The sequence below is a fragment of the Yersinia sp. 2542 StPb PI genome, from assembly GCF_048593855.1.
Classification (GTDB): domain Bacteria; phylum Pseudomonadota; class Gammaproteobacteria; order Enterobacterales; family Enterobacteriaceae; genus Yersinia; species Yersinia enterocolitica_E.
In genome coordinates, this window is sequence record NZ_JAZGQA010000001.1 from 57672 (window position 1) to 100681 (window position 43010).

A 43010-nucleotide genomic window follows, 5' to 3' on the forward strand; every position below is an offset into this window, starting at 1 on the left:
GGGTTAACGGGTACCAGCGCCGGTATTTTTCTGGCCGCGACTCAAACAGTGCGACGACCGGGATCTGTAATGCTGAACTGATATGGACCGGTGCGCTATCAGCCGAAATAACCACATCCAATTGACTGGCTGCGGCCACGAACTCATCAACTGACGGTGTAAATAGACTTCGGCCGTGGATGCTCGCCAGTTGCTGTTCACTTGGCGGTGCGATGGGATCATACAAAATCACTATCTCGGCCTGATCACTGAGCTTCAGTGCCAACTGTTGCCACTTCTCCCACGACCAGCGCCGTTGCGGTGATTTATTCGAGACAAACAGCCCGATACGTGGCCGCTTGCGTTCACCTAATTCTGCCTGCCATTTTGCCTGCAATTGTGGGTCAGGATAGAGATGTAATTTGAGCGTATCGATGTCGACCCGCCCCAGTTCGGGTAGCAGTGCAAAACCAGACAGCGCCTCATGGCGTATTGGCCGATTGGTCACATGGTCAGGATTGCGGTCATCAAATTCACTGCCCGGGTTATGCCAACGGCTATCGACCACATTAAGTTGTTTAGCGAACTGGATACTGTTTTTGTTCATGCCACCGTTAGGGATAACCAGTAAATCAAAACGTAAACATCGCAGTCGCCAAATCAGGGCTAGACGATTAAACAGCGCCTTGATCCTGCCCGGCTGTTGGTTTCTTTCACATTGCTTACTGTAAACGTAGGTGTGAACGGTACTGATATCGGGGTTACGTGCCAGTGCATCTCGATTGTATTTATTGGCCAGCACATGAATTTCGGCGGCTGGCCAGCGCTGCTTTAATGCATGTAATAAAGCAGTGGTACAAACCAGATCGCCAAGGAAATCAATTCGGATAACCAAAATGCGCTGCATCAATACATATTCCCAGAAGTAATTTTATGCCTTATTAAACATGAAAATTTCCTGAGTAATAACAAAAATAAACGTAAATTTGAGATCTATTTTGATAATGAATGCTTCTGCTGCGCATAACGCCATAGAGTGACTGATAAACGTACCGCTCGCCAGAACTCACTGATATTCCCCGCGCCCTGAAACAGCGCTTTGGGTAAGCCTAATGCCCTAAACTCAGCCGCGAGTGCCGAACGTTCTGGTGACGGGGATAATTTCTTACGCATCAACCCGAAAAAATGGCCGCTCTCCTGATTAGCGTGACGTAACAGCGCACGGCTTAACGGCGGTTGTTGCGTGGCAGAAAGGTTAATTAGCGCGTTAATAATTCTAAGATAGCTATTGGCGCGAGCCACCAAGGCTTGGGGTAACGGAGAGTGGGTGATGGAGAGTGGGTTGGTGCGATAACCATAAAATGGCGTATCACAGAAACCGACACGTTGTACGGCGAGTGCCAGATGGGTGGTCCACAGAATATCTTCATGTAGCATTCCAGGGATGAATGCGAGTTGATGGGCCGCGATCAATTCGCGCCGAATCAATTGTAGCCATACATAATGTGGCCACTCATTATGTTCAATACTGCGAATAACCCATTGCTGGCCGCTAAGTATCTCGCTCCACGGCTGTTTATGTAACAAGGGGCTGCTGGGCGCTAGGTGGGGATCAGTGGTAAAGGTAAAACCATTACCTATCAGTAAATCTAATTGCTGCCGATTGGCCTGTTGCAACCAGGTTGATAAAGCATCAGAGGCCAGCCAGTCATCGCCATCAACAAAAGCAATCCAGGGGGCAGTTGCCCGAGCGATTCCAGCATTACGGGCCGCAGAAAGCCCCTGATTGGCCTGATTAACAATGACCAGCCGCGAATCACGGCGCGCGGCGGCTACTAATATCGTCAGGCTGTCATCGGTCGAACCATCATTGACGGCAATGATTTCCAATGACACACCCGACTGCTGGTACAATGAATCCAGTAGTTGTGTGAGGTAAGCGGCGCAATTAAATACCGGTACCACCACACTAATATCCTTATTAGTCATGACCTTATTATCCTTAATACTGGCGTTTTCTGAAAAGCGGTTATCCCGCTTCAAATATCTTAGTGAGGTTCTCCAACTGCTCCTGAGCATCTAGCCAGTGCATTTCAGTCTCTTCAAGTTTGGTTTTCACTTGCGTCTGCTGCTGTAAACATTGGGTCAAATCAGCCTTACGTGCAATATCGTATAAGGCAGAATCAGCCAATCGCTCTTCGATGACTGCCAGCTCGGTACTGAGCTTATCCATCTGTTTTTCCAGCGTCATAATCTGCTTACGCAATGGCTGAGTCTGGGTTCGGAACTCTGCCTCACGGCGTTTTTGATCTTTACGCTGTTGGGCACTATTACCGGACAACTCTTTTGTCGGATTATCCTGCTGGCTTTGCTGGCGCTGCACATCGACCAAAAATTGCTGGTAATCTTCTAAATCGCCGTCGAATTGCTCTACTTTGCCATCATGCACCAGATAGAGGTCATCGGTGGTGGAACGCAGTAAATGGCGGTCATGGGAAACCACCACCAATGCGCCTTCAAAATCAATCAAGGCTTCGGTTAGCGCCTGACGCATATCAAGATCAAGGTGGTTGGTTGGCTCATCGAGTAGCAATAGGTTAGGGCGCTGCCAGATAATCAGTGCCAGTACCAAACGCGCTTTTTCACCGCCGGAGAAGCGGGCTGTTGGGTCCGTAACCTGATCGCCCTGAAAACCGTAGCCACCTAAATAGTCGCGCAGTTGTTGTTCCGACTCTTTGGGTGCCAGGCGGCTCATATGCTGTAGCGGTGATTCATCCGCACGCAAAAACTCCAACTGATGCTGGGCGAAGTAACCCAGTTTAATCCCTTTGGATAAACCAATCTCACCGCTTTGTGGCTCTAATGTGCCGGCTAGCAACTTAATTAGCGTAGATTTACCCGCACCATTGCGCCCCAACAGACCGATGCGGGAGCCGGGGACCAGATTGAGCTTAATGGACTGCAAAATCGTACGATCACCATAGCCGGCGCTCACTTTCTCCATGCGGAGTAGGGGGTCAGGCAAACTTTCCGGTGTACGGAAGCTGAAGTGGAATGGATTATCCACATGGGCAGGTGCAATCAGTTCCATCCGCTCAAGCATCTTGATGCGGCTCTGAGCTTGTTTGGCTTTAGTCGCCTGTGCGCGGAAGCGGTCGATATAGCTTTGTAAATGCGCCACTTTTTCTTGCTGATGCTGATACATCGACTGCTGCTGCGAGAGCTTGGTCGCTCGCTGGCGTTCGAAAGATGAATAGTTACCGGTATATTCATTCAGCGTCTGCTGTTCAATATGCAGAATCTTATCAATAATAGGATCAAGGAAATCGCGGTCATGAGAAATTAATACCAGCGTGCCAGAATAGCTTTTCAGCCATTTTTCCAGCCAGATAACTGCATCCAAATCCAAGTGGTTGGTCGGTTCATCCAGCAGCAGTAAATCAGAGCGGCAAACCAGCGCTTGGGCCAGGTTAAGGCGCATGCGCCAGCCGCCAGAAAATGAACGTACCGGTTGCTGTAATTGCTCTTGAGAAAACCCCAGCCCGTGTAGCAAACTGGCGGCACGGGATTGAATTGTCCAGGCATGGATGGCATCAAGTTTGCCGTGCACGGTGGCGATGGCATGACCATCATTTTTTTCGTTAGCGGCCTGAAGTTCGGCCTCCAATTGGCGATATTCGCGGTCCCCGTCGATAACATACTCTATCGCCGGAATATCCAGGGCCGGGGTCTCTTGATTAACCCAGGCCAGTGCCCAGTTGCTGGGGAAAGTGGCATTGCCCCCATCGGCGCTCAGTTCGCCTTTGAGCAACGCCAGCAGGGTGGATTTACCACAACCGTTTTTGCCGACCAGCCCGACCTTTTGGCCAGGATTAATCGTTGCTGTAGCGTTGTCCAGCAAGACGCGGGTACCACGTCGTATTTGAAGCGAAGAAAAAACAATCATAGAGTGCCGTATGTTTAGAGTATGTTAAATTGTCATTGTATTTTTGACGTTACAGGGGGCTAGTTGCGCGCATTCACCCGAATCACATATTTGTAGTTGGCCTTATTTGCATAGGCTTATCGGATTTTGCTCGCTTGCGGCTGACCTGCAACCCCAATTACTTTGGGTATAAATCTTAGTCTTTTTTGGTCTTTGCGGAGCATGGTAACGGAAAAACCGGACCCTGACGACGCTTTGGAGGGGAATGATGTCGCAGCCACCGAAGGTTTTGCTGCTGTATGCCCATCCGGAATCACAAGACTCGGTGGCAAACCGGGTTTTACTGCAACCGGTGCAGCAGTTAGCACATGTTACTGTGCACGATCTTTATGCACATTATCCTGATTTCTTTATTGATATTCACCATGAGCAGCAATTGCTACGTGAGCATCAAGTTATTGTATTTCAACATCCCCTCTATACCTACAGTTGCCCGGCGTTGCTGAAGGAGTGGCTGGACCGGGTATTAGCTCGTGGTTTTGCCAATGGTGTGGGTGGTCATGCTCTGACGGGTAAGTATTGGCGCTCGGTAATTACCACCGGCGAACCGGAAGGGGCCTATCGGGTAGGGGGCTATAACCGCTATCCGATGGAAGATATTCTGCGCCCTTTCGAATTGACAGCGGCTATGTGCCATATGCATTGGATGAACCCGATGATTATATACTGGGCGCGACGTCAGAAACCGGAAGTCTTAGCCAGCCATGCGCAAGCTTATACGCAGTGGTTGCAGTCGCCGCTGCCTGCGGGAGGGCACTGATATATGGAAGGCTCAGCGCTACTTACTGCCATTTTATTATTTTTATTTGCCGCTGTGGTTGCGGTCCCTATTGCTCAACGCCTGGGTATTGGTGCGGTGTTGGGTTATCTGATAGCCGGTATTGCTATTGGTCCATGGGGGTTAGGTTTTATACGTGATGTTGACGAAATACTGCACTTCTCCGAGCTTGGTGTGGTGTTTCTGATGTTTATCATTGGGTTGGAGTTGAATCCAGCCAAGCTATGGCAGTTGCGGCGCTCTATTTTTGGTGTCGGTGCGGGTCAGGTCGTTATTACAGCAGCAGTATTGGGGGCATTACTCTATTTCACCCAATTCGCCTGGCAGGCGGCGGTTATCGGTGGCATTGGTTTAGCAATGTCCTCGACCGCGATGGCATTGCAGCTAATGCGGGAAAAAGGCATGAACCGCAACGAAGGCGGGCAGCTCGGATTCTCGGTGTTACTGTTCCAGGATATGGCGGTTATACCTGCTTTGGCGTTGATCCCTATTCTGGCGGGGGGGGGTGGTGCTGCCAATGATTGGGTCAAAATTGGTATTAAAGTTGCGGCGTTTGCGGGCATGTTGATTGGTGGTCGCTATCTGCTGCGCCCCTTGTTTCGCTATATTGTCGCCTCTGGTGTGCGGGAGGTTTTTACTGCCGCCGCATTACTGGTGGTATTAGGTTCTGCACTGTTTATGGATGCATTGGGCCTATCGATGGCGTTAGGGACATTTATCGCCGGGATATTACTGGCCGAAAGTGAATTTCAGCACGAACTGGAAATTGCCATCGAACCTTTTAAAGGGTTATTGCTCGGGTTGTTCTTTATTTCGGTTGGGATGGCGCTGAATCTTGGTGTGCTATTCACTCACCTGTTGGATGTGTTGTTAGGTGTGCTGGCGCTGGTATTTATCAAAGGCACCGTATTGTATGGTTTGGCACGTACATTTGGCTTGCGCCGTTCGGTGCGCTTGCAATTTGCCGGAGTGCTCAGTCAGGGCGGTGAATTTGCTTTCGTCTTGTTCTCCGCTGCATTCTCTCAACATGTTCTAAATGCTGAACAACTGGCATTGCTGCTGGTGGTGGTTACGTTGTCGATGATGACGACACCATTATTGATGCAGGCTATCGATCGCATTCTGATCCGCCGTTATAACGCGCAGGAAGAGAGCGATGAGAAGCCGTTCGTGGAAGATAATGATCCACAGGTGATTATTGTTGGTTTTGGGCGATTTGGTCAGGTGATTGGCCGCCTACTGATGGCGAACAAAATGCGTATTACCGTGTTAGAACGTGATGTCAGTGCGGTGAGTGTGATGCGCAAATACGGTTACAAAGTCTATTACGGCGATGCCACCGAATTGGAACTGCTGCGGGCCGCCGGCGCGGAAAAAGCTAAAGCTATTGTTATCACCTGTAATGAGCCGGAAGATACCATGACATTGGTGCATCTGTGCCAGCAACATTTCCCTGACTTGCACATTCTGGCGCGTGCCAGAGGGCGTGTTGAAGCACATGAACTGTTGCAAAATGGCGTCAAAGACTTCACCCGTGAAACCTTTTCCAGTGCGCTGGAGTTGGGACGTAAAACGCTATTGGGATTGGGAATGCATCCACATCAAGCTTATCGGGCGCAACAACATTTCCGCCGTCTTGATATGCGGATGCTGCGTGAATTGGTGCCGCAGCATCATGGTGATGTGGCGCAAATCTCCAGAGTTAAAGAGGCCCGCCGTGAACTGGAAGATATTTTCCAGCGAGAAATGCTACACGAAAGTCGGCAGTTAGATGGGTGGGATGAATACGAATAATGTCGGAGAAAACGATGACAAGTGCTCTTAATAAGACAAAAACGCGCAAAAGATTTATCGCTGGAGCGGTTTGTCCAAAATGTAAGGCATTGGATACATTGGCTTTATGGCGTGAAGATCAGGTAGAGGTGGTCGAGTGTGTCAAGTGTGGTCACCATCAACGCCAGACGGATGAACAGGTCAATCAACACGTCCGCCCGCATGAACAAGTGATCGGTATTTTCCATCCCGAGTAGCGTTATCCTTCGCGATTTTTTATGCTGGTGGGTACAGCGGTGCAGATTTCAGCTACAATCTGTGCCAATTTTTGTTCCAAGGGTAGGAGATATCATGAAAGTAGCAAAAGACTTGGTGGTCAGCCTGGCTTACCAGGTACGTACAGAAGACGGTGTTTTAGTTGATGAGTCTCCGGTGAGTGCGCCGTTGGACTACTTGCATGGACACGGTTCCCTGATCGCTGGTTTGGAAAAAGCGCTCGAAGGTCATGAAGCTGGCGACAGCTTTGATGTGCGCGTGAATGCAGACGAAGGCTACGGCAGCTATGATGAAAATCTGGTGCAGCGCGTACCGAAAGACGTCTTTATGGGCGTTGACGAGCTGGAAGTTGGCATGCGTTTCCTGGCTGATACCGATCAAGGTCCAGTACCGGTAGAGATCACTGCTGTTGAAGATGAGCACGTGGTGGTTGATGGTAACCACATGCTGGCGGGTCAGGATCTGAACTTCCACGTTGAAGTGGTTGCTATCCGTGAAGCAACAGAAGAAGAGCTGCAACATGGCCACGTACATGGCGAGCATGATCATCATCATGAACACGGTGATGGTTGCTGCGGCGGTCATGGCCATGATGAGGGTGACCACGATCATGAACATGGTAAAGGTGGTTGTGGTAAGGGCGGCTGTGGCTGTCACTAAGATCTGACCTGTTACTAAAATTTGACATGGTCAGTCAAAAGCCAGCCTTGCGGCTGGCTTTTTGCTATCCGCATTAATAATGCGGAGGCGGTGTCTCTTCTGCTGGCGAGGCCATCATGGAAGACTGAGATTCGCGCAGTTTATCGGTCAACAAACGCAGATGCTCCCGCAATTTGGTCATTTCCATTTGGTGCTCCGTCACGATCAAATTGAGTTCCTCAATCGTCACTTCCTGAAATGCCAGACGGCTTTCCAGCATTTCCAGCCGTTGTTCAAACAGGGATTGTTCCATATTAATTTCCTCTCATGACTGCAAACCATACCCTCTTATTACTTCCTATTTGATACTCATAGAGAAAAAACAGGGGAGGGGCGATTCTACCTGTAAAACGCCGTGATTGCCTTGCGAGGGTCAAGATATCGATAAAACGAAACTTCTTGTAGTAAAAAAAGTCTTAATATCACTTAATAGCATCAGCATAGAGATTGTTTTGTGTTCGCACAGACAGTTATAGTACAAGTTACACTTATAATCGTTGCTTGGGGTAAGTGTCCTTAAGCCAATGGAGAAATGGATGAAATCACTGTTTAAAGTAACGCTACTGGCTACCACCATGGCGCTGACCCTGAATACCTCTGCTACTTTCGCTGCTGAAGCAGCTAAAACCGCAGCCGCGCCAGCAACGACCAATAGCGCATTTAAAAATGATGACCAGCAATCTGCTTATGCATTAGGCGCATCATTAGGGCGTTACATGGATAATTCCCTAAAAGAACAAGAAAAGCTGGGTATTAAACTGGATAAAGACCAGTTGATCGCCGGTGTTCAGGACGCGTTTGCTAACAAAAGCAAACTGACTGATGCAGAAATTGAAAGCACTCTGCAAAGTTTTGAAGCTCGCGTAAAAGCTTCTGCTCAGGCAAAAATGGAGCAGGACGCTAAAGAAAATGCCGATAAGGGCGCTAAGTATCGCGATACTTTCGCTAAAGAAAAAGATGTGAAGAAAACCGAATCTGGCCTGCTGTACAAAGTAGAGAAAGCCGGTACTGGTGAAGCACCAAAAGACAGTGATACCGTGGTTGTTAATTACAAAGGGACACTGACTGATGGCACTGAGTTTGATAACTCCTACAAGCGTGGTGAGCCATTATCCTTCCGCTTGGACGGTGTTATCCCAGGTTGGACTGAAGGCCTGAAGCAAATCAAAAAAGGTGGCAAGATCACCCTGGTTATCCCACCAGAACTGGCTTACGGCAAAACTGGCGTCCCAGGTATCCCAGCTAACTCTACTCTGGTATTCGATGTAGAACTGTTAGATGTGAAAGCGGCGCCAAAAGCTGATGCTCCAGAAGAGCAACCAGCAGCAGCTGCAGGCGAAAAAGCGAAGAAGTAATTCAGCTTAGTTCACCGATTCTGCTTATAACCGCTGCGATAATTGTCGTGGCGGTTTTTTTTGCGGCACATCTATCAATTTTCACTTCTGTTCGTTGATAACTTGACGGTTTATGGCTTGTGGGCTTAACGTCAATATCACGCGCAAACGCAAGGATTTTATCTCAGCATATTTGCTAGACTTAAAATCTAAGATATTGAGTTATGAGTCTGCCAACGATATTGAGACAGGCTTTACCTAGAGGATGGTGTCTTCGATGTCTAATTCGCTTCTCAGTAGCGAAACCAGTGAACTGGATTTACTGGATGAACGTCCGTTCAGTCAGACGGACCATGAAATACTAAAATCATACGAAGCTGTCGTTGATGGCTTAGCTATGCTTATTGGCGGCCACTGTGAAATTGTTCTGCACTCACTGGAAGATCTGAAAAGCTCTGCGGTAAGAATTGCGAATGGAGAACACACTGGAAGGCAAATTGGTTCACCGATAACCGACTTGGCTCTACGGATGTTGCACGATATGGCCGGTGCTGACAGCAGTGTTTCAAGAGCTTATTTCACCCGAGCCAAAAGTGGTGTACTGATGAAATCAGTCACTATCGCTATCCGTAACCGTGACCAGCGTGTTATTGGCTTGCTGTGCATCAACATGAATCTGGATGTGCCTTTCTCACAAATCATCCAAACGTTTATGCCGCCGGAAACGCAGGAAGTTGCTTCCTCGGTCAACTTTGCCTCATCTGTTGATGATTTGGTGGCGCAAACACTTGAATTTACCATCGAAGAAGTCAATGCGGACCGTAATGTTTCTAACAATGCGAAGAACCGCCAAGTGGTACTTAATCTTTATGAAAAGGGTATTTTTGATATCAAAGATGCCATCAATCAGGTTGCAGAACGGCTTAATATCTCTAAACACACCGTCTATCTTTACATTCGCCAATTCAAAAGTGGCGACCTTGTAGGGCACGACCGTTAATGTCTGGCGTGAAAAGATATTGTCTTATGGTCACTGGGCCTGCTTATGGTACGCAGCAGGCCAGTAGTGCTTATCAATTCGCACAAGCGCTGATAAATTCAGGTCACAGTTTGGTGAGTGTTTTCTTCTATCGCGAAGGCGTTTTGAACGCTAACCAATTAACTGCCCCAGCCAGTGATGAATTTGACTTGGTAAGGGCGTGGCAACAATTGGCGGCTGAACATGCTGTTATGTTGCATGTGTGTGTGGCGGCGGCATTACGCCGTGGTGTAACCGACCAACAGGAAGCCGAACAACTCAATCTTGCGGCAGCGAATCTGCAACCGGGTTTTACCTTAACCGGCCTGGGTGCGTTAGCCGAAGCTGCATTGACCTGTGATCGCATGGTGCAATTTTAATGGCAATGAAACGTGTCGCTTTTGTTTTCACCCAAGGTCCGCATGGCAATTCGGCAGGGCGGGAAGGGTTGGATGCCTTACTGGCTACATCGGCATTAAGCGAAGATTTAGGTGTATTCTTTCTGTCAGATGGTGTTTTGCAGCTATTACCTCAGCAACAACCGGAAATAATTCTCGCCAGAAACTATATTGCCACTTTCGGTGTCTTACCCCTGTACGATGTTGAGAATTGTTATATCTGCGAAGCCTCATTAGAGCAACGCGGGTTGAGTGGTGTGACGAACTGGATCCTTGCTGTCGAGGTATTATCTCCGGTAAATTTACGTCGCCAATTGGCAACTTATGATGTTGTGCTGACTTTTTAATGGGATTTGGGTCGCTATAATGCTGTATACCGTCAGTCATTCTCCTTATCGTTGCGATTTATCTGCTTTGCTGAGATTAGTCACATCCGAAGATGAGATTCTCTTTCTACAAGATGGCGTTATGACTGTTTTGAAAAACAGTGAAAGTCTTAAGCTATTGTTAAATAACCCCGCTTCTCTATTTGTGTTAGAAGATGACGTTATTGCACGTGGTTTGTCTGGTCAAATTTCAGACAGCGCTACGCTAATCGGCTATACTCACTTCGTGGATTTGACCCTAAAACATCAGCAACAACTGGCATGGTAATGCAGTCAATGCTGTATATTTCTTGACACCTTAGATAGTCAGCCATAAAATTCTGCGTCCTCGTTCTCTGCCAGTCGTGCAAACGAGGGGGATTTATCACGTGTTTACGAAGCAAAAAACCAGGAGCTTTTTTAATAATGGCAACGATTAACCAGCTGGTTCGCAAGCCACGCAGCATGAAGGTTGCTAAAAGCAACGTTCCTGCGCTGGAAGCATGCCCGCAGAAACGTGGTGTATGTACCCGCGTATATACCACCACCCCGAAAAAACCTAACTCCGCACTGCGTAAAGTTTGCCGTGTGCGTTTAACTAACGGTTTTGAAGTCACCTCCTACATCGGCGGTGAAGGTCATAACCTACAGGAACACTCCGTGATCCTGATCCGTGGCGGTCGTGTAAAAGACTTGCCAGGTGTGCGTTACCACACCGTCCGCGGCGCGCTTGACTGCTCAGGTGTTAAAGACCGTAAGCAATCACGTTCTAAGTACGGCGTGAAGAAGCCAAAGGCTTAATGGTTCTCCGTTAAGTAAGGCCAAACATTTTCACATTAATGTCAAAATAAACTCTTAGAGTTTTGGACAACCCTGAATTAACAACGGAGTATTTCCATGCCACGTCGTCGTGTAATTGGTCAGCGTAAAATTTTGCCAGATCCTAAGTTCGGATCTGAATTGCTGGCTAAATTTGTAAATATCCTGATGGTAGATGGTAAAAAATCTACTGCAGAAGCAATCGTCTATACCGCGCTGGAAACCCTGGCTCAGCGTTCTGGTAAAGATTTTCTGGAAGCTTTCGAAGTAGCTCTGGATAACGTGCGCCCGACTGTCGAAGTTAAGTCTCGCCGCGTTGGTGGTTCTACTTATCAGGTACCAGTTGAAGTTCGTCCGGTTCGTCGTAATGCCTTGGCAATGCGTTGGATCGTTGATGCTGCTCGTAAACGCGGTGATAAATCCATGGCTTTGCGCTTGGCGAATGAACTGTCTGACGCAGCAGAGAACAAAGGTTCTGCTGTTAAGAAACGTGAAGACGTTCACCGTATGGCCGAAGCTAACAAGGCGTTCGCGCACTACCGCTGGTAATTACCACGCAGTAGCTATGCTAACCATGCGGGCGCTTTAATAGTTAACCCGCATGGTTAATCGAATGAACGCCTAAGGCAATAGAGGAATCAAATGGCTCGTAAAACACCCATTGAGCGCTATCGTAATATCGGTATCAGCGCTCACATCGACGCCGGTAAGACAACCACTACCGAACGTATCCTGTTTTACACCGGTGTAAACCATAAGATCGGTGAAGTTCATAACGGCGCAGCCACTATGGACTGGATGGAACAAGAGCAGGAACGTGGTATTACCATTACTTCTGCGGCTACTACCTGCTTCTGGTCTGGTATGGCTAAACAGTATGAACCACATCACATCAATATCATTGACACCCCAGGGCACGTTGACTTCACCATTGAAGTTGAACGTTCTATGCGTGTTCTTGACGGTGCGGTAATGGTTTACTGTGCAGTTGGTGGTGTTCAGCCACAGTCTGAGACCGTATGGCGTCAGGCGAACAAATATAAAGTCCCACGCATTGCGTTCGTTAACAAAATGGACCGCATGGGTGCTAACTTCCTGAAAGTTGTTGGCCAGCTTAAAGCTCGTCTGGGCGCGAATCCAGTTCCATTGCAACTGGCAATCGGCGCGGAAGAGAAATTCACTGGTGTTATCGATCTAGTGAAAATGAAAGCGATCAACTGGAATGAAGCCGATCTGGGTGTGACCTTCGAATACGAAGAGATCCCTGCTGATATGGCTGAGCTGGCTGCTGAATGGCACCAGAATCTGGTTGAATCGGCTGCAGAAGCGTCTGAAGAGCTGATGGACAAGTATTTGGGCGGCGAAGAGCTGACCGAAGAAGAAATCAAGAAAGCTCTGCGTCAACGTGTTCTGCGCAACGAAATTATCTTGGTTACCTGTGGCTCTGCGTTTAAAAACAAAGGCGTACAGGCAATGCTGGATGCAGTTATCGATTATCTGCCAGCGCCAACTGACGTTGAAGCAATCAACGGTATTTTGGACGATGGTAAAGATACTCCGGCTGTTCGTCATTCAGACGACAAAGAGCCGTTCTCTGCATTGGCATTCAAAATTGCTACCGACCCGTTTGTGGGTAACCTGACATTCTTCCGTGTGTACTCTGGCATTGTTAACTCCGGTGACACTGTGCTGAACTCAGTACGTTCGCGTGAAGAGCGTTTGGGTCGTATCGTACAGATGCACGCCAACAAACGTGAAGAGATCAAAGAAGTTCGCGCAGGTGACATCGCAGCAGCGATCGGCCTGAAAGACGTGACGACGGGTGACACCTTATGTGATCCAAAGCATGTGATCATTCTGGAACGTATGGAGTTCCCTGAGCCGGTTATCTCTGTTGCCGTTGAACCAAAAACCAAAGCCGACCAGGAAAAAATGGGTATGGCTCTGGGGCGTCTGGCAAAAGAAGATCCATCATTCCGTGTGTGGACTGACGAAGAATCAGGTCAGACTATCATCGCTGGTATGGGTGAGCTGCACTTGGATATCCTGGTTGACCGTATGCGCCGCGAATTTAGCGTGGAAGCAAACATCGGTAAACCTCAGGTTGCTTACCGTGAAACTATCCGCGATACCGTCAAGGACGTGGAAGGTAAGCACGCTAAGCAGTCAGGCGGTCGTGGTCAGTACGGTCATGTTGTTATCGATATGTCTCCGTTACCACCGGGTGGCGCTGGGTATGAATTCGTCAACGAAATCGTTGGTGGTTCTATTCCTAAAGAGTTCATCCCTGCTGTTGATAAAGGTATCCAGGAACAACTGAAATCCGGTCCTCTGGCTGGTTATCCGGTTGTGGACGTTAAAGTGCGTCTGCACTACGGTTCTTACCATGATGTTGACTCCTCAGAATTGGCGTTTAAATTAGCCGGTTCTATCGCCTTTAAAGAAGGTTTCAAACGAGCTAAACCAGTTCTGCTTGAGCCAATAATGAAGGTTGAAATCGAAACCCCTGAAGATTATGCGGGTGACGTAATGGGTGACCTGAGTCGTCGTCGTGGCATGATCGAAGGTATGGAAGATACGTTAACTGGTAAGACTATTCGTGCCCAGGTTCCGTTGTCTGAAATGTTCGGTTATGCTACTGACCTGCGCTCTCAGACCCAGGGCCGTGCTTCATACTCTATGGAGTTCCTGAAGTATGCTGAAGCGCCGAGTAACGTCGCTCAAGCCGTTATCGAAGCCCGTGGCAAATAAGCTTTCGGGTTTAAAACAATGATCCAGTGCTCTCTCATAAGTGGTAGAGCACCAGAGTAAGGAATATAGTCGTGTCTAAAGAAAAATTTGAACGTAACAAACCCCATGTAAACGTCGGTACTATCGGCCACGTTGACCATGGTAAAACTACCCTGACTGCAGCAATCACTACCGTACTGGCTAAAACCTACGGCGGTAGCGCTCGTGCTTTCGATCAGATCGATAACGCACCAGAAGAAAAAGCTCGTGGTATCACCATCAACACTTCTCACGTTGAATATGACACCCCGACTCGTCACTATGCGCACGTTGACTGCCCAGGACACGCCGACTACGTTAAAAACATGATCACCGGTGCTGCTCAGATGGACGGCGCGATCTTGGTTGTTGCTGCAACTGACGGTCCTATGCCACAGACTCGTGAACACATCCTGTTGGGTCGCCAGGTTGGCGTTCCATACATGATCGTATTCATGAACAAATGTGACATGGTTGACGACGAAGAGCTGCTGGAATTGGTAGAAATGGAAGTTCGTGAACTTCTTTCTGCTTACGATTTCCCAGGCGACGACATTCCAGTAATCAAGGGCTCAGCTCTGAAAGCACTGGAAGGCGTTCCTGAGTGGGAAGCAAAAATTATCGAACTGGCTGAAGCATTGGATACTTATATTCCACTGCCAGAACGTGCTATCGATAAGCCATTCTTGCTGCCAATCGAAGACGTATTCTCTATCTCAGGCCGTGGTACTGTTGTAACTGGTCGTGTAGAGCGCGGTATCGTTAAAGTTGGTGAAGAAGTAGAGATCGTTGGTATCAAAGATACTGTTAAATCTACTTGTACTGGCGTTGAAATGTTCCGCAAACTGCTGGACGAAGGCCGTGCTGGTGAGAACGTTGGTGTTCTTCTGCGTGGTATCAAACGTGAAGATATCGAACGTGGTCAGGTTCTGGCTAAACCAGGTTCTATCAAACCACACACTACCTTTGATTCAGAAGTTTATATTCTGAGCAAAGACGAAGGCGGCCGTCATACTCCGTTCTTCAAAGGCTACCGTCCTCAGTTCTACTTCCGTACAACTGACGTAACCGGTACCATCGAACTGCCAGAAGGCGTTGAAATGGTAATGCCTGGTGATAACGTGAACATGGTTGTTACCTTGATTCACCCAATTGCAATGGACGACGGTCTGCGTTTCGCAATCCGTGAAGGCGGCCGTACTGTAGGCGCTGGTGTTGTTGCTAAAGTTATCGCTTAATTGCTTTACTGATTAATTATTTTATTGATCAAGTAACCAAGGGTGCTTCGGCACCCTTTTTTATTGATAAAGTGAATAATCTTAATTGAAATAACACGCATTCTTATTTACACTTGAGAGATTGGTTAAGAAGTGAGTCTCTCTATGTATGTTTGTCTGTGTAATGCGGTATCTGACAAAGTTATCCGCAAAGCTGTACGTCAGCACCATCCACATACCATTAAACAACTGCGTCAATTGGTACCCATTGGTACAGACTGCGGTAAGTGCATCCGACAGGCCAGAGAGATACTGATCGAGGAACGCGCGAATATTCCAGAAATGAATGATGTTGCCTAATAGTTAGCAGGGAGAAGTATTCCCCACACTTTGCCATCTGGTACTACACTTTGTGTACTGGAAGCGGAGGGTATACTTATGAAAGGCGATAAAAAGATAATTGCACATCTCAATACACTACTCGGCAACGAGCTAGTTGCCATCAATCAATATTTTCTCCATGCCCGAATGTTTAAAAACTGGGGGCTGATGCGCCTTAATGATAAGGAGTATCACGAATCCATAGACGAAATGAAGCATGCCGATAAATACATCGAACGTATTTTATTCCTCGAAGGTATTCCTAACTTACAGGACTTGGGTAAGCTGAATATTGGCGAGGATGTTGAGGAAATACTGAAATCAGATTTAGCTCTCGAGCTCGCCGGGGCGAAGGATCTGCGTGAAGGTATTGCTTATGCTGATTCTATCCATGACTATGTTAGTCGCGATTTATTGAAAGAAATTCTTGCTGATGAAGAGGGCCATATTGACTGGCTCGAAACAGAACTGAGTCTGATTGAGCGTTTAGGTATACAAAACTACTCTCAGGCACAGTTGGCGAAAGACTAAATACTTGCAAGATAGCTTGTTTATTAACCATAAGATTACGCAGTCAAAAAGAGTGAGAATCCTTCTTGGACTCACTCTTTTTTTCATTCCTGCCGCACAAATTAACCTTATATCCCCTTAATTAAATTATCTGGCAAGTTTTTGCATAGATTTCCAACACTGGCTTGCTTCCTGCTGGTATTTACGTATAATGCGCGGGCCTACCTAATCTTGGTAGGCCAGATTGAAACTAATCTGTCAGTCATAGCCTAGTGCTGTTACTGAACAATACTCCCGATATGGGGGTTATATGTTGAACGATTACACTCCCCCATCAATCGAAATGGGTGCGAGGAGTAATCATTTACGTTTATAAATAATTGGAGCTCTGGTCTCATGCAGAACCAAAGAATCCGTATCCGCCTGAAAGCGTTTGATCATCGTTTGATCGATCAATCAACTGCGGAAATCGTCGAGACTGCCAAGCGCACTGGTGCGCAGGTTCGCGGTCCGATCCCGCTGCCAACTCGCAAAGAGCGCTTTACCGTTCTGATCTCTCCGCACGTCAATAAAGATGCGCGCGATCAGTACGAGATTCGCACTCACAAGCGTCTGGTTGACATCGTTGAGCCAACCGAGAAAACCGTTGATGCTCTGATGCGTCTGGATCTGGCTGCTGGTGTAGACGTGCAGATCAGCCTGGGTTAATCAGGTCATTGAGCGATTGAGAGGTTGAAACAATGATTGGTTTAGTCGGTAAGAAAGTGGGTATGACGCGTATCTTCACTGAAGATGGCGTTTCAATCCCAGTAACTGTTATCGAAATTGAAGCGAACCGCGTAACTCAGGTCAAAAGCCTGGAGAACGACGGATACCGTGCTGTGCAAGTAACTACCGGTGCTAAAAAAGCTAACCGCGTTACTAAACCAGAAGCGGGTCATTTCGCTAAAGCTGGCGTAGAAGCTGGCCGTGGTCTGTGGGAATTCCGCCTTCCAGAAGGTCAAGAATTCACTGCTGGCCAAGAAATTAGCGTCGAAATCTTTGCAGACGTTAAGAAAGTCGACGTTACAGGTACGTCTAAAGGTAAAGGTTTTGCCGGTACTGTTAAGCGCTGGAACTTCCGTACCCAAGATGCTACCCATGGTAACTCCTTGTCTCACCGCGTTCCGGGTTCTATCGGTCAGAACCAGACTCCGGGCAAAGTGTTTAAAGGCAAGAAAATGGCAGGCCATATGGGTGATGAACGTGTAACTGTTCAAAGCCTGGATGTAGTACGTGTTGACGCTGAGCGCAACCTACTGCTGGTCAAGGGCGCTGTACCGGGAGCAACCGGTGGCAACCTGATCGTAAAACCGGCTGTCAAGGCGTAACGTCGAGGAGATAGGAATGGAATTGGTAATGAAAGACGCGCAAGGCGCGCTGACTGTTTCCGAAACTACCTTCGGGCGTGATTTCAATGAAGCGCTTGTACATCAGGTTGTTGTTGCTTACGCAGCAGGTGCCCGTCAAGGTACTCGTGCTCAGAAGACCCGTGCTGAAGTAACAGGTTCCGGTAAGAAACCGTGGCGCCAGAAAGGCACCGGCCGTGCGCGTGCAGGTTCTGTAAAGAGCCCAATCTGGCGTTCAGGTGGTGTGACCTTTGCTGCGAAGCCTCAGGATCACAGTCAGAAAGTAAATAAAAAGATGTACCGCGGCGCGCTGAAAAGCATTCTGTCCGAATTGGTACGTCAAGATCGTCTGATCATTGTCGAAAAGTTCTCTGTTGAAGCACCTAAAACTAAGTTGCTGGCGCAGAAACTGAAAGATATGGCTCTGGAAGATGTGCTGATCGTAACGGGTGAACTGGACGAGAACTTGTTCTTGGCAGCTCGCAACCTGTACAAGGTTGACGTTCGCGATGTAGCCGGTATCGACCCAGTTAGCCTGATCGCCTTCGATAAAGTGGTTATGACTGCTGATGCTGTGAAGCAAGTTGAGGAGATGCTGGCATGATTCGTGAAGAACGTCTGCTGAAAGTACTGCGCGCGCCGCATGTATCTGAAAAAGCGTCCGCTGCGATGGAAAAGAATAACACCATCGTTCTCAAAGTTGCCAAAGACGCGACCAAAGCAGAAATTAAAGCTGCAGTGCAGAAACTGTTTGAAGTCGAAGTCGAAGACGTTAACACCTTGCTGGTTAAAGGCAAGAGTAAGCGTCACGGTCAGCGTGTTGGTCGTCGTAGCGACTGGAAAAAAGCTTACGTCACCCTGAAAGAAGGCCAGAATCTGGACTTCATCGGCGGCGCAGAGTAAGTCGGAGGAGTAAAACAATGGCAATTGTTAAATGTAAACCTACATCTCCGGGTCGTCGCCACGTTGTTAAGGTGGTTAACCAGGAGTTGCATAAGGGTAAGCCTTATGCCCCGTTGCTTGAGAAATTAAGCAAAAGCGGTGGCCGTAACAACAATGGCCGTATCACTACCCGTCATATCGGTGGTGGCCACAAGCAACATTATCGTCTGGTTGACTTCAAACGCAACAAAGATGGTATCCCTGCAGTGGTTGAGCGTCTGGAGTACGATCCGAACCGTTCCGCGAATATCGCGCTGGTTCTGTACAAAGACGGCGAACGCCGTTATATCCTGGCGCCAAAAGGCCTGAAAGCTGGTGACCAGATTCAATCTGGCGTTGATGCGGCAATTAAAGCAGGTAACACCCTGCCTATGCGTAACATCCCAGTTGGTTCAACGGTTCATAACGTAGAAATGAAACCAGGTAAAGGCGGCCAATTGGCTCGTTCTGCTGGTGCATACGTTCAGATCGTTGCTCGTGACGGTTCCTACGTTACTCTGCGTCTGCGCTCCGGCGAAATGCGCAAGGTTCAAGCTGATTGCCGCGCCACCTTAGGTGAAGTCGGTAACGCTGAACACATGCTGCGTGTGCTGGGTAAAGCAGGTGCTAGTCGTTGGCGTGGTATTCGTCCTACCGTTCGCGGTACGGCGATGAACCCGGTAGATCACCCACACGGTGGTGGTGAAGGTCGTAACTTTGGTAAGCACCCGGTAACTCCGTGGGGCGTTCAAACCAAAGGTAAGAAGACCCGTAGCAACAAGCGTACTGATAAGTTCATCGTACGTCGCCGTAGTAAAAAATAATTAGAGGATAAGCCATGCCACGTTCTCTCAAGAAAGGTCCCTTCATTGACCTGCACTTGCTGAAGAAGGTAGAGAAAGCGGTGGAAAGCGGAGACAAGAAGCCAATTCGGACTTGGTCCCGTCGTTCAACGGTCTTTCCAAATATGATCGGTTTGACCATCGCTGTCCATAATGGTCGTCAGCACGTTCCCGTTTTTGTAGCCGATGAAATGGTCGGTCACAAACTGGGTGAATTCGCGCCGACCCGTACTTATCGCGGCCATGCGGCCGATAAAAAGGCTAAAAAGCGCTAAGGTAGGAGGAAGAGATGGAAACTATCGCTAAACATCGCCACGCTCGTTCTTCTGCTCAGAAGGTTCGCTTGGTAGCGGACCTGATTCGCGGTAAGAAAGTGTCGCAAGCTCTGGAAACTCTGGCCTATACCAACAAGAAAGCTGCTGGTTTGGTTAAGAAGGTACTAGAGTCTGCCATTGCTAACGCAGAACACAACGATGGCGCTGACATCGATGATCTGAAAGTCACGAAGATCTTCGTAGACGAAGGCCCTAGCATGAAGCGCATTATGCCGCGTGCAAAAGGTCGTGCAGATCGCATCCTGAAGCGCACCAGCCACATTACTGTGGTTGTGTCCGATCGCTGAGACTCTGGAGACTAGCAATGGGTCAGAAAGTACATCCTAATGGTATTCGACTAGGTATTGTCAAAGCTTGGAACTCTACCTGGTACGCAAATACCAAAGAATTCGCTGACAACCTGGACAGCGACTTTAAAGTTCGCCAATTCCTGACTAAGGAGTTAGCGAAAGCTTCCGTTTCTCGCATCGTTATCGAGCGTCCAGCGAAGAGCATCCGTGTGACTATTCACACCGCTCGTCCTGGCATCGTTATCGGCAAGAAAGGTGAAGATGTCGAAAAACTGCGTAAGGTCGTAGCGGATATCGCTGGCGTTCCTGCACAGATTAACATCGCCGAAGTCCGTAAACCGGAACTGGACGCAAAATTGGTTGCTGACAGCATCACTTCACAGCTGGAACGTCGCGTTATGTTCCGTCGTGCTATGAAGCGTGCTGTACAGAACGCAATGCGTCTTGGCGCTAAAGGTATCAAAGTTGAAGTAAGCGGCCGCCTTGGCGGTGCTGAAATCGCGCGTACCGAATGGTACCGTGAAGGTCGTGTTCCGTTGCATACACTGCGTGCGGATATCGATTACAACACATCTGAAGCGCACACCACTTATGGTGTAATCGGCGTTAAGGTATGGATCTTCAAAGGTGAGATCTTGGGTGGTATGGCTGCTGTTGAACAACCGGAACCGGCTGCTCAACCTAAAAAGCAGCAGCGTAAAGGCCGCAAGTAAGGAGAATCGCTGATGTTACAACCAAAGCGTACAAAATTCCGTAAGATGCACAAAGGCCGTAACCGTGGCCTTGCGCAAGGTACGGATGTTAGCTTCGGTGAGTTCGGCCTGAAAGCTTGTGGCCGTTGCCGCCTGACGGCTCGTCAAATCGAAGCAGCCCGTCGTGCGATGACACGTGCAATTAAGCGTCAAGGTAAGGTCTGGATCCGTGTTTTCCCGGACAAGCCGATCACCGAGAAGCCGCTCGAAGTGCGTATGGGTAAAGGTAAGGGTAACGTAGAGTATTGGGTTGCCCTGATCCAGCCAGGAAAAATGTTGTTTGAAATGGCTGGTGTACCGGAAGAAACTGCTCGCGAAGCATTTAAGCTCGCAGCAGCGAAACTGCCTGTAGGAACCACCTTTGTAACTAAGACGGTGATGTGATGAAAGCACAAGAGCTGCGTGAAAAAAGCGTTGAAGAGCTGAACACTGAGCTGCTCAACCTGCTGCGTGAGCAATTCAATTTGCGCATGCAGGCGGCTAGTGGCCAGCTGCAACAAACTCACCTGTCGAAACAAGTGCGCCGTAATATCGCACGTGTTAAGACTTTACTGACTGAGAAGGCGGGTGCGTAATGACTGAGCAAATCCGTACTCTGCAAGGTCGCGTAGTTAGTGACAAAATGGAGAAATCCATGGTTGTTGCTATCGAACGTGTGGTGAAACACCCTATTTACGGGAAATTCATCCGTCGTACGACGAAATTGCATGTACATGACGAGAACAATGAATGTGGAATCGGTGACGTGGTAGAAATCCGCGAATGCCGTCCACTGTCAAAGACTAAGTCTTGGACGCTTGTTCGCGTTGTAGAGAAAGCGATTCTGTAATAGAGTAGCCAACTCGAACATAATAAACGGCTCAGAAAGTGGGCCGTTTATTTTTTCTACCCATAATTTGGAAGCGGTGTTATAATGCTGCGCCCTCATTAATGGGGCTTTTAAACGACCTATTCTGGGTCCTAAAGTAGTAGTTGACATTAGCGGAGCACTAACATGATCCAAGAACAGACTATGCTGAACGTGGCCGACAACTCCGGTGCACGTCGCGTAATGTGTATCAAGGTTCTAGGTGGCTCGCACCGTCGCTACGCAGGCATCGGCGACATCATCAAGATCACCATCAAGGAAGCAATTCCTCGTGGCAAGGTGAAGAAAGGCGATGTTCTGAAGGCGGTAGTGGTGCGCACCAAGAAGGGTGTACGTCGCCCGGACGGTTCTGTCATTCGCTTCGATGGTAACGCTTGTGTTATTTTAAATAATAACAGCGAGCAGCCAATCGGCACGCGTATTTTTGGGCCGGTAACTCGTGAACTGCGTAATGAGAAGTTCATGAAAATTATCTCTCTGGCACCAGAAGTACTCTAAGGAGCGAACCATGGCAGCGAAAATCCGTCGTGATGACGAAGTTATCGTGCTAACCGGGAAAGACAAAGGTAAGCGCGGTAAAGTAAAGAATGTCCTGTCTGCTGGTAAGGTCATTGTTGAAGGTATCAACCTGGTTAAAAAACATCAGAAGCCGGTTCCGGCCCTGAACCAACCAGGTGGCATTGTTGAAAAAGAAGCTGCAATTCAAGTTTCCAACCTTGCGCTGTTCAACACGACAACCGGTAAGGCTGACCGTGTAGGCTTTAGATTCGAAGACGGCAAAAAAGTCCGTTTCTTTAAATCTAATAGCGAAACTATCAAGTAATTTGGAGTAATACGATGGCGAAACTGCATGATTACTACAAAGACGAGGTGGTCAAACAACTGATGTCTCAGTTTGGCTACAACTCTGTCATGCAAGTCCCTCGGGTCGAGAAGATCACCCTGAACATGGGTGTTGGTGAAGCGATCGCTGACAAGAAACTGCTGGACAATGCAGCAGCTGACTTGGCAGCAATCTCCGGTCAAAAGCCGTTTATCACCAAAGCACGCAAATCTGTTGCAGGCTTCAAAATCCGTCAGGGCTATCCGATCGGCTGTAAAGTAACCCTGCGTGGCGAACGCATGTGGGAATTCTTTGAGCGTCTGATTACCATTGCTGTACCTCGTATCCGTGACTTCCGTGGCTTGTCCGCTAAGTCATTCGATGGTCGTGGTAACTACAGCATGGGTGTGCGCGAGCAGATCATCTTCCCGGAAATCGACTACGATAAAGTCGATCGTGTACGTGGTTTGGATATTACCATTACCACTACTGCGAAATCCGATGATGAAGGCCGTGCATTGTTGGCTGCTTTTAAATTCCCATTCCGCAAGTAAGGTAGGGTTACTGATGGCTAAGCAATCAATGAAAGCACGCGAAGTTGTTCGCGTGAAACTAGCTAACAAATACCGCGCTCAACGCGAGGAATTAAAAGCTATTATCTCTGGTGTGAACTCATCCGACGAAGACCGTTGGAATGCTGTTCTGAAGCTGCAGTCTCTGCCGCGTGATTCCAGCCCGTCCCGTCAGCGTAACCGCTGCAACCAAACTGGTCGTCCGCATGGTTTCCTGCGGAAGTTCGGGTTGAGCCGTATTAAAGTCCGTGAAACCGCAATGCGCGGTGAAATCCCGGGCCTTAAGAAGGCTAGCTGGTAATTGTCACCAATTGAATCACGGGAGTAAAGACAGATGAGCATGCAAGATCCGATCGCGGATATGCTGACCCGTATCCGTAACGGTCAATCCGCAAACAAAGTCGCGGTCACCATGCCTTCCTCCAAGCTGAAAGTGGCAATTGCCAACGTTCTGAAGGAAGAAGGTTTTATTGAAGATTTTAAAATCGAAGGCGACACCAAGCCTGTTCTGGAATTAGCTCTTAAGTATTTCCAGGGTAAGGCAGTGGTAGAAAGCATTCAACGTATCAGCCGTCCAGGTCTGCGCATCTATAAGAAAAAAGATGAGCTGCCAAAAGTTATGGCCGGTTTGGGTATCGCTGTTATTTCTACCTCTAAAGGTGTTATGACCGATCGTGCAGCTCGCCAAGCTGGTCTTGGTGGCGAGATTATCTGCTACGTAGCTTAATTCGGGAGGAAAGAATGTCTCGTGTTGCAAAAGCACCCGTCGTCATTCCTGCCGGCGTAGAGGTAAAACTCAACGGTCAGGTTATTTCGATAAAGGGTAAGAACGGCGAGCTGACTCGTACCGTCCATAGCGCTGTTGAAGTTAAGCAAGAAGAAAATACACTGACTTTCGCTCCACGCGAAGGCGCTGTAGACGGTTGGGCCCAAGCGGGTACCACTCGTGCACTGCTTAACGCAATGGTCGTTGGTGTTACCGAAGGCTTCACTAAGAAGCTTCAATTGGTAGGTGTAGGTTACCGTGCCGCAGTTAAAGGCAACGTGGTGAATTTAGCTTTAGGCTTCTCTCATCCAGTTGACCATGAATTGCCGGCTGGCATCACTGCAGAATGCCCGACCCAAACTGAAATCGTGCTGAAAGGCGCTGATAAGCAGGTGATTGGTCAGGTTGCAGCAGATTTACGTGCCTACCGTCGTCCTGAGCCTTATAAAGGCAAGGGTGTCCGTTACGCCGACGAAGTCGTGCGTACCAAAGAGGCTAAGAAGAAGTAAGGTAACACTATGGATAAGAAAGCAGCTCGTATCCGTCGTGCGACCCGCGCACGCCGCAAGCTCAAAGAACTGGGTGCGACTCGCCTGGTGGTACATCGTACCCCACGCCATATTTACGCGCAGGTTATTGCACCAAACGGTTCAGAAATTTTGGTAGCAGCTTCTACTGTAGAAAAAGCTATCAATGAGCAATTGAAGTACGCCGGCAACAAAGATGCCGCCGCAGCTGTAGGTAAAGCTGTTGCAGAGCGCGCATTGGAAAAAGGGATCACGAAAGTATCCTTTGACCGTTCCGGTTTCCAATATCATGGTCGAGTCCAGGCACTGGCAGATGCTGCCCGTGAAGCTGGCCTTCAGTTCTAAGGTAGAGGTGTAAGATGTCACACATCGAAAAACAAGCTGGCGAACTGCAGGAAAAGCTGATCGCGGTAAACCGCGTATCTAAAACCGTAAAAGGTGGCCGTATTTTCAGCTTTACCGCACTGACAGTAGTTGGTGATGGTAACGGTCGCGTTGGTTTTGGCTACGGCAAAGCACGCGAAGTTCCGGCAGCGATCCAGAAAGCGATGGAAAAAGCCCGTCGCGCTATGATTAATGTTGCTTTGGATAACGGTACTCTGCAGCACCCAGTTAAAGGTGCTCACACAGGTTCTCGTGTATTCATGCAACCAGCTTCTGAAGGTACCGGTATCATCGCCGGTGGTGCAATGCGCGCCGTCTTGGAAGTTGCAGGGGTTCATAACGTATTGGCCAAGGCCTATGGTTCTACTAACCCGATCAACGTGGTTCGTGCAACTATTGCAGCTCTGGAAGATATGAAATCCCCAGAAATGGTCGCTGCCAAGCGTGGTAAGTCCGTCGAAGAAATTCTAGGGAAATAACCATGGCAAAGACTATTAAAGTAACTCAAACAAAAAGCAGTATCGGTCGTTTGCCGAAACATAAGGCAACTCTGATCGGTTTAGGTCTGCGTCGTATTGGTCATACTGTAGAGCGTGAGGATACTCCCGCTGTGCGTGGTATGGTCAACTTGGTTTCCTACATGGTTAAAGTTGAGGAGTAACAGATGCGTTTAAATACTCTGTCTCCGGCTGAAGGTGCCAAGCATGCGCCGAAGCGTGTAGGTCGTGGTATCGGTTCTGGCCTGGGTAAAACTGCTGGTCGTGGTCACAAAGGTCAGAACTCACGTTCTGGTGGTGGCGTACGTCGTGGTTTTGAAGGTGGTCAGATGCCTTTATATCGTCGTTTGCCGAAATTCGGCTTCACCTCTCGCAAAGCTATGATCACGGCAGAAGTTCGTCTGTCTGAACTGGCTTTAGTGGAAGGCGACGTAATCGACCTGAACACGTTGAAAGCCGCTAACGTTGTTGGTACCCAGATTGAGTTCGCGAAAGTTATGCTTTCAGGCGAAATCACTCGTGCGGTAACTCTTCGTGGTCTGCGTGTCACCAAAGGCGCTCGTGCTGCTATCGAAGCTGCTGGCGGTAAAATTGAGGAATAAGTAGCAGATGGCTAAGCAACCAGGATTAGATTTTCAAAGTGCTAAAGGCGGATTAGGCGAACTGAAGCGCAGACTTTTGTTTGTTATCGGTGCGCTTATTGTTTTCCGTATCGGCTCTTTTATTCCGATTCCTGGTATCGATGCCACTGTGCTTGCTAAATTGCTCGAGCAGCAGAGAGGGACCATCATTGAAATGTTTAACATGTTCTCTGGTGGTGCTCTCAGTCGTGCTTCTATCTTTGCCTTGGGTATCATGCCGTATATTTCGGCATCGATTATTATCCAACTGTTAACGGTGGTTCATCCAGCGTTAGCAGAGATAAAGAAAGAAGGGGAGGCTGGCCGTCGTAAGATTAGCCAGTACACCCGTTATGGCACGTTGGTATTGGCTATATTCCAATCGATCGGTATTGCTACCGGTCTGCCGAATATGCCTGGGATGCAAGGTCTGGTAATCAATCCAGGCTTTGCTTTCTACTTTACCGCTGTTGTTAGCTTGGTCACTGGGACTATGTTCCTGATGTGGCTGGGCGAACAGATTACTGAGCGTGGTATCGGTAACGGTATTTCAATCATAATCTTTGCTGGTATTGTTGCTGGTCTTCCACCTGCAATAGCCCATACCATCGAGCAAGCTCGGCAAGGCGACCTGCACTTCCTCCTGTTGCTGTTGGTTGCAGTATTAGTGTTTGCAGTAACCTTCTTCGTTGTTTTCATTGAACGTGGTCAGCGTCGTATCGTCGTTAACTATGCTAAACGTCAACAAGGTCGTCGTGTTTATGCAGCACAGAGCACACACTTACCGTTGAAAGTGAATATGGCCGGGGTTATCCCAGCAATCTTCGCTTCCAGCATAATTCTGTTCCCTGCCACGATTGCATCATGGTTTGGGGGTGGGACAGGTTGGAACTGGCTGACGACTATTTCGATGTATTTGCAGCCGGGACAGCCGCTTTATGTGTTACTCTATGCGTCTGCAATCATCTTCTTCTGTTTCTTCTACACGGCGTTAGTGTTTAACCCGCGTGAAACAGCAGATAACCTGAAGAAGTCCGGTGCATTCGTGCCAGGAATTCGTCCGGGAGAGCAAACGGCGAAGTACATCGATAAAGTAATGACGCGTCTAACCTTAATTGGTGCGATGTATATTACTTTCATCTGCCTGATCCCGGAGTTCATGCGTGACGCGATGAAAGTACCATTTTACTTTGGTGGTACCTCCCTACTTATCGTAGTGGTGGTCATCATGGACTTTATGGCTCAAGTGCAAACTCTGATGATGTCTAGTCAATACGAGTCTGCATTGAAGAAAGCAAACCTGAAAGGCTATAACCGCTAATTCAGGGATGTTTGAGAAGTTACGGAGAGTAAAAATGAAAGTTCGTGCTTCCGTCAAGAAATTATGTCGTAACTGCAAAATTGTTAAGCGTAACGGTGTCGTTCGCGTAATCTGCAGTGCCGAACCAAAGCATAAACAGCGTCAAGGCTGATTTATCTTGCATATTTTTCTTGCAAAGTTGGGTTGAGCTGGCTAGATTAGCCAGCCAATCTTTTGTATGTGACTGCAATACTATTTGAGTATCCTGAAAACGGGCTTTTCAGAATGGTATTGCTGTATAAAATAGTAGGAGTGCATAGTGGCCCGTATAGCAGGCATTAACATTCCTGATCAGAAACATACCGTAATCGCGTTAACTGCGATCTACGGCATCGGTAAAACCCGTTCACAGGCTATCTGTGTTGCTGCGGGTATTGCTGAAAATGTTAAGATCAGTGAGCTGTCTGAAGAGCAAATCGAGAAGCTGCGTGACGAAGTTGCCAAGTACGTTGTAGAAGGTGATCTGCGTCGTGAGGTGACCCTGAGCATCAAGCGTCTGATGGACCTTGGGACTTATCGTGGTTTGCGTCATCGTCGTGGTCTACCAGTTCGCGGTCAGCGTACTAAGACCAACGCACGTACCCGTAAGGGTCCGCGTAAACCGATCAAGAAATAATCGGGGTGATTGAATAATGGCAAAGGCACCTATTCGTGCACGCAAGCGTGTAAGAAAGACAGTCTCTGACGGTGTGGCTCATATCCATGCTTCTTTCAACAACACCATCGTTACTATTACAGATCGTCAAGGTAACGCATTGGGTTGGGCAACAGCAGGTGGTTCCGGTTTCCGTGGATCTCGTAAGTCTACTCCGTTTGCAGCGCAAGTTGCAGCAGAGCGCTGCGCTGACGCAGTGAAAGAATACGGTATCAAGAATCTGGAAGTTATGGTTAAAGGACCTGGTCCGGGCCGTGAGTCTACTATCCGTGCGTTAAACGCGGCTGGTTTCCGCATCACTAATATTACTGATGTGACTCCGATCCCTCATAACGGTTGTCGTCCGCCGAAAAAGCGCCGCGTATAACGCTGCTTTTAGGTTTGTTGGAGAGAGAAAATGGCAAGATATTTGGGTCCTAAGCTCAAGCTGAGCCGTCGTGAGGGCACAGACCTGTTCCTTAAGTCTGGCGTTCGCGCGATTGACACCAAGTGTAAGATTGAACAACCACCTGGCCAGCACGGTGCGCGTAAACCGCGTCTGTCTGACTACGGTGTGCAGTTACGTGAGAAACAAAAAGTTCGCCGTATCTATGGTGTTCTAGAACGTCAATTCCGTAACTACTATAAAGAAGCAGCACGTCTGAAAGGCAACACAGGTGCAAACCTGTTGCAACTGCTGGAAGGTCGTCTGGATAACGTAGTTTACCGTATGGGCTTTGGCGCAACTCGTGCTGAATCACGTCAGCTGGTTAGTCATAAAGCTATCATGGTAAATGGTCGCGTTGTTAACATCGCTTCTTATCAGGTATCTCCGAATGACGTAGTCAGCATCCGTGAGAAAGCTAAAAAGCAGTCTCGTGTTAAGGCAGCTTTGGAGCTGGCTGAGCAGCGTGAAAAGCCGACTTGGCTGGAAGTTGATGCTGTCAAGATGGAAGGTGTGTTCAAACGTATTCCTGAACGTACTGATCTGTCTGCGGACATTAACGAACACCTGATCGTCGAGCTTTACTCCAAGTAAAGCTTAGTACCAAAGAGAGGACACAATGCAGGGTTCTGTGACAGAGTTTCTAAAACCGCGCCTGGTAGATATCGAGCAAGTCAGTTCGACGCACGCCAAGGTGACCCTTGAGCCGTTAGAGCGTGGCTTTGGCCATACTCTCGGCAACGCACTGCGCCGTATTCTGCTTTCATCTATGCCGGGTTGCGCGGTGACCGAGGTTGAGATTGATGGTGTACTGCATGAGTACAGCACCAAAGAAGGCGTACAGGAAGATATCCTGGAGATCCTGCTCAACCTGAAAGGGCTGGCGGTGAGAGTTCAGGGTAAAGATGAAGTTATTCTTACCCTGAATAAGTCTGGCATTGGCCCTGTGACTGCAGCCGATATCACCCATGACGGGGATGTCGAAATCGTCAAGCCGCAGCACGTTATCTGCCACCTGACCGATGAGAACGCATCTATTAGTATGCGTATCAAAGTTCAACGTGGTCGTGGTTATGTGCCGGCTTCTGCCCGAATTCATTCGGAAGAAGATGAGCGCCCGATTGGTCGTCTGTTAGTAGACGCATGCTATAGCCCTGTAGAGCGTATTGCCTACAATGTTGAAGCAGCGCGTGTAGAACAGCGTACCGACCTGGACAAGTTGGTTATCGAGATGGAAACCAATGGTACGATCGATCCTGAAGAGGCGATCCGCCGTGCGGCAACTATCTTGGCTGAACAGCTTGAAGCTTTCGTTGATTTACGAGATGTACGTCAGCCGGAAGTTAAAGAAGAGAAGCCAGAGTTCGATCCGATCCTGCTGCGCCCTGTTGACGATCTGGAATTGACTGTCCGCTCTGCTAACTGCCTCAAGGCAGAAGCTATCCACTACATCGGTGATCTGGTACAGCGTACCGAGGTTGAGTTGCTGAAAACGCCGAACCTGGGTAAAAAATCTCTTACTGAGATTAAAGACGTGCTTGCTTCACGTGGTCTTTCTTTAGGCATGCGCCTAGAAAATTGGCCGCCAGCTAGCATTGCTGACGAGTAACCGGATCACAGGTTAAGGTTTTACTGAGAAGGATAAGGTCATGCGCCATCGTAAGAGTGGTCGTCAACTGAACCGTAACAGCAGCCATCGCCAGGCTATGTTCCGTAACATGGCCGGCTCTTTGGTTCGTCATGAGATAATCAAGACGACCCTGCCGAAAGCGAAAGAGCTGCGTCGCGTTGTTGAGCCGCTGATTACTCTTGCCAAGACCGACAGCGTAGCTAATCGTCGTCTGGCATTCGCCCGTACTCGTGATAACGAGATCGTGGCAAAACTGTTTAACGAGCTAGGCCCGCGTTTCGCGAGCCGCGCCGGTGGTTACACTCGCATTCTGAAGTGTGGCTTCCGTGCAGGCGACAACGCACCGATGGCTTACATCGAGTTAGTTGATCGTGCTGCATCGCAAGCAGAAGTAGTTGCTGCAGAGTAATCTGTAAACGCGTAAAAAAACCGGGCTTGCCCGGTTTTTTTACGTCTACAATTCAGTGATATGCGTTTATCCTTCCCATATATTGTCAATCCTCTCTTATTATTTTGCTACCGATCCTTTAACCTTAACTATTCTTCGATTTTATAAAGTCTGATCTCCTGGTCGTGATATGGAATTAATTGATGAATGGGCGGAACGACGCATTATTGATGCTCAGCAAAAGGGCGAACTCGATAATCTGTCAGGCAGCGGTAAACCACTACAGCTAGATGATGACTCCCTAGTTCCTCTTGATTTGAGAGCAGGTTACAGATTACTGAGAAATGCAGGGTACCTCCCCGTTGAATTACAGGATCGTCAAGAAGCACTTACTGTCGCCGAATTGTTGTCACAGATAGATAAGCAGCACGACAACTACCAGAATTTACATAAGCGCTTGGCATTATTAGAACTGAGATTGAGACAAGCAGGGTTTAGCACTGACTTTCTCCATCAGGAGTACCAACATAAAATGGTCGATAAACTGTCAAAAGAGGAGTAACTAAATGTTAAAAATTGGGCAACTCGCTAAACTGGCAGATGTTACACCAGATACTATTCGCTACTATGAGAAACAAGGAATGATGGATCATGGCAAACGGACAGAAGGCGGTTACCGACTGTATAGTGAACAAGATTTACAGCGTTTACGTTTTATCCGCTATGCGAAGCAGCTCGGGTTTACATTAGAAACTATCGCCGAATTACTGTCGATTCGTGTCGATCCTGAACATCATACCTGTCAGGAATCAAAAGCAATTGTGGATTCTCGATTACATGATGTGGAAAGTAAGATAACTGAGTTTAAAAGAATGCGTGAATCACTAAAACGCCTTAGTAATGCCTGCTGCGGAAGTACTCATGCAACGACTTATTGTTCTATTCTGGAAGCACTGGAACAAGGGGCGACTGAAGAATCAGCTAAAGACTAAATTTTAGGTGGGTAGTTTAAATCAGCTTACATTAGCAGTATTATGCGTAGGATTTTTAATCAATAAATTTATCAGTGAGGTTTTATTATGGCGGTATATCGACATACCAAGGGGAAAATTAAAGATAATGCGCTAGAGGCATTACTCCATGACCCACTTTTCAGGCAACGTATCGAGCAGAACAGTAAAGGAAAAGGAAGTTATCGGCGTAAAGAAAAATACGCAAAAGGTAGTAACTGGGAGGCCAGTGGTAAGCAATCAATAGATTCATTACCACTGGTCTTCTGATTTGAAAGCAGTAAGAAGCCATCATATGATGGCTTTTACGTTTATCAAAACTGAACTTACTTTGATTGCTGCGCTTTCAGTAAATCACGAATCTCGGCTAACAGCTTTTCTTCTGTTGTTGGTGCTGGCGGTGCTGTAGGCTCTTCCGCTTTTTCACGGCGCATTTTATTCATTAGCTTCACGGCGGAAAATATAGCGAGCGCCACAATAACAAAATCGAAAATGCTCTGAATGAATGTACCGTATTTCATTACTACAGCAGGTATAGTCCCTTCAGCAGCACGTAATATGAAATGGAATTGCTTGAAATCGACCCCCCCAAGCAATAAGCCAAGTGGCGGCATGATGATGTCGGCGACAAGTGAAGAAACAATTCTGCCAAATGCGGCACCAATAATTACCCCGACTGCCAAATCGACCACATTGCCACGCATGGCAAATTCACGAAATTCCTTCATAAAACTCATAAATGACACCCCCTTTAAAAATGAATGACTTAATCTTAGCTAAATAAAACTCGATAGAACCATAATTATAGAAAATTTTCCCACTATCTACGGAAATAGTTTTAATTTATAAATGGGTTCGAACTAGTTAATTATTAATAATTACAGGAAGAATGGGCTTGGTTGGAACAACCGCTCCACATCGGGCACGAATTTTTTGTGAGTAATAAACATCACTACGTGGTCACCCTGTTTAATTATGGAGTTGCTGTTGGCAATGATAACCTCATCCCCACGTACAATTGCCCCAATGGTAGTACCTGGTGGTAACTTTATATCCTCAACCATTCGGCCAACAACTTTTGATGTGGTTTCATCACCGTGGGCAATTGCTTCGATTGCCTCAGCCACACCCCGCCTTAATGAAGAAACACTGACAATATCCGCTTTACGGACATGACCTAAAAGGGCTGAAATAGTGGCCTGCTGCGGTGAGATGACAATATCAATAACGCTTCCTTGAACCAGATCGACATAGGCGCTACGTTGGATTAATACCATTGCCTTTTTTGCGCCCATCCGTTTTGCCAGCATCGCGGACATAATATTGGCTTCATCGTCATTGGTAATGGCAATAAAGACATCGACCTGTTCAATATGCTCTTCTGCCAGCAGTTCCTGGTCTGACGCATCGCCATAAAATACAATAGTATCGTGTAACATCTCGGCTAATTCGGCGGCTCGCTGCGGGTTACGCTCAATTAATTTTACACTGTAATCTTTTTCTAATCGTAGGGCTAAACCGGCTCCGACATTACCACCGCCAACAATCATAATGCGCTTATAGGGTTTTTCAAGACGTTGTAACTCACTCATTACAGCGCGGATATGCTGTGAGGCAGCAACAAAGAAGACTTCATCACCTGCTTCAATGATAGTGGAGCCCTGTGGACGAATTGGTCGATCTTGACGAAAGATTGCTGCCACTCTGGTATCAATATGAGGCATGTGTTCACGCAGAGAGGATAATGCATTCCCCACCAATGGGCCGCCATAATAGGCTTTTACCGCCGCAATACTGACTTTACCTTCAGCAAAATTAACTACCTGTAATGCACCAGGATATTCGATAAGTTTATAGATATTATCGATAACTAGCTGTTCCGGTGATATCAAATGGTCAATGGGTACCGCTTCTGGCAGAAAAAGCTTATCAGCTTCACGAATATATTCAGCCGAACGGATACGTGCGATGCGATTTGGTGTATTAAATAGTGAATACGCAATTTGGCAGGCAACCATATTGGTTTCATCAGAATTGGTCACTGCAACCAACATATCGGCATCTTCAGCCCCCGCTTCCCGCAAGACTCTCGGATGCGATCCATGCCCTTGTACCACACGCAGATCAAATTTATCTTGCAACTGGCGTAGGCGGCCAGAGTCAATATCCACAACGGTGATATCGTTGTTCTCGCCTACCAGATTTTCTGCCAGGGTTCCGCCAACTTGCCCCGCCCCAAGAATAATTATTTTCATAGCGTTCTCTGTTCCACACTGAAATTAGGTTTTGAGGCATAGCCAAAGCCACGATTATCTTTTGATTAACTTCGCATAAAAGAAACCATCGCCATCCTCAGGGTGTGGCAAGTTTTGTTTACCGGGAGTCACGTTAGTACCAGTTTCAACCAATTCTGCTTCACAATGCCGTTGCAGGAAAGCGGCTATCTGTTGCTGATTCTCTTGCGGTAATATCGAACAAGTAGCATAAACCATTACGCCACCTTTCTTCAGTCTAGGCCAGATAGCTTCAATGATCTCAGATTGTAATTCTGCCAGGTCGGCAATATCACTGTCTCGGCGCAACCATTTGATATCAGGGTGGCGACGAATCACACCGGTGGCAGAGCAAGGTGCATCTAGCAGAATACGATCAAATTGCTGATCGTCACACCATGCATCCGGGGTTCGACCATCGCCGACTCGCACCACAGCATGTAATTTCAGACGTTGTAAATTTTCCTTAACCCGGCTGAGCCGTTGTTCATCAATATCCACAGCTAATACATGTGCTTTTGGCGCAGCTTCGAGGATGTGTGTTGTTTTACCGCCCGGAGCGGCACATAAATCAAGGATCTGTTCACCATTTTGCGGATCAAGCAGATCAACACAACCTTGGGCTGAAGCATCTTGCACTGTTACCCAGCCTTGTTCGAAACCAGGCAGATCATTGACGGCGCACGGGGCAATAAGCCGTACTGCATCGGGATAAAAGGCATGAGGTTCTGCATCTATCTCCGCTTGCTTTAACAGCTCGAGATATTCACCGCGGGTATGATGGAGACGATTTACCCGCAGCCACATTGGTGGCTTTTGGTTATTCGCGTCCACAATCTGCTGCCATTGTTCTGGATAGGCTTGCTTAATACGCGCTAATAACCAGCTAGGATGCAGGTAACGGCTATCACTATTTGCAGCGCGCTCCAGTAATTCCACTTGCTGACGTTGGAATTGACGTAGTACACCGTTGATCAACCCTTTTAGTTGCGGACGTTTCAGCGCAGTGGCACCTTCAACCGTTTCGGCTAAAGCAGCATGTGGCGGAATCCGGGTATAAACCAACTGGTATAGCCCGATCATAATCAGGTAGTGAAAAACACGCTGTTTACCGGTCATTGGGCGCGCCATCAACTGCTGGATACACCACTCTAGCTGTGGTAGAACACGCAAAGTGCCAAAACACAACTCCTGTAGCAATGCGCGATCTTTATCTGAAATATTTTTCTGTAGCCCAGGCAAAACGGTACTGAGCGATTGCCCCTGATCCAATACCTGGCTAATTGCTTTAGCAGCGATGCTGCGGAGATTATATGTGTTTTTCATAACCAAAAAAGCCGACAAACGTCAGCAAATAAAGGGAAAGTGGCCCGATGATGAAGTATCGGGCGATGAAACCTACATCCGTCATCTTTCAAGTTGCAGGGGTGTTGGCTGCTCTCGCTACTTGGCCATCTCTGGACCGGCCTTCCTGCATCTTGACATCTATTAGGTATATAGCTGTAGCTGCTGAGTTATTATGCTAGTTGACTACCGGGCGCAAACCATTCGCGACGTGAATTTAATAAGTCAGCTGCGGACATGGCTTTCTTGCCGGCTGGTTGCAGTTGCGTGATATTTAAAACGCCATCTGCGGTAGCCACTTGGATCCCATGTTTATCTGCATGAATGATGGTTCCGGGCTTGGTATTATCTACTTTAGGAAGTACCTGTGCCTGCCAGACCTTGATGAGCTGTTCATCAACGACAAAATAGCTAACTGGCCAAGGATTAAAAGCACGAATACAGCGTTCTAACTGAGCCGCAGAAAGTGACCAATCTAATTTGGCCTCCTCTTTACTTAGCTTTTCTGCATAAGTGGCTTGTGCCTCATTTTGTACTTCCGGCTGTGCACTGCCTTGCGCTAATTGCTGCAATGTTATCAATAAGCCCTGAGGCCCTAATTGCGCCAGCTTATCGTACATTGTCGCACTGGTATCATCCGGCTGAATATCACATTCAATTTTATGCAGCATATCCCCGGTGTCTAGTCCAACATCCATTTGCATGATTGTTACCCCAGTTTTTGCATCACCGGCCCATACTGAACGTTGGATAGGCGCAGCACCACGCCAGCGTGGTAATAGGGAACCATGGACGTTAATACAGCCTAATCGCGGCATTGCCAAGACAGATGCAGGCAAAATCAGACCATAGGCAACCACGACCATAATATCAGCATTCAGATCAGCCACGAGATGTTGGTTCTCCTCGGGCCGTAGCGATTTCGGCTGAAAAACGGGAATACTTTGTTGTTCTGCCAATACCTTCACTGGGCTCGGGGTCAGTTTATTACCTCGGCCAGCGGGGCGGTCCGGTTGAGTGAAAACACCAACAATCTGATGTTGGGAAGACAACAACGCGCCAAGATGGCGCGCTGCAAAATCAGGAGTTCCTGCAAAAATAATCCGCAAAGAGTCAGACACGTTGGTTTCCTGCATTAGATGGGGTTAGTCGGCTCGGGCATTTAACTTGGCCATTTTCTCCAACTTTTGGCGGATACGCTGACGTTTCAGCGGCGATAAATAGTCCACAAACAGTTTGCCAACCAAATGGTCCATTTCGTGCTGAATACAGATTGCTAATAAATCATCCGCTTCCAGTTCGAACGGTTTACCATCACGGTCCAGCGCTCTGATTTTTACTTTTTCAGCGCGAGGGACTAATGCCCGTTGCTCAGGAATTGATAAGCAACCTTCTTCAATGCCGGTTTCACCGCTTTTCTCCAACAGCTCTGGGTTAATCAACACCAGGCGTTGGTCACGATTTTCCGAAACATCAATCACGATAATTTGTTTATGAACATCCACTTGGGTTGCGGCAAGGCCAATGCCTTCCTCTGCGTACATGGTCTCGAACATGTCGTCCACAATACGCTGGATTTCACCATTGACTTCTTTTACCGGCGCAGCAATTTTGCGCAGCCGCTCATCTGGGTAATGTAATACTTGTAATACTGACATAAATATCTAGATCTGCGTCCGAGTAGTGAATGATATTCAATCTCTATTCTAGACATTTCCGGCTCTGATTGACAGCATCGTCTACCAATTGAACAAATCGGTGTCAGCATAGAAAGCAAGCCAGGGAGGCAATATGTTAGCGGCTGAATTATGGCTCAGGATGAGCAAGGTTAAGGGATTTGGGGTAGCGAAAAGCAGTGCATTGGTCAGACGGTTACTTGCCCGTGGTGATGTCCACCCCGGCAGATTGGCTGCTTACGGATTGGATGCTCAGCAATGCCAGCAGTTTTATCAAGTAGATCCTCGCTATATTGAGGCCAGTTTAACTTGGCTGAGTCAGCCTTCTCACCACTTAGTAGCCTACGGTGAGCCAAGCTATCCACCCCGTTTGGCTCATATCTCTGCCGCTCCTCTGGTGCTGTTTGTTTCTGGCGAGCTGGATGTGTTGTATCGCTCTCAGATTGCCATGGTGGGTAGCCGTCATTTCAGCCACTATGGTGAGCAGTGGGGCTGTTACTTTGCTTCAGAACTGGCTCGAACGGGGTTGGTTATCACCAGTGGTCTGGCAATTGGGATTGATGGGATTTGTCATCAAGCGGCTTTGAATGCTAAAGGAAAGACCATCGCGGTATTAGGTAGTGGGTTGGAGAACATATATCCACGTCGACATCGTCATCTGGCCAAAGACATTGAGTGCCAAGGCGGGGCTCTGGTCTCAGAGTTTTTGACAACAGCATTGCCGGTCGCTGCCCATTTCCCCAGAAGGAATCGTATTATCAGTGGGCTAAGTTCTGCTGTATTAGTGGTTGAAGCTACGCTGAAAAGTGGCTCTTTGATTACTGCCCGCTATGCTATAGAGCAAGGGAGAGATGTTTTTGCTTTACCGGGGCCATTAGGGAGTGCAACCAGCGAAGGTGTGCACTGGCTGATTCAACAAGGCGCATATCTGGCGAGGTCAGCACAAGAGATAGCTACACAAGTGGGCGGTTCACTTCAATGGGTATCATTGCCCGAGAAAGTAACTATTTCTGCATCAGAGGAGCAAGTTGAATTGCCATTTGCTGATGTGTTGGCTAACGTAGGAGATGAGGTGACACCCGTTGATGTCGTCGCCGAACGTGCCGGCCAACCTGTGCCAGATATCGTCAGCAAATTGCTTGAGCTGGAGTTAGCAGGGTGGATCGCAGCTGTACCCGGCGGCTATGTCCGATTAAGGAGGGCAGGCCATGTTCGACGTTTTAATTTACTTATTTGAAACTTATATGCATAACGAGTCGGAAATGCTTGTTGATCAAGACAAGATTACTGACGATCTTGCGGACGCAGGTTTCTATCGTGAGGATATCAACAACGCCCTGAACTGGTTAGAGGCTCTCGCAGACCTACAAGAAGGGCAGAAAGCACCTTATCTTTATGCTGCTGATCCGCAAGCATTGCGGATTTATACGGCGGAAGAAGCCCAACGTCTGGATACCACTTGTCGCGGCTTCATCCTATTTCTTGAGCAAATTCAGGTGTTACATCTTGATACCCGTGAGATGGTCATCGACCGTATTATGGCATTGGACTCTAATGAGATTGACTTGGAGGATCTCAAATGGGTTGTGCTGATGGTGCTGTTTAACATACCGGGTTATGAAAGTGCCTATCAGCAGATGGAAGAGCTACTTTTTGAAGTCAATGAAGGTTATTTGCACTAAGTGGTAGTATCGCTGGCTAATAACCTTATATAGAAGGCGTTATGACGAAAACAGTTATTGCCAAGGATAATGGGTCGTGTCCTGAATGCGGATCGGCTTTAGTCATTCGTAGTGGGGGTCATGGCCCATTCCTTGGTTGTTCACATTATCCCGGCTGCCAGTACATGCGCCCGTTGAAAGCGCAATCTGATGGGCATATCGTGAAAGTTCTTGAAGGACAATATTGCCCTGAATGCGGTTCAGAAATGGTGTTACGGCAAGGGCGTTTTGGTATGTTTATTGGTTGTAGCCAATATCCACAATGTGATCATACGGAAGTTATTGATAAGCCTGATGAAACATCGATTGATTGCCCACAATGTGGCCAAGGCAAGTTACTACAGCGCAAGTCCCGGTTTGGAAAGATCTTCCACGCCTGCAATCGCTATCCCGATTGCCAGTTTACAATTAATCAGCAACCCATTGCCGGAGAGTGTGCGTATTGCCACTATTCATTGTTAATGGAAAAGAGAACCGCGCAAGGTGTAAAACGTTTTTGCGCTAGCAAGTTATGTGGGAAGGCAGTGGTAAGTGAGTAATAACAGCGTGAATAAACAAGAAAATAGTGGTGCTTTGTCAGATGTATTGCGGGCTTTGCAACAAGAAGAGGTCATCGCTTATCCAACAGAAGCCGTTTTTGGTTTAGGTTGTGACCCTGATAGTGAAAAAGCAGTAAATGCTTTATTAGCTTTAAAACAGCGGCCATGGCAAAAAGGTTTGATCTTAATCGCCGCTAACTATGAGCAGTTGAAGCCATATATTGATGACTCAATGCTGAATACAGCGCAACAGGAAATGCTCTTCTCCTGTTGGCCTGGGCCCGTAACATGGGTTATTCCAGCGCGAGCTAAGACACCGCGTTGGTTAACGGGCAGTTTTGGCTCATTGGCTGTAAGGGTGAGTGACCACCCACTGGTACAGCAGCTTTGCTCGCAATATGGCAAGCCACTGGTTTCAACCAGTGCCAACTTAAGCGGTCGCGAGCCATGCCGTACAGAAGCTGAAGTGAGAATGCAATTTGGCCCTTTTCTCCCTGTGCTCTCTGGCGAGGTGGGTGGTCGTTTGAATCCGTCTGAAATAAGAGATGCGTTAACCGGTAAGCAATTTCGCCAAGGATAGAAAGTAGCATGGATCAGAATTTCGCAGTGTTTGGTAACCCCATTGGGCACAGTAAGTCGCCAAGGATTCATGCGCTTTTTGCCGAGCAGACAGGTATAGAGCATCAATACGGTATGGTATTAGCCGCTCATGGCGCTTTTGAGGAAACGTTAACGTCGTTTTTTGCAGATGGTGCATTAGGCGCGAACATTACCACGCCGTTTAAAGAGCGCGCTTATGCCAAATGTGATGAACTAACCGATCGTGCGTCACTGGCAGGTGCTGTCAATACTATCAAGCAACTAGAAGACGGGCGCTTGTTAGGTGATAATACGGACGGTATTGGTTTGCTCAGTGATCTTGAGCGCCAGGGTTTGATCCGAGTCTCTGATCGGATCTTATTGGTGGGCGCGGGGGGGGCTGCTCGTGGTGTGATCTTGCCGTTACTCTCTTATGGATGCACTGTGGTCATCACTAACCGGACTTATAGCCGCGCACAGCAGCTTGCCGAAGTCTTTCATCATTTGGGTGATATCGAGGCTGCCGAAATGCAGGCGCTGAGCGGGCAGCAGTTTGACTTAATCATAAATGCTACCGCTGCTGGAATTCATGGCGAAGTACCAAACTTATCTAAAGATATTATGAGTCCTGCAACACGTTGCTATGACATGTTTTATCAAGTGGGGGATACACCATTTTTAGCTTGGGCTAAGCAGTTGGGTGTGGCGAGTTACGCTGATGGCTTAGGGATGCTGGTGGGGCAGGCAGCCCATGCTTTCAAACTTTGGCATGGCGTGATGCCACAGATAACACCGGTGCTAAATAAGTTGCGTGATGAACTGAGTCGATAGAAAGATATTCAATAATGCAGGGAAGATGATGACTTACTCCCTGCATCTTATGTTACTGCTTATTTAGTTTCTGCCAGATAGTCATCTTTCCAGCGTACGTAGTTGCTTGCAGAATAAAGTAGGCCTTCTAATTCTGCCGGCGTTAAAGGGCGAACTTGTCTGGCTGGGCTCCCCATATAGAGGTAACCACTGACTAATCGTTTACCTGGGGAAACCAGACTCCCCGCGCCAATCATCACATCATCTTCGATAACTGCACCATCTAACAAAATAGACCCCATCCCCACCAGTACCCGATTGCCAATAGTACAACCGTGGAGCATCGCTTTATGGCCAACAGTAACGTCTTCACCAATAACCAGGGGGTTCCCTTCAGGATTATGCTCTGAATGATGGGTTACGTGTAACACACTACCATCTTGAATATTTGAACGAGCGCCAATGACGACCTGATTAACATCACCACGAATAGCAACCAACGGCCAGACACTGACATCATCACCCAAAATGACATTACCAATGATCACGCTCGATCCATCGATCATCACGCGTTTACCAAGAGTAGGTGAATAATGAAGATAAGGGCGGATAGGGTCGGACATAGCAATAGCCTCTCAATAAGATCACACTTTACCGGCAATACTAGCCTTTGCTGATGGAATTACAACCAATCGACCGCAGGGATCATAGGGAAAATGCAGCGGATCGACCAAGATCTGCACGTAAGGAGTGAAAAGTATTCAAACAGTAGAAAAAGGCGAAAAAAGAGTTGTGCAAAAAATTCGACTCCCTATAATGCGCATCCATCGAGACGGCACACAACGAATCAAGTAGTTAAGTGACCGGCAAAGAGAACAGAGAAATTCAACGAAATTAGTAGTTGACTCTGAATGAGGAAAGCGTAATATGCGCACCTCGCGTTACCAACCACCGGTTGCTAACGCACTGCTCTTTAACAATTTATCAGACAATCTGTGTGGGCACTCGCAAGACGATATCGAAGCCTGTTTCGGCAGGCAGAAGCAATATCAAAGTCTTGAAGAGTGACCAAAGCAGTACACATTTGAACTTCGGTTCGAATGCTTATTTGCAGAAAGTAATCTTTGAGCATCGCTGCTTTTATTAGTAGCAAATCAAACAAATCTTAAATTGAAGAGTTTGATCATGGCTCAGATTGAACGCTGGCGGCAGGCCTAACACATGCAAGTCGAGCGGCAGCGGGAAGTAGTTTACTACTTTGCCGGCGAGCGGCGGACGGGTGAGTAATGTCTGGGAAACTGCCTGATGGAGGGGGATAACTACTGGAAACGGTAGCTAATACCGCATGACCTCGCAAGAGCAAAGTGGGGGACCTTCGGGCCTCACGCCATCGGATGTGCCCAGATGGGATTAGCTAGTAGGTGGGGTAATGGCTCACCTAGGCGACGATCCCTAGCTGGTCTGAGAGGATGACCAGCCACACTGGAACTGAGACACGGTCCAGACTCCTACGGGAGGCAGCAGTGGGGAATATTGCACAATGGGCGCAAGCCTGATGCAGCCATGCCGCGTGTGTGAAGAAGGCCTTCGGGTTGTAAAGCACTTTCAGCGAGGAGGAAGGCAATCGTGTTAATAGCACGGTTGATTGACGTTACTCGCAGAAGAAGCACCGGCTAACTCCGTGCCAGCAGCCGCGGTAATACGGAGGGTGCAAGCGTTAATCGGAATTACTGGGCGTAAAGCGCACGCAGGCGGTTTGTTAAGTCAGATGTGAAATCCCCGCGCTTAACGTGGGAACTGCATTTGAAACTGGCAAGCTAGAGTCTTGTAGAGGGGGGTAGAATTCCAGGTGTAGCGGTGAAATGCGTAGAGATCTGGAGGAATACCGGTGGCGAAGGCGGCCCCCTGGACAAAGACTGACGCTCAGGTGCGAAAGCGTGGGGAGCAAACAGGATTAGATACCCTGGTAGTCCACGCTGTAAACGATGTCGACTTGGAGGTTGTGCCCTTGAGGCGTGGCTTCCGGAGCTAACGCGTTAAGTCGACCGCCTGGGGAGTACGGCCGCAAGGTTAAAACTCAAATGAATTGACGGGGGCCCGCACAAGCGGTGGAGCATGTGGTTTAATTCGATGCAACGCGAAGAACCTTACCTACTCTTGACATCCACGGAATTTAGCAGAGATGCTTTAGTGCCTTCGGGAACCGTGAGACAGGTGCTGCATGGCTGTCGTCAGCTCGTGTTGTGAAATGTTGGGTTAAGTCCCGCAACGAGCGCAACCCTTATCCTTTGTTGCCAGCACGTAATGGTGGGAACTCAAGGGAGACTGCCGGTGATAAACCGGAGGAAGGTGGGGATGACGTCAAGTCATCATGGCCCTTACGAGTAGGGCTACACACGTGCTACAATGGCAGATACAAAGTGAAGCGAACTCGCGAGAGCAAGCGGACCACATAAAGTCTGTCGTAGTCCGGATTGGAGTCTGCAACTCGACTCCATGAAGTCGGAATCGCTAGTAATCGTAGATCAGAATGCTACGGTGAATACGTTCCCGGGCCTTGTACACACCGCCCGTCACACCATGGGAGTGGGTTGCAAAAGAAGTAGGTAGCTTAACCTTCGGGAGGGCGCTTACCACTTTGTGATTCATGACTGGGGTGAAGTCGTAACAAGGTAACCGTAGGGGAACCTGCGGTTGGATCACCTCCTTACCTAA

The 43010-nt window shown here is 48.1% G+C and carries 62 protein-coding genes and 1 rRNA gene (1 of these 63 only partly in view); 53 read left to right on the plus strand and 10 right to left on the minus strand.

Annotated elements, in window-relative coordinates; genetic code table 11:
• From V1952_RS00260 to V1952_RS00270, 3 genes are all read right to left on the minus strand, one after another.
• On the minus strand, positions 1-886 hold the 5' portion of the coding sequence (locus V1952_RS00260) for a glycosyltransferase family 9 protein (RefSeq protein WP_420070864.1). The gene continues 92 nt to the left of window position 1, outside the view; only the first 886 of its 978 coding nucleotides appear in the window; it begins with the start codon at positions 884-886; its stop codon lies off the left edge, out of view.
• Between the two features lie 86 nt (positions 887-972).
• Positions 973-1968 (minus strand): glycosyltransferase, encoded by a 996-nt coding sequence (locus tag V1952_RS00265; RefSeq protein ID WP_420074197.1) that lies wholly within the window; start codon positions 1966-1968, stop codon positions 973-975.
• A 40-nt stretch (positions 1969-2008) separates the two neighbouring features.
• On the minus strand, positions 2009-3925 hold the full coding sequence (locus tag V1952_RS00270) for an ABC transporter ATP-binding protein (RefSeq protein ID WP_372560344.1): 1917 nt from the start codon (positions 3923-3925) through the stop codon (positions 2009-2011).
• Between the two features lie 247 nt (positions 3926-4172).
• Between V1952_RS00270 and kefG the strand changes: the two genes are divergently transcribed.
• The 4 genes from kefG to slyD all read left to right on the plus strand — a co-directional run bounded on the left by kefG (position 4173) and on the right by slyD (position 7451).
• Positions 4173-4724, plus strand: a complete 552-nt coding sequence (gene kefG, locus V1952_RS00275; RefSeq protein ID WP_420074199.1) for a glutathione-regulated potassium-efflux system ancillary protein KefG — start codon at positions 4173-4175, stop codon at positions 4722-4724.
• Between the two features lie 3 nt (positions 4725-4727).
• Positions 4728-6536 (plus strand): glutathione-regulated potassium-efflux system protein KefB, encoded by a 1809-nt coding sequence (gene kefB, locus V1952_RS00280; protein ID WP_083161175.1) that lies wholly within the window; start codon positions 4728-4730, stop codon positions 6534-6536.
• 14 nt (positions 6537-6550) lie between these two features.
• Positions 6551-6772, plus strand: coding sequence for a YheV family putative zinc ribbon protein (locus tag V1952_RS00285; protein WP_372560345.1), 222 nt, complete (start codon positions 6551-6553; stop codon positions 6770-6772).
• Positions 6773-6866: 94 nt separating this feature from the next.
• Entirely contained in the window at positions 6867-7451 is a 585-nt protein-coding gene (gene slyD, locus V1952_RS00290; RefSeq protein ID WP_372560346.1) for a peptidylprolyl isomerase, read from the plus strand.
• A gap of 73 nt (positions 7452-7524) precedes the next feature.
• On the opposite strand, the gene V1952_RS00295 is transcribed toward slyD, so the two are convergent.
• Entirely contained in the window at positions 7525-7743 is a 219-nt protein-coding gene (locus V1952_RS00295; RefSeq protein WP_005186209.1) for a protein SlyX, read from the minus strand.
• A 283-nt stretch (positions 7744-8026) separates the two neighbouring features.
• Between V1952_RS00295 and fkpA the strand changes: the two genes are divergently transcribed.
• The 42 genes from fkpA (at position 8027) to V1952_RS00505 (ending at position 31623) form a co-directional block, all read left to right on the plus strand.
• Entirely contained in the window at positions 8027-8845 is an 819-nt protein-coding gene (fkpA, locus tag V1952_RS00300; RefSeq protein ID WP_372560347.1) for an FKBP-type peptidyl-prolyl cis-trans isomerase, read from the plus strand.
• Between the two features lie 256 nt (positions 8846-9101).
• The gene (locus V1952_RS00305) at positions 9102-9824 is read left to right on the plus strand and encodes a helix-turn-helix transcriptional regulator (protein WP_032906602.1); all 723 of its coding nucleotides are present in this window, start codon (positions 9102-9104) and stop codon (positions 9822-9824) included.
• Positions 9824-10222, plus strand: coding sequence for a sulfurtransferase complex subunit TusD (tusD, locus tag V1952_RS00310; protein ID WP_083161172.1), 399 nt, complete (start codon positions 9824-9826; stop codon positions 10220-10222). The genes V1952_RS00305 and tusD overlap by 1 nt, the downstream gene beginning before the upstream one ends.
• Entirely contained in the window at positions 10222-10587 is a 366-nt protein-coding gene (tusC, locus tag V1952_RS00315; protein WP_372560348.1) for a sulfurtransferase complex subunit TusC, read from the plus strand. Before tusD ends, tusC begins: the two co-directional genes overlap by 1 nt.
• A gap of 19 nt (positions 10588-10606) precedes the next feature.
• On the plus strand, positions 10607-10894 hold the full coding sequence (gene tusB / locus V1952_RS00320; RefSeq protein WP_049601300.1) for a sulfurtransferase complex subunit TusB: 288 nt from the start codon (positions 10607-10609) through the stop codon (positions 10892-10894).
• 137 nt (positions 10895-11031) lie between these two features.
• On the plus strand, positions 11032-11406 hold the full coding sequence (gene rpsL, locus V1952_RS00325) for a 30S ribosomal protein S12 (protein WP_002212323.1): 375 nt from the start codon (positions 11032-11034) through the stop codon (positions 11404-11406).
• Positions 11407-11502: 96 nt separating this feature from the next.
• On the plus strand, positions 11503-11973 hold the full coding sequence (gene rpsG / locus V1952_RS00330) for a 30S ribosomal protein S7 (protein WP_002212324.1): 471 nt from the start codon (positions 11503-11505) through the stop codon (positions 11971-11973).
• Between the two features lie 93 nt (positions 11974-12066).
• Positions 12067-14175: an elongation factor G gene (gene fusA / locus V1952_RS00335; RefSeq protein ID WP_083161170.1), complete on the plus strand. Its 2109-nt coding sequence runs from the start codon at positions 12067-12069 to the stop codon at positions 14173-14175.
• A gap of 71 nt (positions 14176-14246) precedes the next feature.
• Positions 14247-15431: an elongation factor Tu gene (gene tuf / locus V1952_RS00340; RefSeq protein WP_005186230.1), complete on the plus strand. Its 1185-nt coding sequence runs from the start codon at positions 14247-14249 to the stop codon at positions 15429-15431.
• 144 nt (positions 15432-15575) lie between these two features.
• Positions 15576-15770, plus strand: coding sequence for a bacterioferritin-associated ferredoxin (gene bfd / locus V1952_RS00345; RefSeq protein ID WP_005186233.1), 195 nt, complete (start codon positions 15576-15578; stop codon positions 15768-15770).
• 78 nt (positions 15771-15848) lie between these two features.
• Positions 15849-16322: a bacterioferritin gene (bfr, locus tag V1952_RS00350; RefSeq protein WP_083161169.1), complete on the plus strand. Its 474-nt coding sequence runs from the start codon at positions 15849-15851 to the stop codon at positions 16320-16322.
• Positions 16323-16697: 375 nt separating this feature from the next.
• On the plus strand, positions 16698-17009 hold the full coding sequence (rpsJ, locus tag V1952_RS00355) for a 30S ribosomal protein S10 (protein ID WP_001181005.1): 312 nt from the start codon (positions 16698-16700) through the stop codon (positions 17007-17009).
• Positions 17010-17041: 32 nt separating this feature from the next.
• A complete protein-coding gene (gene rplC, locus V1952_RS00360) occupies positions 17042-17671 on the plus strand; it encodes a 50S ribosomal protein L3 (RefSeq protein WP_002218932.1) in 630 nt (209 codons plus the stop codon).
• 16 nt (positions 17672-17687) lie between these two features.
• A complete protein-coding gene (gene rplD, locus V1952_RS00365; RefSeq protein ID WP_004702326.1) occupies positions 17688-18293 on the plus strand; it encodes a 50S ribosomal protein L4 in 606 nt (201 codons plus the stop codon).
• On the plus strand, positions 18290-18592 hold the full coding sequence (rplW, locus tag V1952_RS00370) for a 50S ribosomal protein L23 (RefSeq protein WP_005159841.1): 303 nt from the start codon (positions 18290-18292) through the stop codon (positions 18590-18592). The genes rplD and rplW overlap by 4 nt, the downstream gene beginning before the upstream one ends.
• A gap of 17 nt (positions 18593-18609) precedes the next feature.
• Positions 18610-19434 carry a 50S ribosomal protein L2 gene (gene rplB, locus V1952_RS00375; RefSeq protein ID WP_005186240.1) on the plus strand — a complete coding sequence of 275 codons (825 nt, stop codon included), beginning with the start codon at positions 18610-18612 and terminating at the stop codon, positions 19432-19434.
• Positions 19435-19448: 14 nt separating this feature from the next.
• The gene (rpsS, locus tag V1952_RS00380; RefSeq protein WP_032818077.1) at positions 19449-19727 is read left to right on the plus strand and encodes a 30S ribosomal protein S19; all 279 of its coding nucleotides are present in this window, start codon (positions 19449-19451) and stop codon (positions 19725-19727) included.
• 14 nt (positions 19728-19741) lie between these two features.
• Positions 19742-20074, plus strand: a complete 333-nt coding sequence (gene rplV, locus V1952_RS00385) for a 50S ribosomal protein L22 (protein WP_004391423.1) — start codon at positions 19742-19744, stop codon at positions 20072-20074.
• Positions 20075-20091: 17 nt separating this feature from the next.
• Positions 20092-20790: a 30S ribosomal protein S3 gene (gene rpsC / locus V1952_RS00390; protein ID WP_002221644.1), complete on the plus strand. Its 699-nt coding sequence runs from the start codon at positions 20092-20094 to the stop codon at positions 20788-20790.
• 12 nt (positions 20791-20802) lie between these two features.
• On the plus strand, positions 20803-21213 hold the full coding sequence (gene rplP / locus V1952_RS00395; protein WP_038242806.1) for a 50S ribosomal protein L16: 411 nt from the start codon (positions 20803-20805) through the stop codon (positions 21211-21213).
• Positions 21213-21404 carry a 50S ribosomal protein L29 gene (rpmC, locus tag V1952_RS00400; protein WP_005159843.1) on the plus strand — a complete coding sequence of 64 codons (192 nt, stop codon included), beginning with the start codon at positions 21213-21215 and terminating at the stop codon, positions 21402-21404. The genes rplP and rpmC overlap by 1 nt, the downstream gene beginning before the upstream one ends.
• Positions 21404-21658 (plus strand): 30S ribosomal protein S17, encoded by a 255-nt coding sequence (rpsQ, locus tag V1952_RS00405; protein WP_032820219.1) that lies wholly within the window; start codon positions 21404-21406, stop codon positions 21656-21658. Before rpmC ends, rpsQ begins: the two co-directional genes overlap by 1 nt.
• A 165-nt stretch (positions 21659-21823) precedes the next feature.
• Positions 21824-22195: a 50S ribosomal protein L14 gene (gene rplN / locus V1952_RS00410; RefSeq protein WP_002213325.1), complete on the plus strand. Its 372-nt coding sequence runs from the start codon at positions 21824-21826 to the stop codon at positions 22193-22195.
• Positions 22196-22205: 10 nt separating this feature from the next.
• Entirely contained in the window at positions 22206-22520 is a 315-nt protein-coding gene (gene rplX, locus V1952_RS00415) for a 50S ribosomal protein L24 (RefSeq protein ID WP_049612315.1), read from the plus strand.
• A 14-nt stretch (positions 22521-22534) separates the two neighbouring features.
• A complete protein-coding gene (rplE, locus tag V1952_RS00420) occupies positions 22535-23074 on the plus strand; it encodes a 50S ribosomal protein L5 (protein WP_004391419.1) in 540 nt (179 codons plus the stop codon).
• A 13-nt stretch (positions 23075-23087) separates the two neighbouring features.
• A complete protein-coding gene (gene rpsN, locus V1952_RS00425) occupies positions 23088-23393 on the plus strand; it encodes a 30S ribosomal protein S14 (RefSeq protein WP_004391418.1) in 306 nt (101 codons plus the stop codon).
• A 33-nt stretch (positions 23394-23426) separates the two neighbouring features.
• Positions 23427-23819, plus strand: a complete 393-nt coding sequence (gene rpsH / locus V1952_RS00430) for a 30S ribosomal protein S8 (RefSeq protein WP_032820216.1) — start codon at positions 23427-23429, stop codon at positions 23817-23819.
• Between the two features lie 14 nt (positions 23820-23833).
• A complete protein-coding gene (rplF, locus tag V1952_RS00435) occupies positions 23834-24367 on the plus strand; it encodes a 50S ribosomal protein L6 (protein ID WP_004391415.1) in 534 nt (177 codons plus the stop codon).
• Positions 24368-24376: 9 nt separating this feature from the next.
• On the plus strand, positions 24377-24730 hold the full coding sequence (rplR, locus tag V1952_RS00440; RefSeq protein ID WP_004391413.1) for a 50S ribosomal protein L18: 354 nt from the start codon (positions 24377-24379) through the stop codon (positions 24728-24730).
• A 14-nt stretch (positions 24731-24744) separates the two neighbouring features.
• Positions 24745-25248 (plus strand): 30S ribosomal protein S5, encoded by a 504-nt coding sequence (rpsE, locus tag V1952_RS00445; protein WP_004391412.1) that lies wholly within the window; start codon positions 24745-24747, stop codon positions 25246-25248.
• A gap of 2 nt (positions 25249-25250) precedes the next feature.
• On the plus strand, positions 25251-25430 hold the full coding sequence (gene rpmD / locus V1952_RS00450) for a 50S ribosomal protein L30 (protein ID WP_002213339.1): 180 nt from the start codon (positions 25251-25253) through the stop codon (positions 25428-25430).
• 3 nt (positions 25431-25433) lie between these two features.
• The gene (gene rplO / locus V1952_RS00455; protein ID WP_004391411.1) at positions 25434-25868 is read left to right on the plus strand and encodes a 50S ribosomal protein L15; all 435 of its coding nucleotides are present in this window, start codon (positions 25434-25436) and stop codon (positions 25866-25868) included.
• A 7-nt stretch (positions 25869-25875) separates the two neighbouring features.
• Positions 25876-27207 (plus strand): preprotein translocase subunit SecY, encoded by a 1332-nt coding sequence (gene secY, locus V1952_RS00460; protein WP_002213344.1) that lies wholly within the window; start codon positions 25876-25878, stop codon positions 27205-27207.
• A gap of 34 nt (positions 27208-27241) precedes the next feature.
• Positions 27242-27358, plus strand: coding sequence for a 50S ribosomal protein L36 (gene rpmJ, locus V1952_RS00465; protein ID WP_002227352.1), 117 nt, complete (start codon positions 27242-27244; stop codon positions 27356-27358).
• Positions 27359-27505: 147 nt separating this feature from the next.
• Positions 27506-27862, plus strand: coding sequence for a 30S ribosomal protein S13 (rpsM, locus tag V1952_RS00470; protein ID WP_004702348.1), 357 nt, complete (start codon positions 27506-27508; stop codon positions 27860-27862).
• 16 nt (positions 27863-27878) lie between these two features.
• Positions 27879-28268 (plus strand): 30S ribosomal protein S11, encoded by a 390-nt coding sequence (gene rpsK, locus V1952_RS00475; RefSeq protein ID WP_004709234.1) that lies wholly within the window; start codon positions 27879-27881, stop codon positions 28266-28268.
• Positions 28269-28298: 30 nt separating this feature from the next.
• The gene (gene rpsD / locus V1952_RS00480) at positions 28299-28919 is read left to right on the plus strand and encodes a 30S ribosomal protein S4 (RefSeq protein ID WP_002218949.1); all 621 of its coding nucleotides are present in this window, start codon (positions 28299-28301) and stop codon (positions 28917-28919) included.
• 25 nt (positions 28920-28944) lie between these two features.
• On the plus strand, positions 28945-29934 hold the full coding sequence (locus tag V1952_RS00485; protein ID WP_002438685.1) for a DNA-directed RNA polymerase subunit alpha: 990 nt from the start codon (positions 28945-28947) through the stop codon (positions 29932-29934).
• Positions 29935-29974: 40 nt separating this feature from the next.
• A complete protein-coding gene (gene rplQ, locus V1952_RS00490; protein WP_004391407.1) occupies positions 29975-30364 on the plus strand; it encodes a 50S ribosomal protein L17 in 390 nt (129 codons plus the stop codon).
• Positions 30365-30533: 169 nt separating this feature from the next.
• Positions 30534-30905 carry a DnaJ family domain-containing protein gene (locus V1952_RS00495; RefSeq protein ID WP_083161165.1) on the plus strand — a complete coding sequence of 124 codons (372 nt, stop codon included), beginning with the start codon at positions 30534-30536 and terminating at the stop codon, positions 30903-30905.
• A 4-nt stretch (positions 30906-30909) separates the two neighbouring features.
• Complete coding sequence (gene zntR / locus V1952_RS00500; protein WP_372560349.1) at positions 30910-31335, plus strand: Zn(2+)-responsive transcriptional regulator; 426 nt, start codon at positions 30910-30912, stop codon at positions 31333-31335.
• Between the two features lie 87 nt (positions 31336-31422).
• Positions 31423-31623 carry an alternative ribosome-rescue factor A gene (locus V1952_RS00505; protein WP_372560350.1) on the plus strand — a complete coding sequence of 67 codons (201 nt, stop codon included), beginning with the start codon at positions 31423-31425 and terminating at the stop codon, positions 31621-31623.
• Positions 31624-31679: 56 nt separating this feature from the next.
• Here the strand turns inward: V1952_RS00505 and mscL are convergent, their stop codons facing one another.
• The 5 genes from mscL to def all read right to left on the minus strand — a co-directional run bounded on the left by mscL (position 31680) and on the right by def (position 36628).
• Entirely contained in the window at positions 31680-32090 is a 411-nt protein-coding gene (mscL, locus tag V1952_RS00510) for a large-conductance mechanosensitive channel protein MscL (protein ID WP_420074198.1), read from the minus strand.
• A gap of 141 nt (positions 32091-32231) precedes the next feature.
• Positions 32232-33608, minus strand: a complete 1377-nt coding sequence (trkA, locus tag V1952_RS00515; protein WP_372560351.1) for a Trk system potassium transporter TrkA — start codon at positions 33606-33608, stop codon at positions 32232-32234.
• A 54-nt stretch (positions 33609-33662) separates the two neighbouring features.
• On the minus strand, positions 33663-34952 hold the full coding sequence (gene rsmB / locus V1952_RS00520; protein ID WP_420072127.1) for a 16S rRNA (cytosine(967)-C(5))-methyltransferase RsmB: 1290 nt from the start codon (positions 34950-34952) through the stop codon (positions 33663-33665).
• Between the two features lie 191 nt (positions 34953-35143).
• Positions 35144-36091 (minus strand): methionyl-tRNA formyltransferase, encoded by a 948-nt coding sequence (gene fmt, locus V1952_RS00525; protein ID WP_083161155.1) that lies wholly within the window; start codon positions 36089-36091, stop codon positions 35144-35146.
• Positions 36092-36115: 24 nt separating this feature from the next.
• Entirely contained in the window at positions 36116-36628 is a 513-nt protein-coding gene (gene def, locus V1952_RS00530; protein WP_083161153.1) for a peptide deformylase, read from the minus strand.
• Positions 36629-36761: 133 nt separating this feature from the next.
• Here def and dprA point away from each other — a divergent pair, with 133 nt between their 5' ends.
• The 5 genes from dprA to aroE are packed head-to-tail and all read left to right on the plus strand — an operon-like array spanning position 36762 to position 40316.
• Complete coding sequence (gene dprA, locus V1952_RS00535; RefSeq protein WP_372560354.1) at positions 36762-37883, plus strand: DNA-protecting protein DprA; 1122 nt, start codon at positions 36762-36764, stop codon at positions 37881-37883.
• On the plus strand, positions 37855-38328 hold the full coding sequence (locus V1952_RS00540) for a DUF494 family protein (RefSeq protein ID WP_032906609.1): 474 nt from the start codon (positions 37855-37857) through the stop codon (positions 38326-38328). The genes dprA and V1952_RS00540 overlap by 29 nt, the downstream gene beginning before the upstream one ends.
• Positions 38329-38369: 41 nt before the next feature.
• The gene (locus V1952_RS00545; protein ID WP_372560355.1) at positions 38370-38906 is read left to right on the plus strand and encodes a type I DNA topoisomerase; all 537 of its coding nucleotides are present in this window, start codon (positions 38370-38372) and stop codon (positions 38904-38906) included.
• A 7-nt stretch (positions 38907-38913) separates the two neighbouring features.
• Positions 38914-39486 carry an L-threonylcarbamoyladenylate synthase type 1 TsaC gene (gene tsaC / locus V1952_RS00550; RefSeq protein WP_372560691.1) on the plus strand — a complete coding sequence of 191 codons (573 nt, stop codon included), beginning with the start codon at positions 38914-38916 and terminating at the stop codon, positions 39484-39486.
• An 8-nt stretch (positions 39487-39494) separates the two neighbouring features.
• Positions 39495-40316 (plus strand): shikimate dehydrogenase, encoded by an 822-nt coding sequence (aroE, locus tag V1952_RS00555; protein WP_372560356.1) that lies wholly within the window; start codon positions 39495-39497, stop codon positions 40314-40316.
• Between the two features lie 59 nt (positions 40317-40375).
• Here aroE and V1952_RS00560 read toward each other — a convergent pair whose 3' ends face one another.
• The gene (locus V1952_RS00560; protein WP_083161145.1) at positions 40376-40918 is read right to left on the minus strand and encodes a gamma carbonic anhydrase family protein; all 543 of its coding nucleotides are present in this window, start codon (positions 40916-40918) and stop codon (positions 40376-40378) included.
• A 304-nt stretch (positions 40919-41222) separates the two neighbouring features.
• On the opposite strand from V1952_RS00560, the gene V1952_RS00565 reads away from it, so the two are divergent.
• Entirely contained in the window at positions 41223-41363 is a 141-nt protein-coding gene (locus V1952_RS00565) for a hypothetical protein (protein ID WP_186368661.1), read from the plus strand.
• Between the two features lie 99 nt (positions 41364-41462).
• Positions 41463-43005 (plus strand): 16S ribosomal RNA (locus V1952_RS00570).
• The last annotated feature ends 5 nt before the right edge of the window (positions 43006-43010 follow it).

Bases quoted from the DNA above. Each gene is read 5' to 3' on its own strand.
- V1952_RS00265 (WP_420074197.1), bottom strand. From the start codon at position 1,968: ATGACTAATAAGGATATTAGTGTGGTGGTACCGGTATTTAATTGCGCC.
- V1952_RS00270 (WP_372560344.1), bottom strand. From the start codon at position 3,925: ATGATTGTTTTTTCTTCGCTTCAAATACGACGTGGTACCCGCGTCTTG.
- kefG (WP_420074199.1), top strand. From the start codon at position 4,173: ATGTCGCAGCCACCGAAGGTTTTGCTGCTGTATGCCCATCCGGAATCA.
- kefB (WP_083161175.1), top strand. From the start codon at position 4,728: ATGGAAGGCTCAGCGCTACTTACTGCCATTTTATTATTTTTATTTGCC.
- V1952_RS00285 (WP_372560345.1), top strand. From the start codon at position 6,551: ATGACAAGTGCTCTTAATAAGACAAAAACGCGCAAAAGATTTATCGCT.
- slyD (WP_372560346.1), top strand. From the start codon at position 6,867: ATGAAAGTAGCAAAAGACTTGGTGGTCAGCCTGGCTTACCAGGTACGT.
- V1952_RS00295 (WP_005186209.1), bottom strand. From the start codon at position 7,743: ATGGAACAATCCCTGTTTGAACAACGGCTGGAAATGCTGGAAAGCCGT.
- fkpA (WP_372560347.1), top strand. From the start codon at position 8,027: ATGAAATCACTGTTTAAAGTAACGCTACTGGCTACCACCATGGCGCTG.
- V1952_RS00305 (WP_032906602.1), top strand. From the start codon at position 9,102: ATGTCTAATTCGCTTCTCAGTAGCGAAACCAGTGAACTGGATTTACTG.
- tusD (WP_083161172.1), top strand. From the start codon at position 9,824: ATGTCTGGCGTGAAAAGATATTGTCTTATGGTCACTGGGCCTGCTTAT.
- tusC (WP_372560348.1), top strand. From the start codon at position 10,222: ATGGCAATGAAACGTGTCGCTTTTGTTTTCACCCAAGGTCCGCATGGC.
- tusB (WP_049601300.1), top strand. From the start codon at position 10,607: ATGCTGTATACCGTCAGTCATTCTCCTTATCGTTGCGATTTATCTGCT.
- rpsL (WP_002212323.1), top strand. From the start codon at position 11,032: ATGGCAACGATTAACCAGCTGGTTCGCAAGCCACGCAGCATGAAGGTT.
- rpsG (WP_002212324.1), top strand. From the start codon at position 11,503: ATGCCACGTCGTCGTGTAATTGGTCAGCGTAAAATTTTGCCAGATCCT.
- fusA (WP_083161170.1), top strand. From the start codon at position 12,067: ATGGCTCGTAAAACACCCATTGAGCGCTATCGTAATATCGGTATCAGC.
- bfd (WP_005186233.1), top strand. From the start codon at position 15,576: ATGTATGTTTGTCTGTGTAATGCGGTATCTGACAAAGTTATCCGCAAA.
- bfr (WP_083161169.1), top strand. From the start codon at position 15,849: ATGAAAGGCGATAAAAAGATAATTGCACATCTCAATACACTACTCGGC.
- rpsJ (WP_001181005.1), top strand. From the start codon at position 16,698: ATGCAGAACCAAAGAATCCGTATCCGCCTGAAAGCGTTTGATCATCGT.
- rplC (WP_002218932.1), top strand. From the start codon at position 17,042: ATGATTGGTTTAGTCGGTAAGAAAGTGGGTATGACGCGTATCTTCACT.
- rplD (WP_004702326.1), top strand. From the start codon at position 17,688: ATGGAATTGGTAATGAAAGACGCGCAAGGCGCGCTGACTGTTTCCGAA.
- rplW (WP_005159841.1), top strand. From the start codon at position 18,290: ATGATTCGTGAAGAACGTCTGCTGAAAGTACTGCGCGCGCCGCATGTA.
- rplB (WP_005186240.1), top strand. From the start codon at position 18,610: ATGGCAATTGTTAAATGTAAACCTACATCTCCGGGTCGTCGCCACGTT.
- rpsS (WP_032818077.1), top strand. From the start codon at position 19,449: ATGCCACGTTCTCTCAAGAAAGGTCCCTTCATTGACCTGCACTTGCTG.
- rplV (WP_004391423.1), top strand. From the start codon at position 19,742: ATGGAAACTATCGCTAAACATCGCCACGCTCGTTCTTCTGCTCAGAAG.
- rpsC (WP_002221644.1), top strand. From the start codon at position 20,092: ATGGGTCAGAAAGTACATCCTAATGGTATTCGACTAGGTATTGTCAAA.
- rplP (WP_038242806.1), top strand. From the start codon at position 20,803: ATGTTACAACCAAAGCGTACAAAATTCCGTAAGATGCACAAAGGCCGT.
- rpmC (WP_005159843.1), top strand. From the start codon at position 21,213: ATGAAAGCACAAGAGCTGCGTGAAAAAAGCGTTGAAGAGCTGAACACT.
- rpsQ (WP_032820219.1), top strand. From the start codon at position 21,404: ATGACTGAGCAAATCCGTACTCTGCAAGGTCGCGTAGTTAGTGACAAA.
- rplN (WP_002213325.1), top strand. From the start codon at position 21,824: ATGATCCAAGAACAGACTATGCTGAACGTGGCCGACAACTCCGGTGCA.
- rplX (WP_049612315.1), top strand. From the start codon at position 22,206: ATGGCAGCGAAAATCCGTCGTGATGACGAAGTTATCGTGCTAACCGGG.
- rplE (WP_004391419.1), top strand. From the start codon at position 22,535: ATGGCGAAACTGCATGATTACTACAAAGACGAGGTGGTCAAACAACTG.
- rpsN (WP_004391418.1), top strand. From the start codon at position 23,088: ATGGCTAAGCAATCAATGAAAGCACGCGAAGTTGTTCGCGTGAAACTA.
- rpsH (WP_032820216.1), top strand. From the start codon at position 23,427: ATGAGCATGCAAGATCCGATCGCGGATATGCTGACCCGTATCCGTAAC.
- rplF (WP_004391415.1), top strand. From the start codon at position 23,834: ATGTCTCGTGTTGCAAAAGCACCCGTCGTCATTCCTGCCGGCGTAGAG.
- rplR (WP_004391413.1), top strand. From the start codon at position 24,377: ATGGATAAGAAAGCAGCTCGTATCCGTCGTGCGACCCGCGCACGCCGC.
- rpsE (WP_004391412.1), top strand. From the start codon at position 24,745: ATGTCACACATCGAAAAACAAGCTGGCGAACTGCAGGAAAAGCTGATC.
- rpmD (WP_002213339.1), top strand. From the start codon at position 25,251: ATGGCAAAGACTATTAAAGTAACTCAAACAAAAAGCAGTATCGGTCGT.
- rplO (WP_004391411.1), top strand. From the start codon at position 25,434: ATGCGTTTAAATACTCTGTCTCCGGCTGAAGGTGCCAAGCATGCGCCG.
- secY (WP_002213344.1), top strand. From the start codon at position 25,876: ATGGCTAAGCAACCAGGATTAGATTTTCAAAGTGCTAAAGGCGGATTA.
- rpmJ (WP_002227352.1), top strand. From the start codon at position 27,242: ATGAAAGTTCGTGCTTCCGTCAAGAAATTATGTCGTAACTGCAAAATT.
- rpsK (WP_004709234.1), top strand. From the start codon at position 27,879: ATGGCAAAGGCACCTATTCGTGCACGCAAGCGTGTAAGAAAGACAGTC.
- rpsD (WP_002218949.1), top strand. From the start codon at position 28,299: ATGGCAAGATATTTGGGTCCTAAGCTCAAGCTGAGCCGTCGTGAGGGC.
- V1952_RS00485 (WP_002438685.1), top strand. From the start codon at position 28,945: ATGCAGGGTTCTGTGACAGAGTTTCTAAAACCGCGCCTGGTAGATATC.
- rplQ (WP_004391407.1), top strand. From the start codon at position 29,975: ATGCGCCATCGTAAGAGTGGTCGTCAACTGAACCGTAACAGCAGCCAT.
- V1952_RS00495 (WP_083161165.1), top strand. From the start codon at position 30,534: ATGGAATTAATTGATGAATGGGCGGAACGACGCATTATTGATGCTCAG.
- zntR (WP_372560349.1), top strand. From the start codon at position 30,910: ATGTTAAAAATTGGGCAACTCGCTAAACTGGCAGATGTTACACCAGAT.
- V1952_RS00505 (WP_372560350.1), top strand. From the start codon at position 31,423: ATGGCGGTATATCGACATACCAAGGGGAAAATTAAAGATAATGCGCTA.
- mscL (WP_420074198.1), bottom strand. From the start codon at position 32,090: ATGAGTTTTATGAAGGAATTTCGTGAATTTGCCATGCGTGGCAATGTG.
- trkA (WP_372560351.1), bottom strand. From the start codon at position 33,608: ATGAAAATAATTATTCTTGGGGCGGGGCAAGTTGGCGGAACCCTGGCA.
- rsmB (WP_420072127.1), bottom strand. From the start codon at position 34,952: ATGAAAAACACATATAATCTCCGCAGCATCGCTGCTAAAGCAATTAGC.
- def (WP_083161153.1), bottom strand. From the start codon at position 36,628: ATGTCAGTATTACAAGTATTACATTACCCAGATGAGCGGCTGCGCAAA.
- dprA (WP_372560354.1), top strand. From the start codon at position 36,762: ATGTTAGCGGCTGAATTATGGCTCAGGATGAGCAAGGTTAAGGGATTT.
- V1952_RS00540 (WP_032906609.1), top strand. From the start codon at position 37,855: ATGTTCGACGTTTTAATTTACTTATTTGAAACTTATATGCATAACGAG.
- V1952_RS00545 (WP_372560355.1), top strand. From the start codon at position 38,370: ATGACGAAAACAGTTATTGCCAAGGATAATGGGTCGTGTCCTGAATGC.
- aroE (WP_372560356.1), top strand. From the start codon at position 39,495: ATGGATCAGAATTTCGCAGTGTTTGGTAACCCCATTGGGCACAGTAAG.
- V1952_RS00560 (WP_083161145.1), bottom strand. From the start codon at position 40,918: ATGTCCGACCCTATCCGCCCTTATCTTCATTATTCACCTACTCTTGGT.
- V1952_RS00565 (WP_186368661.1), top strand. From the start codon at position 41,223: ATGCGCACCTCGCGTTACCAACCACCGGTTGCTAACGCACTGCTCTTT.